Genomic DNA, 56235 nt, shown 5'->3' with positions numbered 1-56235 from the left:
ATCACCCTGCGCGCTGTTCTGGCATGCGCGACCGCGCTGTTGATTGGCCTGGTGGCGGGTCCGCGCGTGATTCGCAAACTGACCGAGATGAAGATCGGCCAGGCCGTGCGCTCCTACGGTCCGGAAACCCATCTGGTCAAGACCGGCACTCCCACCATGGGCGGTGTGCTCATCCTCATTTCCATCGCCATCAGCACGCTGCTGTGGGCGGACTGGACCAACCGCTTCGTGTGGGTGGTGCTGCTGGTGACCTTCGGCTTCGGCTGGATCGGCTGGATGGACGACTATCGCAAGGTGGTCTATCGCGATCCGGAAGGCATGCCCGCGCGGCAGAAGTTCTTCTGGCAGGCCACCATCGGGATGGTGGCCGCGGTGTATCTGGCGTTTGCCGTGTCGGCGCCGGCCAATACCGAACTGTGGCCCTTGTTCAAGGCCTGGGTGGGCAGCGGTTTCACGATGTCCTTGCCGACGCGCGCCGACTTGATCGTGCCTTTCTTCAAGAGCGTGAGCTATCCGCTGGGCGTGCTCGGTTTCGTGGCGCTGACCTGGGCGGTCATCGTCGGCACCAGCAATGCCGTGAACCTGACCGACGGCCTGGACGGCCTGGCCATCATGCCTACCGTCATGGTGGGCAGCGCACTGGGTATCTTCGCCTACGTGGTCGGCCGCGTGGACTATTCCAAGTACCTGCTGTTCCCCTACATCCCGGGAGCGGCGGAATTGATGGTGCTGTGCGCCGCGATTGGCGGCGCCGGGCTGGCATTTTTATGGTTCAACGCGTATCCGGCCCAGGTCTTCATGGGCGACGTCGGCGCGCTTGCCTTGGGAGGCGCGCTGGGCACCATCGCGGTCATCGTGCGCCAGGAAATCGTGCTCTTCATCATGGGCGGCGTGTTCGTGGTCGAGACCCTTTCCGTGATGATGCAAGTGACTTGGTTCAAGTACACGAAGCGACGTTATGGAACAGGTAGACGCATTTTCCGCATGGCCCCGTTGCATCATCACTTTGAAGTGGGCGGCTGGAAAGAAACCCAGGTGGTCGTGCGTTTCTGGATCATCAGCATGATGCTGGTGCTGATTGGCCTCTCTACCCTGAAGTTGCGATGAATACGATGGAAACCTCCCGCGCAGACGCGCCGCTCGTCCTGATCCTCGGATTGGGCGAGACGGGTGTCGCCGCCGCTCGCTGGTGCGCCCGCCTGGGTGCCCGCCTGCGCGTGGCCGACACGCGCGCCGAACCGGGCGGGCTGGCCGCGCTGCGCGAATCACTGGCGCAAAGCGAAGTGGAGTACCGCCTGGGCTGCGACGAGTCCTTCGACACGGCGCTGCTGGACGGCGTGAATCAGGTCGTGCTGAGCCCCGGCTTGGCGCCCTCCCAGGCACCCGCGGCCGAGCTGCTGCGCGAGGCCGAGGCCCGCGGCATCGAGGTCGTCGGCGAGATCGAATTGTTTGCGCGCGCTTTGGCCGATCTGGCCGAGACGCGCGAGTACCGGCCGCGCCTGTTGACCGTGACCGGCACCAACGGCAAGACCACAGTCACCGCGCTGACGCGCCAGCTGGTTGAGGCCAGCGGCCTGTCGGCGGTGGCTGCGGGCAATATCAGCCCCGCGGCGCTGGCCGCGCTGATGGAAGCGCTGGACGCCGAATCGCTGCCGCAGGTCTGGGTGCTGGAGCTGTCCAGCTTCCAGCTGGAAACCACGCGCTCGCTGATGGCCGACGCGGCCGTGGTGCTGAACGTCACCCAGGATCACCTGGACTGGCATGGCGGCATGGAAGCCTACGCGCAGGCCAAGGCCCGCCTGCTGAAGATGGCCCGCGTGGCCATCGTCAACCGCGACGATCCGTACACCGTGGACATGGTCGCCACGCTGAACGCGCTGAACGTGCGCAGCTTCGGCCGTGACGTGCCGGAGCTGGTCGGCGACATGGGCCTGGAGCTGGGCCAGGGCGTGGCCTGGCTGGCGGCCTGCGAACCCAACGATTTCGATGAACCCGCGCCGCCGGTGCGCCGCAAGAAGGACGCGCCCGAACCGACGCGCGCCAAGGGCCGCATGAGCCGCCTGATGCCGGTGGACGCCTTGCGTATCCGCGGCATCCACAATGCCTTGAACGCGCTGGCCGCGTTGCAGTTGGCGCGCTGCCTGGACCTGGGCTGGGGGCCGATGCTGCGCGCCTTGCGCGAGTACACGGGCGAACCGCATCGCGCGGCCTTCGTGCGCACGATCGGCGGCGTCGACTACATCAATGACAGCAAGGGCACCAACGTGGGCGCCACTGTGGCCGCGCTGGAAGGCCTGGGCCAGCAAGTCGTGCTGATCGCCGGCGGCCAGGGCAAGGGCCAGGATTTCTCGCCGCTGATTCCCGTGGTGGCGCAGCATGCGCGTGCCGTGATGCTGATCGGCCAGGACGGCCCCGAGATCGGCCGCGTGCTGGCGTCGACCGGCGTGCAGTGCGTGACGGTTGAAACCCTGCGCGACGCCGTGCGCGGCGCCGCTGAATTGGCCCAGCCGGGCGATGCCGTGCTGCTGTCGCCCGCTTGCGCCAGCCTGGACATGTTCCGCAACTATCCGCATCGCGGACAGGTGTTCGTGGAAGAGGTCGAAGACCTGGCCCGCGACCGTGGAGAGATCGCATGAGCCTGATCGCCGATCTCACCGCCAGCGTCAACGCCGTACGGCCCGGCCGTACCCGCATGCGCAATTTCGATCTGCCGCTGGTCATCGCGGCGTCGACCTTGCTGCTGCTCGGCCTGCTGATGGTGTATTCGGCGTCGATCGCGCTGGCCGACGGCCCGCGCTATGCCTCATATGGTCGCTACTACTTCGTGATCCGCCACGGCCTGTTCATCAGCGCCGGCCTGGTGGGCGCGGCGGTGGTGCTGGCGGTGCCGATCCGCGTGTGGCAACGCCTGGCGGTGCCGCTGTTCGTGGTGGCGATGGTGCTGCTGGTGGCGGTGCTGATCCCCGGCATCGGCCGCGAGGTCAACGGCGCGCATCGCTGGATCCCGCTGGGTCCGCTGAACTTCCAGCCCTCCGAACTGATGAAGCTGGCTGCGCTGCTCTACGCTGCCGATTACACCGTGCGCAAGCAAGAGCACATGCAGGCCTTTGCCCGCGGCTTCCTGCCGATGGCGTTTGCGCTGGCCGGCGTCGGCATGCTGCTGCTGCTGGAGCCTGACCTGGGCGCCTTCATGGTGATCGTGGCGATCGCGATCGGCATCCTGTTCCTGGGCGGGATCAACGGCAAGTACTTCAGCAGCCTGCTGGCCGTGCTGGTCGGCACTTTCCTGATGTTGATCTGGCTGTCGCCGTGGCGTCGGGCGCGCCTGTTCGCGTATCTGGATCCCTGGAACGAAGACAATGCCTACGGTAGCGCCTACCAGTTGTCGCATTCGCTGATCGCTCTGGGTCGTGGCGAATGGCTGGGCGTGGGCCTGGGCGCCAGCGTCGAGAAGCTTCATTACCTGCCGGAAGCGCACACAGACTTCCTGATGGCGGTGGTGGGCGAGGAATTGGGCTTTGCCGGCGTGATGCTGGTCATCACCCTGTTCGCCATCATCGTCTATCGCGGTTTCGACATAGGCCGCCAGGCCATCGCCATGGAACGCACCTTCGCGGGCCTGGTTGCGCATGGCGTGGCGATGTGGTTTGGCGTGCAGGCCTTCATCAACATGGGCGTCTGCCTGGGCCTGCTGCCCACCAAGGGCCTGACCCTGCCCCTGATGAGCTATGGCGGTTCGGGCATCGTGATGAACCTGTGCGCGCTGGCCATGCTGATCCGGGTCGACGTGGAAAACCGCGTCATGATGCGTGGAGGGCGGGTATGACGGCCTCTCGCACCATTCTGATCATGGCTGGCGGTACCGGCGGACACATCATGCCGGGCCTGGCCGTGGCTGATGTGCTGCGCGAGCGCGGCTGGCGTGTGCTGTGGCTGGGCAATCCTGAAAAGATGGAAGGCCGGCTGGTGCCGCCGCGCGGCATCGAGCTGGTTCCGCTGCGTTTCCAGGGCGTGCGCGGCAAGGGTGCTTCGGCGCTGCTGAAGCTGCCGTTCCTGTTGCTGCGCGCATTCGGGCAAGCGTGGTCGCGCCTGTCCGACGTGCGGCCCGACGTGGTGCTGGGCATGGGCGGCTACGTCGCTTTCCCGGGCGGCGTCATTGCGGCGCTGCGCGGCACGCCACTGGTGGTGCATGAACAGAATGCCGTGGCCGGCACCGCCAACAAGTGGCTGGCCAGGATGGCCCGCCGCGTGCTGAGCGGCTTTCCCGGCGTGCTGCCCAAGGGCGAGGCCATGGGCAACCCGGTGCGCGCGGACCTGTGCGCGTTGCCGGACCCGGCCGCGCGCTACGCCGGCCGCAGCGGCCCGCTGCGCGTGCTGGTCGTGGGCGGCAGCCTGGGCGCCCGGGCGCTGAACACGACTTTGCCGCAGGCGCTGGCGCGCCTGCCGCAGGAAAACCGGCCGGTGGTGGTGCATCAGGCCGGCGAGCAACATTTGCCCGCGCTGCAGCAGGCCTACGCCCAGGCGGGCGTGGAAGCCGACTGCCGCGCATTTATCGATGACATGGCGGGCGCCATGGGCGAAGCCGATCTGCTGATCTGCCGCGCGGGCGCCATGACGGTGTCCGAAGTGGCCGCGGCGGGCGTCGCAGCCCTGTTCGTGCCGTTCCCGCATGCCATCGACGACCACCAGACCGCCAACGCGCGCTTTCTGAGCGACGCGCAGGCTGCCTGGCTGCAGCCGCAGACCGGCCTGACGCCCGAATGGCTGGCGCAGTGGCTGGGCCAACGCTCTCGACAAGAACTCCAAGCCGTGGCCGAACGGGCCCGCGCGCATGCGCGCCCCGAAGCCGCGGCCCATATCGCCGACGTCTGTGAACAAGCAGCGGGGCGCGCATCATGAAACACAGAATTCAACACATCCATTTCGTAGGCATCGGCGGCTCGGGCATGAGCGGCATTGCCGAGGTGCTGCTCAACCTGGGCTACACCATCAGCGGTTCCGACCTGAACGAGTCGGCGGTGACGCGCCGCCTGGCCGGCCTGGGCATGAAAATCGCAATCGGCCACGTGGCCAGCAACGTCACGGGCGCCGCCGCCATCGTCACGTCCACCGCGGTGGCAGGCGACAATCCCGAGGTGATCGCCGCCCGCGCCGCCCGCATCCCAGTGGTGCCGCGCGCCATCATGCTGGCCGAGCTGATGCGCCTGAAGCGCGGCATTGCCGTCGCCGGCACGCACGGCAAGACGACCACGACCAGCCTGGTGGCCAGCGTGCTCGCCGCTGGCGACCTGGATCCGACCTTCGTGATCGGCGGCCGCCTGAATTCGGCCGGCGCCAATGCGCGGCTGGGGCAGGGCGACTACATCGTGGTCGAAGCCGACGAATCGGATGCCTCGTTCCTGAACCTGCTGCCGGTGATGGCCATCGTGACCAACATCGATGCCGATCACATGGACACCTACGGGCACGACGTGGCGCGCCTGAAGAGCGCCTTCATCGAGTTCACGCAGCGCCTGCCGTTCTACGGCAGCGCGGTGCTGTGCTCGGACGACGCCAATGTGCGCGAGATCATGCCTTTTGTCTCGCGGCCCATCACGACCTACGGCCTGAACGAAGAGGCGCAGGTGCGCGCCTATGAAGTGCAGCCGGAAGGCACGCGCATGCGCTTCAACGTGCAGCGCACGCATCGCGACACCCTGCTGCCGCCGCTGCAGGTCGAACTGAATCTGCCGGGCCTGCACAACGTGCGCAACGCGCTGGCCGCGATCGCCGTGGCGACCGAGCTGGGCGTGGCCGATGCAGCCATCTGCGAGGCGCTGTCGTCCTTCCATGGCGTGGGCCGCCGCTTCACGCAGACGGGCGAATTCCCTGTGCCGGCCAGTCATGGCGGCGGCACTTTCACGGTGATCGACGATTACGGCCATCACCCGGTGGAAATGGCCGCGACGCTGGCCGCCGCGCGCGGCGCCTGGCCCGACCGCCGCATCGTGCTGGCCTTCCAGCCGCACCGCTACACGCGTACCCGCGACTGCTTCGAGGATTTCGTGCGCGTGCTGGGCACGGCCGACGCGGTGTTGCTGACCGAGGTCTACGCCGCGGGCGAACCGCCACTGGTGGCGGCGGACGGCCGAGCCTTGTCGCGCGCCCTGCGTGTGGCCGGCAAGGTCGAGCCGGTGTTCGTCGAGGACGTGACGGAACTGCCGCAGGCCATCGTGGATTTCGTGCGCGATGGCGACGTGGTGATAGTGATGGGAGCGGGTTCGATCAGCAAGGTCCCCGCTCAAGTTGGAGAACTGGCATGAACACGCAATTCGGCAAGGTCGGTGTGTTGTACGGCGGACGATCCGCCGAGCGCGAAGTGTCCTTGATGTCGGGCACGGGCGTGCACCAGGCGCTGCTCAGCGCCGGCGTCGACGCGCACCTGTTCGACACGGGCGAGCGCAGCCTCTCCGAGCTGGCCGCCCAGGGTTTTGACCGCGTGTTCATTGCCTTGCACGGCCGCTATGGCGAAGACGGCACCATCCAGGGCGCCCTGGAACTGCTGGGCATCCCCTATACCGGCAGCGGTCCGCTGGCCTCCGCGCTTGCCATGGACAAGACCATGACCAAGCGCGTGTGGCTGCAGCACGGCCTGCCCACGCCCGACTTCGAATTGCTGGACGCCGACACCGAGCTGCGTCTGGTGCCGGACCGCCTGAGCCTGCCGCTGATCATCAAACCGCCGCATGAAGGCTCGACGGTCGGCATTACCAAGGTGGTGGGCTATTCCGACATGAAGGAAGCCTATGCCGCGGCCGCGCGTTTCGACGCCGAAGTGCTGGCCGAGCAGTTCATCACCGGTCGCGAGCTGACCGTGGCGGTGCTGGGCGGCGGCAAGACCGCGCGCGCGCTGCCCGTCATCGAGATCGCCGCGCCCGGCGGCAACTACGACTACGAGCACAAGTACTTCTCCGACGACACGCAGTATTTCTGCCCGGCCACGCTGCCGCCCGAAGTGGCCGCGGAAGTCGCCGAGATCGCGGTCAAGGCTTATCAGGCGCTGGGCTGCGAAGGCTGGGGCCGCGCCGATTTCATCCTCGACCGCGACAACCGGCCGTGGCTGCTTGAAATGAATACCTCGCCTGGCATGACCAGCCATTCACTCGTTCCCATGGCCGCCAAGGCGGTGGGAATCAGCTACGCCGATCTGTGCGTGGCGATCTTGTCCGAGGCTGCGTGCAAAGTGCGCAGTCCGGCCCGCAACGCTTGACCCGGATACTCTGTGTGGAACGACGCTCGCACCACCAACCTGATCGCCAACACGCTGGCCGTGCTGGCGGTTTGTGCCATGCTCGTCGCGGGTGTGGTGTGGGTGGCGCAACGCCCGTTCTTCACGCTGCAGGCCATCGAGCTGGAGTCGATGCCGGACACCGAGCTGCACTACGTGTCCACGGGGGCGGTGCGATCGGCGATCGCGGGCCGCTTCAAGGGCAATTTCTTCACGGTGGACCTGGACGAAGCGCGCGAGATCTTCGAATCGGTGCCGTGGGTCCGGCACGCCACCGTGCGGCGGATCTGGCCCAATGTGTTGCGCGTGCGGATCGAGGAACAGCAGCCCCTGGCGTTGTGGAACGAGAACCAGATGATCAACACCTGGGGCGAGGCGTTCACGGCCAACACGGGCGAGGTGGACGACGAGACCGTTCTGCCGCAGTTCTCCGGTCCGGAAGGCACCGAGTCGCTGGTCGTGCAGCGCTACGCCGAATTGGCGCGCTGGTTCGCCCCGCTGGACATGCACGTCACGCAGCTGGACCTGAGTCCGCGCTACGCCTGGCGCGTGGTGTTGTCCAACGGCATGTCGCTGGACCTGGGCCGCGATCCGGGCGCCGATGCGCCGGATCCGCATGGCCTGCCCGGCGCTCTGCCGTTCGCGGCCCGCATTCAACGTTTTGTGCAGGCGTGGCCCGCCGTGGCGGGGCGCCTGGAAGGGCGCACCGTGACGCAGGCCGATTTGCGCTATCCCAATGGTTTCGCCCTGGCGCTGGCCCCGTTGCCGCCGTCGGAAACCAAATCCAAATCCATACCGAAACCTCCCAAGAAACGCTAACGCCATGACCCGTGACATCAAGGACCTTATCGTCGCCCTCGATATCGGCACCAGCAAGGTGGTGGCTGTGGTGGCTGAAATTTTGCCTGAAGGGCGATTCGAAGTGCTGGGCCTCGGCCAGCACGAATCGCGCGGCATGCGCAAGGGCGTGGTCGTCAATATCGAGACCACTGTGAATTCCATTCAGCGCGCGCTTGAAGAAGCCGAGCTGATGGCAGATTGCAAGATTCGCGACGTCTACACCGGCATTGCCGGCAGCCATATCCGCAGCTTCAATTCCAGCGGCATGGTCGCCGTGAAGGACAAGGAAGTCACCGCCACCGACGTTGCCCGCGTCATCGAGACCGCCAAGGCGGTGAACATCCCGACCGACCAGCAGGTGCTGCACGTGCTGACGCAGGAGTTCATCGTCGACGGCCAGGAAGACATCCGCGAGCCCATCGGCATGAGCGGCCTGCGCCTGGAAGTGCGCGTGCACATCGTGACCGGCGCGGTCAGCGCCGCCCAGAACATCGTGAAGTGCGTGCGCCGCTGCGGCCTGGAAGTGCAGGACCTGATCCTGCAGCCCCTGGCCTCGAGCCTGGCCGTGCTGACCGCCGATGAAAAGGAACTCGGCGTCGTGCTGGTCGACATCGGCGGCGGCACCACCGACGTGGCCATCTTCACCGGCGGCGCGATCCGCCACACCGCCGTGCTGCCCATCGCCGGCGACCAGATCACCAACGACATCGCCGCGATGCTGCGCACGCCGACGCCCGATGCCGAGGAAATCAAGCTGCGCTACGGCGTGGCCAAGCAGGTGCTGGCCAGCCCCGACGAATCCGTGGAAGTGCCCGGCCTGGGCGACCGCGGCCCGCGCCAGGTCAAGCGCCAGGCGCTGGGCGCCGTGATCGAGCCGCGCGTCGAAGAACTGTTCACGCTGGTGCAGCAGGTCGTGCGCGACTCCGGCTACGAGGACCTGCTGGCTTCCGGCGTGGTCCTGACCGGCGGTTCGGCGCAACTGCCGGGCATGATCGAACTGGCGGAGGACGTGTTCCTCAAGCCGGTGCGCGTGGCTGTGCCCGAATACGAAGGCAGCCTGGCCGACGTGATGCGCAATCCGCGCTTCTCGACGGTGATGGGCTTGTTGCAGGAAGCAAGAATGCAGCGCGTGCGCGGCCGCAAGGTCGCCGCCCAGACAGGCAACTTCAAGAGCCTGCTGGCGCGCATGAAGGAATGGTTCATGAACTGAGTTGTAAAGGGCAGGTTGGGGCTTGTCCTTGGTGCGGTTCGTAGCGGTATTGCGGACCGGGCCAGAAGAGGGGAGGCGCTTCAAACCCGTTGCGGGCCCGTCCGGCGACGAGTTTGAGGCGATTCACAAAACATAGGTTGGTTGGGGAATTTTTGTGATTTGCGAAATCGGACTTGTGAGGGAGTCATCATGATGAACTTTGAGATGCTTGAGAACAACACCAAAGGGACCGTTATCAAGGTCGTTGGTGTGGGCGGTGCGGGCGGCAATGCCGTGGCGCACATGATTCGCAGCGGTGTGCACGGCGTGGATTTCATCTGCGCCAACACCGATGCGCAGGCACTGGCGGCGACCAACGCCCCGGTGCAGATCCGTCTGGGCCGCACCGGCCTGGGCGCGGGCGCCAAGCCCGAGCAGGGACGCGCGTCGGCTGAGACCGCGCGCGAGGAGATCCGTGCCGCGCTGAACGGCGCGCACATGGTCTTCATCACCGCCGGCATGGGCGGTGGCACCGGCACCGGCGCAGGTCCGGTCGTGGCCGAAGTCGCCAAGGAACTGGGCATCCTGACCGTGGGCGTGGTCACCAAGCCTTTCACCTTCGAAGGCAACAAGCGCCTGAAGATGGCCGAGGACGGTATCTCGGAACTGGCCAAGCACGTGCATTCGCTCATCGTGGTGCTCAACGAGAACCTCTATGAACTGATGGACGAGGACGCGACGCAGGAAGACTGCTTCCGTTCGGCCGACGACATCCTGCACAACGCTTGCGCGGGCATAGCCGAAATCATCAACGTCGAAGGCAACGTCAACGTCGACTTCGAAGACGTCAAGACGATCATGGGCGAGCAGGGCCAGGCCATGATGGGCACGGCATCGGCTTCGGGCGCAGACCGCGCCCGCGTGGCTGCCGAGCACGCGATTGCTTGCCCGCTGCTGGAAGGCGTGGACCTGAACGGCGCTCGCGGCGTGCTGGTCAACATCACCGCCAGCCGCTCGCTGAAGATGCGCGAAACGCGCGAAATCATGGAAACGATCCGCAGCTACGCTTCGGACGACGCGACCGTGATCTTCGGCACCGCCTATGACGAGTCCATGGGTGAAAACCTGCGCGTGACCGTGGTTGCGACCGGCCTGGGCCGTGCGCAAGCGCGTCCGCAGCTGGTGCAGAACACCGCTGAAGTGCTGCGTACCGGCACCGACAACATGCCCATGGGCGCGATGCCGGCTGGCGGTCAAGGCGATTACCGCAACCTGGACATGCCGTCTGTCATGCGCAATCCGCGCAGCCAGGCGTCGGCCCAGGTGCGTGCTCTGGAAAGCTCGGGCATGGATCATTTCGACATCCCGGCATTCCTGCGCAAGCAGGCGGATTGAACTTGAGAGCCCGTTTCGGGCTCTAAACGCACTCCCTCATCTCCGGCTTGCCTGTCCCCACAGGCAGGCCGGAGGCGGAGCGGTCCGTGTTTCCCTTGCACGGTTTCAATAAGGGACGGAGGTATCGGTCGGTCCGGACGCCAAATGGCGCCAGGGATCGGACAGAGTTACAATACGTCAGTTACGCCGGCAATCTGCTCGTCTTCTTGCCGGCTTCCTGGCTCAAAACACCCAAGTCTCATGTTCCGACAGCGCAGCATTCAAAATCTCGTCCGCACGACAGGCGTCGGCGTCCACTCCGGACGGCGGGTCGAGCTCACCTTGCGCCCGGCACAACCGAATACGGGCATCGTTTTCCACCGCGTCGACCTGCCGCAGGTCGTGGACCTGCCCGCGCAGGCCACGGGCGTGGGCGACACGCGCATGGCATCGGTGCTGCAGCAAGGCAATGTCCGCGTGTCGACGGTGGAACACCTGATGTCGGCGCTGGCCGGCTTGGGCATCGACAACCTGCATATCGACCTCACTGCCGAAGAAGTCCCCATCATGGACGGCAGTGCGGCCACGTTTGTCTACCTGCTGCGCTCGGCAGGCATCGTCGAACAGAACGCGCCCAAGCAATTCATCCGCGTCCTGAAGCCGGTGGAAGTGCGCGAAGGCGAAGGCCGCAACGAGAAGTGGGCCCGGCTGGAACCGCACGAAGGCTATGCGCTGGCGTTTTCGATTGATTTCCGCCACCCCGCCATCGACTCCACGGCCAATTTCGCCGAGATCGATTTCGCTACGCATTCGTACGTGCGTGAAATCGCCCGCGCGCGCACCTTCGGTTTCGTCAACGAAGTCGAGGCCTTGCGCTCCATGGGCCTGGCCCGCGGCGGCAGCCTGGACAACGCCATCGTCATGGACGAGTACCGCGTGCTCAACAGCGACGGTCTGCGCTACGACGACGAATTTGTAAAACACAAGATCCTGGACGCCATCGGCGACCTGTATCTGCTGGGCAAGCCCCTGGTGGCGCGCTATGTCGCGTGCAAGTCGGGCCACGGCCTGAACAACCAGCTGGCCCGCGCGCTGCTGGAGCAGCGCGATGCCTGGGAACTGATCACCTACGAATCGCAGGCGGAGGCGCCGCAGGCGTTCCGCCACGAGTGGAAGCTGGCCTGAGCGGCAAGGCCAGGCCCATCCCCAACCCCCTGACGCGGGCCCCCTGAGGGGCGGTGCTGGCGGACCGGTAAAGCCGGCTCCGCGGCGCCCGCGCTATCATCTTGCGCGACGGGGTTCTTGCTTGATTCCTGATCGTTCGCGGTAATTCCCCGGTGCGGTTCCCGACGGATGGCTGCGGTCGTAATCCCCTAGCGCTTAAGGCGCAAACCGGCGGTAAACCATAGTATCGATCCGTCCGAGAACTTGGTTTCGCTTCGTTTCCGGGTGCGCCGGATCAAGGACAACCCTGCCGGCTTCAGCTACTCTTGTGATGCTTCAAGAGCTTGGCGACCGCGTCGGCCAGAGGACCGGGCCGCAGGTTGCCGTGCAGTGTCTCGAACGCGCCCAGGGCGGTATTGCCCAGCGGTTGCGCCTCTTTGGGAGGGCGCGGCTGACGGGCGCCGGGCTTGGGCAAACCCGCTTGTACCTTGACGGCGATTTCGTTAAGGTTCCAGCCTTGGTCTGCCAGGGACCGCGCGATGCGCGGTGCCAATTGACGCATCTTGGCCGCATGCGCGGCACTCGGCACCACCAGGTGGAGGCACTGGTTTTCCAGCTTGCCCACCTGGCATACGGCGCCCAGCGGGGCGGGCAGAACCGCCGCCACCGCGTACTGAATTTGCAGGTGCTTGCGGGCGGTCGCCAGAACTCCGGCGCCCCGCATGTCATGACCCAGCCATCCCAGGGCGGTATCTTCTTTCCGCCGGCTGGAACTGGAACGTTGACGGTATGAAGTGGGTCTATTCATCCCGGCTCTAAGAATTAGGAAGCAAACCTTGAAAATCGTGATTATGCACGCCCGCGACGGGCAGGACGGGCATTTCACCCTGGGCGGCGCGCGCCTCGCGCTGTTTCTGGGGGGCGCCTTGATCACGGCCGCCATCTTTGGCGCCGCATTACAACGATACCTTACTCCGATCCTGCCGGCCGTACATGCCGTGGGCTGGCCCCTGGCGGGCCAACCCGGGCGCGATGCCGATTTCCTGCGCGGCAACATGAATCTGCTGGCCGCCAAGGTCGGTGCGTTGCAGGCCAAGCTGGTAAGCATCGACGGCTTGGGCCAGCGCGTGGCCAAGGTGGCCGGCGTGGCCTATACCGACCCCGAATTGGCCAAGCAGCTGGCCGTGGCGCAACCCGAGGCGCTGACCCAGCCCGAAGCCACCCAGGTCATGGACGATCTGTTCACCGACCACCCGCCGCCCAGCGCGGCCTCGGCCGAGGCGCTGGGCCGCCAGCTCGACGAGATCCAGGCCAGGCTGGCCCAGCAGTCCGACAATCTGAAACTGCTGGACGCGGCGCTGACCAAGCGGTCGGCGGACCAGGCGCGCATGCCGACCGCGATGCCGATCACCGATTATCCCTACCTCAGTTCGTCGTATGGCTGGCGCCGCAACCCCGTGACCGGCCGCAGCGCCATGCACGAAGGCCTGGATTTCGCCGCGCCTCCGGGTACGCCCATCCTGGCGGCCTCGGGTGGCGTGGTGCTGGAGTCCAAGTTCCAGCCGGGCTACGGCAACATGGTCGAGATCGATCACGGCGACGGCCTGATCACCCGCTACGCCCACGCTTCCTCCCTGATGGTGAAGCAGGGGCAGCTCGTCGAACGCGGCCAGCAAGTGGCCCGCGTGGGCAGCTCCGGCCGTTCCACGGGGCCGCATTTGCACTTCGAAGTCCGTCTGGCGGGACAGCCGCTGGACCCGCGCCTGTTCCTGGGGCCGCACCAGACCGCACCGCCTTCCACGGTGGCCCACGCCGCCCAGTGAACCTGGGCGGCCCGCGCCGGTCAAACCGGCCGGCAGCGCTACCCTGGCCATAGGTTCAGGCTATTGCGCTCCATGTGCGTTAAACTGGTTCGTTTTCCAGCGGACCCCCGCTCAACCAATAACATCAAGTCACGGGTGACGCTGCTCCGGCCTTTCGTGGGCGCGGCGTGGCTCGTGCGGCCGACATACGCATGGTTTCTCTGCTCAAAAAACTCATAGGCAGCCGCAACGACCGGCTGCTTAAGCAGTATCGCAAGCTGGTAACCCAGATCAATGGGCTCGAACCCAAGATCTCCGCGCTTTCCGACGCGGAGCTGGCGGCCAAAACCGAGGAATTCCGGTCCCGTCACGCCCAGGGTACGTCCCTGGACGATCTGCTGCCCGAAGCCTTCGCGGTTGTTCGCGAAGCCGGCAAGCGGGTGTTCGGCATGCGCCACTTCGACGTGCAGATGCTGGGCGGCATCGCCCTGCACAGCGGCAAGATCGCCGAAATGCGCACGGGCGAAGGCAAGACCCTGATGGCAACGCTGCCGGTCTACCTGAACGCGATCGCCGGCAAGGGCGTGCACGTGGTCACGGTGAACGACTACCTGGCGCGCCGCGACGCCGAATGGATGGGGCGCCTGTACCACTTCCTGGGCCTGAGCACGGGCGTGGTGGTGCCGCAGCAGCCCAACGAGGAAAAGAAGGCGGCCTACCAGGCCGACATCACCTACGGCACCAATAACGAATTCGGCTTCGACTACCTGCGCGACAACATGGAATACCGTGTTGAAGACCGTCGCCAGCGCGGCCTGTTCTACGCCATCGTCGACGAAGTGGACTCGATCCTGATCGACGAAGCCCGTACCCCGCTGATCATCTCCGGCCAGGCCGAAGACCATACCGAACTCTACGTCCGCATGAACGCGGTGCCGCCGCTGCTCAAGCGCATGGCGCATGAGCCGAAGCCGCAGGAGCCGGAACCCGAAGGCGACTACTGGGTCGACGAAAAGAGCCAGCAGGTCTACCTGTCCGAAGCCGGGCACGAAAACGCCGAAGGCATCCTGTCGCGCCTGGGCATCCTGCCGGAAGGCGAATCGCTGTACGACCCGCGCCATATCGCGCTGATGCACCACCTGATGGTGGCGCTGCGCGCCAACACGCTGTTCTTCCGCGACCAGCAGTACGTGGTGCAGGACGGCGAAGTGGTCATCGTCGACGAATTCACCGGCCGCCTGATGGTGGGCCGCCGCTGGTCCGACGGCCTGCACCAGGCGGTCGAGGCCAAGGAAGGCGTGAAGATCCAGCACGAGAACCAGACGCTGGCGTCGATCACGTTCCAGAATTACTTCCGCATGTACGAAAAGCTGTCCGGCATGACCGGCACGGCCGACACGGAAGCCTACGAATTCCAGGAAATCTACGGGCTCGAAACGGTCATCATCCCGACCAACAAGCCCATGGTCCGCAAGGACCAGAACGACCAGGTCTTCAAGACCGACGGCGAAAAGTACAACGCCATCCTCGAAGACATCCGCGACTGCCACGAACGCGGCCAGCCGGTGCTGGTGGGTACCACCAGCATCGAGAACTCCGAGCTGCTGTCGGGCCTGCTGAAGAAAGCCAAGCTGCCGCACGAAGTGCTGAACGCCAAGCAGCACGCCCGTGAAGCCGAGATCGTCGCCGAGGCCGGCAAGCCTGGCCACATCACCATCGCCACCAACATGGCGGGCCGCGGCACCGACATCGTGCTGGGCGGCAGCGTCGACAAGCAGGTCGATCTGATCCGCGCCGACGAATCGCTGTCCGATGCCGAGAAGAGCGCCCGCATCGAAAAGGTGCGCGCCGAATGGAAGCCGCTGAACGAGCAGGTCAAGGCCGCTGGCGGCCTGCGCATCATCGGCACCGAACGCCACGAATCGCGCCGTATCGACAACCAGTTGCGCGGCCGTGCGGGCCGCCAGGGCGATCCGGGCTCGTCGCGCTTCTACCTGTCGCTGGAAGACTCGCTGATGCGCATCTTCGCGGGCGACCGCGTGCGCGCCATCATGGAACGCCTGAAGCTGCCCGAGGGCGAACCCATCGAGGCCGGCATGGTGACGCGTTCGATCGAGACCGCGCAACGCAAGGTGGAAGGCCGCAACTTCGACATCCGCAAGCAATTGCTGGAATACGACGACGTCGCCAACGACCAGCGCAAGGTGCTGTATTCGCAGCGCAATGACGTGCTGGAAGCCGCCAGCGTGGGCGCCACCGTGCAGAACCTGCGCGACGCCGCCGTGACCGAGATGTTCAACACCTACGTGCCGCCGGAATCGGTGGAAGAACAGTGGGATGTGCCGGCGCTGCAGAAGGCGCTGGAGGCTGACTGGCATGTGCAGCTGCCGCTGACGGAAATGCTGGAAAAGGAAACCAACCTGACCGACGACGACCTGCGCGAACGCGTGGTGAGCGCCGCGCGCGAGGCCTATCAGGCCAAGGTCGACCAGGTGGGCACGGAATCGTGGTCGCAGTTCGAGCGTTCGATCATGCTGCAGGCGATCGACACGCACTGGCGCGAACACCTGTCGGCGCTGGACTACCTGCGCCAGGGCATCCATCTGCGCGGTTATGCGCAGAAGAACCCCAAGCAGGAATACAAGCGCGAAGCCTTCGAGCTGTTCTCGGGCATGCTGGATCGCATCCGCGACGACGTGGTCCGGGTGCTGATGACGGTGCGCGTGCAGTCGCAGGAGCAGGTCGAACAGGCCGAAGCCGAAGCGGCGCAGCCGCACGTGCAGAACGTGCAATACCACCATTCCGACTACGACGAAGCGCTGGCCCAGTCTGAACCGGAAAGCGGTGCGCAGCCCGTGCGCAATGCCTTGCCCAAGGTCGGCCGCAACGACCCGTGCCCTTGCGGCAGCGGCAAGAAGTACAAGCAGTGCCACGGCAAGCTCGTCTGATCCAGGAGTCATGATGCTGCATTCCGTCGGCCGCACTGAATTCGACCATGCCGTGGTCATGGTGCGCGACCGGCTGGATGCGCTGGCCCCGCATTTCGAGCGCCAGGGTTTTCATCTGAGCGACAAGGCGGTGCACAACCTGGGGTCGTGCAACCGCTTGATCGTGCTGGAAGGCACGTACGTCGAATTGCTGGGCTGGCCGCCCGGCGCGCCGCCCGCGCGCAAGGAAATCGCTGATTCCCCGTTCGGGCTGGAGGCGCTGGTGTTCCGCACCCATGACGCCGAAGCCACCCGTGAGCGCCTGCTGGCGGCAGGCTTTGCCGTCAATCCCGTCCAGGAACTGAGCCGTCCTGCCATGCTGGACGGCCAGGAAGTCCAGGCCCGTTTCCACACCGTGCGTTTCGCCGAGCAGCCCTTGCCCGGCATCCGCATGTATTTCTGTCGCCATCTGACGCCCGAATGCGTGTGGTCGCCCGAACTCATGGCGCACCCCAACGGCGCGCGCAGCTTGCTGCGCATCGATGCCCGCGCGCCCGATGCGCGCGCGGTCGCCGAGCGCCTGGCGCTGGTGGCCGGGGTGCAGGCCGAAGCCGCCAGCGGTGGCTGGGATGTGCCGCTGGCCAACCTGCGCATCCATGTGAGCCACGATGCCGCAGCGGCGGGGCCTACGCTGTCGACGCTGACTCTGGAAAACAAGGACGGCGCGCATTACACGCTGGATACCGGCCTGTAAGCGCCAGGCGGCAGATGCCGCTGACAAGGACAAAATCGCCCGCAACGTCCGCGTTGCGGGCTTTTTTTTGTCCCGAAAGGCATGGTGAACGCGGCTGGCAAGAGCCCGCTTCCGGGGAAACCCGGGGTTGTTGGGTAAAGTGTATGCACTTTAGTATGCAGTTCATTCCCGACGATCCAACCGACCAGGTGATCCGGCATGACGCAACCCTCAGTCGCAATCCGGCCTGCAGCGCGCACCAAGGAAGCGCAGGCCGAGCTGTATGGCGCGGTCAAGGCGATGGCCGTGCGCTTCGAATTCAAGCCAGGTGAGCGCATCAACGAGGTCGAGCTGGCCCGCAGGCTGAACGTCAGCCGCACGCCGCTGCGCGAGGTGCTGAACCAGCTGATGGTTGAAGGTTTCCTGACTCGCTCGGTCAACCGGGGCTTCATCGCCCGCCTGCTCGACGCCAAGCAGATCCACAGCCTTTACGAATACCGCGCAGTGTTGGAGGCGGGCATCGTGCGCGCGGCCTGCGAGCGCGCCACCGACCAGGAACTGGCAAGCCTGCGGGAATTCGTCGAGCGTTCGCGCGACGTGCCCGAGGACAGCGACGCCACCCGCCTGCTGGAACTCGATGAGGCCTTTCACCTGACGCTGGCGCGCTATTCGCGCAACGAGGAGTTCGTGCGCGCGCTGGAAAGCGTCAACGCCCGCATCCATTTCGTGCGCTGGATCGACATGCTGCAAGGGCGCCGCAGTCATACCCAGGGCGAGCATCTGCGCATCGTCGAGGCGCTGGAGCGGCGTGACATCGACGCTTTGCCGGCACTGATGAGCGTGCATATCGGCCGCCGCCTGGACCAGATCACCGACGTCATACGTACGGGTTTTTCCACGATTTACATGCGGGACCAGGCCGAACCCGCCACGGCAGCGCCGGCCAACACCATACAAGCAGGGGAAAAGCTATGAATCACGGGATAAAGCGCGGACTGGCTGCGCTATGCATGCTGTCCGCCACGGCGGGAGCCTTCGTTGCCGCGCCGGCCGCCGCCGAAGAACGGCCGCTGGTGCTGGTCGTGCCGTATCCGCCCGGAGGCAGCACCGACATCCTGGCGCGCATCCTGCAGCCGCGCCTGTCTCAGCAATTGGGCGGCCGCGCGGTCGTGGTCGAGAACCGGCCGGGGGCGGCCAGCCAGATCGCCACGGCTTTTGTGGCGCGCGCCGAACCCGACGGCAACACGCTGCTGGTCAGCTTCGACAACCACGGAATCAACCCCGCCGTGAAACCCAAGCTGCCCTACGACACGTTCAAGGACTTCGTCGCCATTTCGCAGACGGTGCGTTTCCCGCTGGTGCTGGGCGCCAATCCCAGCGTGCCGGGGGACAACCTGAAGGAGTTCCTGGCCGCGGCCGCCAAGCAGCCGCCCAACAAGTTCAACTACGCGTCCACGGGCGTGGGTTCGCTGAACCATCTGGCGCCCGAAGAGCTCAAGCGCCTGTCGAAGGTGGAGTTGCTGCACGTGCCGTACGGCGGCGGCGGACCGGCCATCCAGGCGGTGGTGGGAGGCCAGGCCAGCATGACCTGGCTGAGCTTCGCGGCGCTGCGCGGCCAGATCCAGGCCGGCAAGATCAAGCCGCTGGCGGTGGCGGGCGACAAGCGCCTGCCGGATCTGCCCAACGTGCCGACCGTGGCGGAATCCGGCTTCCCCGGCTTTGTCGCCTATTCCTGGAGCGGCATGTTCGCGCCCAAGGGCACGCCGGAAGCGACCGTCAAAAAGCTGACGGCCGACTTCAAGGCCGTACTGGCCGACCCGGAAATCCGCAAGAAAGTGACCGACGCGGGCTTTGAGATCGTGGCCTCCGACGGCCCGGCGCTGGATGCCTACGTGAAGTCGGAATACGACCGGTGGAGCGCCTTCATCAAGAGCAGCAACATCAATCTGGACAACTGAACGGCTCGCGGCCTGGCGCTGAGGCGCCCGGCCGCGACGCGTGCAACACAAGTGGAGATGACATGGAAAACATGACCGGCGCCGAAGCCATGGTGCGCATGCTGCAGCACAACGGCGTCAAGCACATATTCGGCCTGTGCGGCGACACCAGCCTGCCGTTCTACGACGCGCTGTACCGTCTGGACCACGGCATGCAGCACATCCTGACGCGCGACGAGCGCAGCGCCGGCTACATGGCGGATGCCTATGCCCGCGTGACCGGCAAGGTCGGCGTGTGCGAAGGCCCCAGCGGCGGCGGCGCGACCTATCTGCTGCCCGGGCTGGTGGAGGCCAACGAATCGTCCATTCCGGTCCTTGGCATCACCTCGGACGTGGCGGTGGGCTCGCGCGGCAAGTACCCGCTGACCGAGCTGGACCAGGAAGCCTTGTACCGTCCACTGACCAAGTGGAACCGTACCATCGATCGCGCGGACCAGATTCCCGGCATGGTGCGCGCGGCCTTCCGCGCCATGACCACCGGCAAGCCTGGCGCGGCCCATCTGTGCTTTCCGTACGACGTGATGAAGCAGCAGGTGGACGCGTCCGATGTCTGGGCCCAGCCCGAGCACGGGCGTTTCCCGTCCATGCGCTACGCGCCGGATCCCCTGGACGTCGCGCGCGCCGCGCAGCGGCTGGTCAGCGCGCGGGCGCCGGTGATCATCTGCGGCGGCGGCGTGGTCATCGCCGGCGCCAGCGGCGCCTTGCAGGAGCTGGCTGAATCGCTCAAGGCCGCGGTCTGCGTGACCGTGAGCGGGCAGGGTAGCCTGGCCGACACCCATCCCCTGAATGCGGGCGTGGTCGGCTCCAACGGCGGCGTGATGGCGACGCGCGACGTGGTGGCCGCGGCCGACGTGGTGCTGTTCGTCGGCTGCCGCGCGGGCTCCACCTCGACCGAGCACTGGCGCTTCCCCAACCGCGACGTGCCCATCCTGCACATCGACATCGATCCCATGGTGATCGGCGCCAATTACCTGACCGAGGTCGGCATGGTGGGCGACGCCAAGCTGGCGCTGGAAGCCCTGGGCGTGGAGGTGGCGGCGCGCCTGGCGCACCGTCCGTCCGACGCCGCCGACGGCGCGGTGCTGGCCGGCCGCGCCAAGGAGGCGCGCCGCGCGCAGCTGGAGCCGCTGGCCCACAGCCTGGACGCGCCCATCCGCCCCGAGCGCGTGGTGCAGTCCTTGAACCGCCTGCTGCCCGACGACGCGGTGGTCTGCGCCGACCCCGGCACGCCTTGCCCGTATTTTTCCGCCTATTACGACGTGTCGCGCCCCGGCCGGCACTTCATCACCAACCGCGCCCACGGTGCGCTGGGCTTCTCCATGTCGGCCGCCCTGGGCGCCTGGGTGGGCCGGCCGCAGTCCAAGTGCGTGTCGGTGATGGGCGACGGCAGCTTCGGCTTCACGGTGGGCGAACTGGAAACCATCGTGCGGCACAAGGCGCCGCTGCTGATGGTGGTGTTCTCGAACTCCGTCTATGGCTGGATCAAGGCCAGCCAGAAGGCGGGCTACGACAAGCGCTACTACAGCGTGGACTTCAACCGCACCGACCATGCCCGCATCGCCGAGGCTTATGGCGTGAAGGCCTGGCGAGTCGAGGATCCGTCCAAGCTGGATGCCGCCATCAAGGCTGCGATGGAGCATGACGGCCCGGCGCTGATCGACGTGGTGGCGCAGCCCTTGCAGGACGCGGCCGCGCCGGTCAGCCAGTGGATGGGTTGACGCTGTCGACCAGGTGGTTGACGCCGGTGCAGAGGTCGTCCCGGGCCACGCCGTAGATGTGCAGTGATACGGCGATGTCCGGGCCGGCATTGCCCAGGCGGTGGATCTGGCGCAGGCCTTGCGTCGCGGTGAGGATGTCGCCAGGGCGGCGGATCACCGTGCCGCAGGCCTGGGCGATGGCGGATTCCTGATTCCAGCGGTAGTGGGTTTCGGTGAGTTCGCCCTGTAGTACCTGGTAGGTGCACCAGGTCTTGTGGCCATGCACCGGGCTGAACTGTCCCGGACGCCAGATAAGGTAGGCCATCGTAAAGGCGCCATGCGGGTCGGCGTAGGCGATATGGCGGGTGTAGGACTCGGCCCGTCCACCGCGGAGTTCCGCGGGCAGGTTCTGCAGCATGTCGCCGGCGTTGGCGACGCTGGCGGCCAGGTCGCGCAGCAGGGCGCGCGCGGCGTTCAATTGGGCGGACTGCACCGATGCGCAGAGCGATTGCAGGTCGCCGCCGGCGAGTTGGATGGAAGACATGGCAGGCCTCCGGGCAGAGCTTCAATGGTAGGAGCTTGCGCTGGAATGCCTTTGCCAAATTCGGCGCGCCAGGGCCGCAGATTGGAAAAAAATTCCATTCCGCCCGGCAGCTGCGCGCTCCTATACTGGTCCGCGTTGGCGCAAAGCTGCGCCGGGCAGCGCAATGACAGGGGAGTCAGGCATGGATCTGGGGATCAGCGGCAAGACGGCACTGGTATTCGGCGGCAGCCGCGGCATGGGCCGGGCCTGCGCCCTGCAACTGGCGCGCGAGGGCGTGGCGGTGACGATCGCCGCACGTAACCCGGCCACGCTGGAGCAGGCCGCGGCCGAGATATCGCATGAGACCGGGACAGGAGTCGGCTGGGTGTCGGCCGACCTGACGCAGGCGCAAGGGCGGGATGCGGCCATGGCCGCCTGTCCCCATCCGGACATCCTGGTCAACAATGCGGACGGCCCGCTGCCGGGCGATTTCCGCAACTGGAGCCACGACGACTGGATCGCCGCGCTGGACAGCATGATGCTGGGGCCCATCGACATGATCCGGCGGGTCGTGGACGGGATGATCGAACGGCGCTTCGGGCGCATCGTGAACATCGTCTCGCGCAGCGTGAAGGCGCCGCACGCCGAGCTGGGCCTGTCCAACGGCGCGCGTTCGGGCCTGATCGGCTTCGTCAGCGGTCTGGCGCGGCAGACCGTGCGCCACAACGTCACCATCAACAACCTGCTGCCTGGCGCCTTCGCCACGGATGCGCAGGTCAGGCACATACAAGGCATGCTGGAGCAATCCGGCGGGAAGAGCTTCGAACAGCTCTGGGACGAGCGCGGACGCGCCAACCCGGCTGGCCGCTATGGCCAGCCCGAGGAGCTGGGCGCCCTGTGCGCCTATGTCTGTTCCGCGCAGGCCGGCTACATGACCGCCCAGAACATCCTGATCGACGGCGGCGGCTACCCCGGGACCTACTGAAGTCCGGCGCCCCGGGGGGCGCAGGCTGGACGCGGGCAGGCGGAACAGGCAACATTGGGGCCGATCCAGCCAAGGAAACCCATGGACCAGACGGACATCAAGATACTGGCCTTGCTGCAGAAGGACGCCACCTGTTCGGTCGCCGAGATTGCCGAGCAGGTGCATCTGTCCGTCACCCCTTGCTGGCGCCGCATCCAGAAGCTGAAGGATGACGGCGTCATCGCCCGCAACGCCATCTTGCTGGATCCCTGCGCGCTGGGCCTGAACCTGACGGTCTTCGTCTCCATCAAGACCAGCCAGCACAACGAGAAATGGACGCAGAGCCTGATCAATGCCGTGATGGCCTTGCCCAACGTGGTGGAGTTCCACCGCATGGCGGGCGACGTCGATTACCTGCTCAAAGTCGTGGTCGAGGACATGGCGGCCTATGACCGCTTCTACCGGCGTCTGATCGCCGCCGTGGACCTGCTGGACGTCAGCGCCAGCTTCTCGATGGAAGTCATCAAAAGCACCACGGAATTGCCGCTGGACGCGGTGTAGGCGGCCGCGCGCAATTTTTTTTCCATGGCAGGGGGCGGCGGGGATGCAAATTCCATTCGGCCTGCCGGCCGGCCCCCATCACGCAATTCTTTTGCGCGGGCTACGGCGTAGGATATTCCCCACTCCCATCATGGGACAAATCGGGATATCAGAGGACCCTATGTCGTTGGCAGTACCCGCCGGCTGCGCCGGTACGGAAAATTCGCGGCGCGCGCTTTCGGTGGATGACCTGCTGGGCGGCTGGAACGGCGTCGACGACCTGTGGGTGTTCGCCTACGGCTCCCTGATATGGCATCCCGGTTTCACCTGGCGCGAACGGCGGCTGGCGACTGTGCGCGGCTACCACCGGTCCCTGTGCCTGTGGTCGCACGACCATCGCGGCTCGCCCGACAATCCTGGCCTGGTGTTTGGCCTGGACCGCGGCGGCTGCTGCCGCGGCGTCGCCTTCCAGATTGCCGCCTGCGACGTGCCTGCGGTGTTCCAGGCGCTGTGGCGCCGGGAAATGGTCACTGGCGCCTACACGCCGCGCTGGCTCACCTGCCACACCGAAGCCGCGCCGGTGCGCGGGCTGGTGTTCCTGCTGAACCGGGCCTGCCAGGAATACGCGGCCGGCCTGAGCGACGACCGTCTGCTGGCGTCGGTGCGCAATGCCGTGGGGCATTCGGGGCCGTGCCTGGACTATGTCGTGGAAACCGAGAGAGCCCTGCGCGCGCATGGCATCGACGATTGGCGCCTGGGCGATCTGGTGCGCAGGCTGGGGCAGGTCTTCTGAGGCCTGGGGTGCGTCAGAAGTGCCAGCGGCCGAACATGAACAGCACGTTGCCCGCGCCAGCTGACCCCGGGATGTAGGTCGCGTAGAGCATCGTGTCCTTATAGCTGGCGCTCACCAGCGGCAGGATGCCGGGAAACGGCACATAGCTCATGATGTCGTGGCGCGCCGTCAGGAAGACGGTGTAGCCCGCGCCCAGACGGACGTTTTCGCTGACGCGTCCGATCTTCAGGAAGCCGTAGCCCGCGATGGGCTCGATCTTGCTGTGCGAATCCAGGAAGGCCATGGCGTACAGGCCTTGCCAGTCGCCATCTTCGTCGTAGATGCTGCGGCCGTAGCCGCCGCCCCAGGCCAGTTCGTTGAAGCTGTCGATCTTCTCTTTGCTGTAGGTGGCCCGGTTGTGCCAGGAATAACCGGTGAAGTACAGGTCATTGCCGCCTTCGGTCCAGATCTGGTCCAGGCGGTTGCAGGCGGACTTGGCCCATGAGGGCATGCTGTCACAGGCTTGGGCGGTGGCGGCGAAGGTGGCGAGCAGCAGGCAAAGGATTGCCGCCCGGAATCTTGCGGTCATTGTGGGCGCTGAAAAGGGGGAGATGACAATCCCATTACTGTAATGGAACAGTCGTCTTTCACCCTGTCAGCTAGCTGTCAAGCGGGCGTCGCCAGAGGGAAGCGGATTTTTCCTGCTGTTGTATGCGAACTACAGCAGGAAAATCGTGGCCAGGCCCAGAAAGATGAAGAAGCCCAGCGAATCGGTGGCGAAGGTCAGGAGCACGGAAGAACCCATCGCAGGATCCTTGCCGAAGCGGGCGCGCACCATCGGCACCAGCACGCCGACCGACGCGCCGACCAGCATGTTGCAGACCATGGCGGCCATCATCACCAGCGCGATCGACACCGAGTGCGAGATGACCCAGGCGAACAGGGCCGCCACCAGGCTGCCGCACAGGCCCACCATCAGGGTGACGAAGAGTTCGCGCTTGACCAGCTGCCACAGGTTGCGGCCCGTGATGCGCCCCATGGCCAGGGCCCGGATGATCAGGGTCATGGTCTGGTTGCCAGAGTTGCCGCCGATGCCGGCCACGATGGACATCAGGAACGCCAGAATGACGATCTGGCTGACCGTGCCTTCGAACTGGGAGGCCACGAAGGATGCCGTGGCGGCGGTACAGAGGTTGAACAGCAGCCAGGGGGCGCGGTTGCGCAGGGCGGTGGACACCGGCGCGAAGATGTCCTCTTCCTGCAGACCGGCGCGCGACAGCGCCTGCTCCTGCGAGTCTTCGCGCATCACGTCCACCACGTCGGCGATGGTCACGCGGCCGATCAGGCGGCCCTGGTCGTCCATGACGGGCGCGGAGACCAGGTCGTAGCGTTCGAAGGCGCCGGCGGCGTCAGCATCGGAGTCCAGGGGGTTGAGCGTCAGGAAGTCCGAGTTCATGACGGCGCGTACTTCGGTTTCGGGCTCGCTGACCAGCAGCTTGGACAGCGGCAGGATGCCCTGCAGCTTGTCCTGGCGGTCCACCACGAAGATCTGGTCGGTGTGGTCGGGCAGTTCGTGCAGCCGGCGCAGGTAGCGCAGCACCACTTCCAGGGTGACGTCCTCGCGCACCCGGACCATCTCGAAGTCCATGATCGCGCCCACGCTGTCTTCCGGATAGCCCATGGCTTCCAGCAGCTGTGCGCGTTCCTCTTCGGTCAGGCCCTTCTGGACTTCGGCCACCACGTCGGGCGGCAGGTCGGGCGCCAGGTCGGCCAGCTCGTCGGCGTCCATGTTGCCGGTGGCGGCAACCAAGTCCTGGCGGTCCATCGCCTCGATCAGCGATTCCCGCACCCAGTCTTCGACTTCCAGCAGCACGTCCGCGTCGTGCTCGGGGCTGACCAGCTTCCAGATGGCTTGCCGTTCGTCCTTGGGTAGCGACTCCAGGATGAAAGCGATGTCGGCCGGATGCAATCCGTCCAGCAGGGTCTTGAGTTCGGCCTCGTGCTGGCGGTGCACCAGGTCCTCGACCAGCGAGGCCTTGGAGTCGCCTTCCTCCTGGCGATGCACCAGATCGGCAACCAGTTGCTGGCGGCGCAGGCGTTCCTGCACTTCCGCCAGGGCGTGTTGGGCGTCTTCCGGGTCGAGGCGGCGGGGCGTCGCGGGCGGTTTCTGCGCGGCGGCGGACTGCGTCATGCGTTACGGCTCAAAGAGTGGGGAGGGGACGGCGGCGGCGGGCTTCGTCGGTGGCGACGTAGGTCAGCGTGGCCTCGGTGACCTTGACGATCTCGGCGTCCAGCCGTTGGCGCTCCGCGTAGACCTCGACGGACACCGTGACCGACGTCGTGCCGGTCTTGATGATGGCTGCGTAGAAACTGAGCAGGTCGCCCACGAACACCGGTTCTTTGAACTGGAACGCATTGACCGCCACGGTGGCCACGCGTCCGGCGGCGCGGCGCGCGGCGGGGATGGATCCGGCGATGTCGACCTGGGACATGATCCAGCCGCCAAAGACGTCCCCGTGGATATTCGCGTCCGCCGGCATCGGCATGACGCGCAATACCGCGTCGCGATCGGCGGGCAAAGTCGTAAACGGGGTTTTGGTGCTGGAGGTCATGCGGCCGACTCCACTGCTAGGGAACCAGCCGATTATGCAGGAAAAACGAGACAGCGGCGTGCATGCGCAAAGCCCGCCGCTGCCTTGGGCGCGGCGGGCCGGGGATCAGGCTGCCAGCTTGACGATGCCGTAGCCGCCGACCAGCAGCCAGAGGTACAGGATCAGGCCCAGCGCCATCACCCGGGGACCGGCCTTGCGGATCTGGGCGAAGCGGGTTTCGATGCCCAGGGCGGTCATGGCCATGGTCAGGGCGAAGACGTCCAGGCGGCGGATGGCGGCGACGGCATCGGCGGGGATGATGTTCAGCGAATTGATGATGGCCAGCACCAGGAATCCCACCGCGAACCACGGAATGGGCAGCTTGGCGCCTTTGCCCTGGCCGCCGGCATGCGAGGCCGCGCTGCGCAGATACATGCCCAGGATCAGCAGGACCGGCACCAGCAGGGCCACGCGGGTCATCTTCACGATGGTGGCGACTTCGGTGGTGGCGGGATCGACATTGCTGGCTGCGCCGACGACCTGGGCCACTTCATGGATGGTGCCGCCGATATAGATGCCCAGGGCTTGGGTGTCGAGGTTCAGCCAGCCCGCGTGATAGAGCACCGGGTACAGGAACATGGACAAGGTGCCGAACAGCACTACGGTCGCCACGGCCACCGCGCTCTTGTGCGGCGCGGCCCGCAGCGTGGGCTCGAAGGCCAGCACGGCGGCGGCGCCGCAGATGGCACTGCCAGCGGCGGTGAGCATGGCGGTGTCGCGGTCCAGGCCCAGCAGGCGCTGGCCCACCACGGTGCCCAGCAGCAGGGTGCCCACCACGACCGCCACCGAAACCGCCAGCCCGGGCAGGCCCACGGCGGCGATCTGCTGGATGCTGATGTTCAGGCCGTAGAAGGCCACGGCGATGCGCAGCAGGCGCCGCGCGGTGAAGTTCACGCCCGCGCCCCAGTCGGCGGGCATGGTGCCGCGCAGGAAGTTGCCGTAGAGCATGCCGCAGACGATGCCCACGACCAGCGGCGAGAAACCCAACTGGCGGATCGCGGGCAGGTCCGCCAGCTGCATCACCGCGGCGGCCATCAGGCCGACGAACAGTACGCCGTTGAGTTTGTCCCGCCACGGCGTAGCGGCGGGAGTGGCGGCGGGCGAAGCCGGGGTGGCGGGCAGGGGGACGGCGGTGCTGGAAGAGGTACTCATGGCTGGCCTTTTGGCGGAGGCATATCTAAATAACTTCACGAAATATTAATTTCCCGCCTACTATTTGAAAAATCTTTATTTCAGATATGTAATATCAGGAATTCTGATAATTTAGCGACCATGACTCCTGACCAGCTGCTTACCTTCGCCGCCGTGGCCGACGCCGGCAATATCAGCCGCGCAGCGCAGTTGCTGAACCTGTCCCAGCCTGCCGTTTCCGGCCAGCTACGGATGCTGCAGGAATGGTTCGGCGAACCCCTGTACCGCCGCAGCGGCCACGGCATCGCGCTGACCGAAGCCGGCGAGCGCCTGGCCGAGCAGGCGCGCCAGCTGCGCCAGGTGTACCGGCAGGCCCAGGCGGTGCGCGAATCCTGGCGCGGGCTGGAAACCGGCGATCTGCGCCTGGGCGCCAGCACCACCCCCGCCAGCTATCTGCTGCCCAGCCTGGTGGCGGATTTCCGCCTGGCCTTCCCGGCGGTCAGCCTGCATCTGTCGGACGGCAACACGCGCGAAATCGTCGAGCGCCTGCCGGCCCTGGACCTGGCGTTCATCGAGGGCGACGTGCCCGCAGGGCTGCCCGCCGACACGGCCGTGCATGCCTGGCGGCAGGACGAAGTGGTGGCGGTGGTGCGTGCGGACCACGCGCTGGCCGGCAAGGGGGCGGTCACGCTGCGCGATCTGGCGGCTTCAGCGCTGGTCATGCGCGAGCCCGGTTCGGGCGTGCGCCGGCTGGTGGAGCGTGCGTTTGCGGATGCGGGCCTGGCGCCGTCCGTGGGGCTGGAGCTGGCCGGCGTGGAGGGCGTGAAGCAGGCAGTGCGTGCCGGGCTGGGCGTGGGCTTCGTGTCCGTCATGTCGATGCGCCATGAGGATGGCGCGCTGGCGGCCTTGCGCCTGTTGCCCAAGCCGCTGACGCGGACCCTGAGCATCCTGGTGCCGCACGCGGACGCGGCCGCCCGCGCCGCCGAACGCTTCCTGGCGATGTGCCTGGCGGTCGGGGCGGCGGACGGCGTTTGAGGGTCAGTCCTTGGCCAGGCGCTTGAGCGCCAGCTGGACCCAGTATGTGCCGCCCAGCGGCAGCAGTTCGTCGTTGAAGTCGTAGCTGCCGTTGTGCAGCATGCAGGGGCCCAGGCCGTGGCCGCTGTCGCGATGTTCGCCGGTGCCGTTGCCGATCCACACATAACAGCCCGGCAGTTCCTGCAGCATGAAGGCGAAGTCTTCCGCGCCCATGGTGGGCTGCACGTGATCGTTGACGTTGGCCTCGCCCACGATGTCGCGCAGCACGTCGGCGCAGAACGCGGCTTCCTCGGCGTGGTTGATGGTCGGCGGATAGTTGCGCTGGAACGTGAACTGCACTTCGCAGTCCATCGCTGCGCAGGTGTGGCGCGCGATCTCTTCCATACGGCGTTCGATCAGGTCCAGCACATCCAGCGTGAAGGTGCGCACCGTGCCGCGCAATTCGGCGTGGTTGGGCACGACGTTGTCGGCGCTGCCGGCGTGGATCTGCGTGATGCTGAGCACCGCCGCGTCCAGCGGATTGCGGTTGCGCGTGATGATGGTCTGCAGCGATTGCGCCAGTTGCACGGCCGCCATGACGGGATCGATGCCCAGGTTGGGCATGCCGGCGTGGGTGCCCTTGCCCTTCACGATGATGGAGAACTCGTTGCTGGAAGCCATGATGGGGCCGGCGGTCAGGCCGAACTGGCCGGCTTTCATGCCGGGCCAGTTGTGCATGCCGAATACCGCTTCCATGGGGAAGCGCTTGAACAGGCCGTCGTCGATCATGCGCTTGGCGCCGCCGCCGCCTTCTTCCGCGGGCTGGAAGATCACGTAGACCGTGCCGGCGAAATCGCGGTGCTGCGACAGATATTGCGCAGCGGCCAGCAGCATGGCCGTGTGGCCGTCGTGGCCGCAGGCGTGCATCTTGCCGGCGTTAGTGCTGGCATGCTCGAAGGTATTGGCTTCTTGCATGGGCAGCGCGTCCATGTCGGCGCGCAGGCCCACGGCGCGGTCGCCCGGCAGATTGCCGCGGATGATGCCGACCACGCCGGTGCCGCCCAGGCCGCGGTCGATTTCGATGCCCCATTCTTCAAGCTTCGCCGCCACCACATCGGCGGTGCGGAACTCCTCGAACGCCAGTTCGGGATGCGCGTGGATGTCGCGTCGGATCTTGGAAATGTCGTGATGCCACGCGACGATGGGTTCGAGCAGTTTCATGGGGCTCTCGGGCGAAAAAAGGGAACGCAACAAGGGTATCATCAATCAAAAACCAATTTAATGGAGACAAATACCATGACGCGTCCGTGGCTTGCCCATTATCCGCAGGGGGTTCCGGCGGAGATATCGACAGACGGTTATGCCTCCCTGACTGACTTGCTGGACCGGGCCTGCAAGCAGTACGCCTCGCGCATCGCGTGCACCGCGATGGGCAGCAACATTACTTATGCGCAACTCGATGCGCACGCGCAGGCGTTCGCCAGCTGGCTGCAAAGCGTCGGCCTGTCCAAGGGCGAGCGCGTGGCACTGATGATGCCCAACGTGCCCGCCTATCTGGTCAGCATGCTGGGCACGCTGCGCGCGGGGCTGGTGGTGGTGAACGTGAATCCGCTCTACACCGCCGAAGAGCTGCAGCGCCAATTGCTGGACAGCGGCGCGTCGGCCATCGTCATCCTGGAGAATTTTGCGCACACCTTGCAGCGCGTCACGGATCGCGGGCAGCTCAAGCATATCGTCGTGACCGGTCCGGGCGATCTGCTCGGCGGCCTGAAGGCGCCGCTGGTCAACCTGGCCGCGCGCTATGTCAAGAAGATCGTGCCCGCGTGGCAGATGGATGGCGCCCGCATGCTGCCGGATGTGCTGCGCGACGGCGCGCGCCAGCGCTTTGCGCCGCCCGCGCTGTCGATGGACGACGTGGCGGTGCTGCAATACACCGGCGGCACCACCGGCGTGCCCAAGGGCGCGATGCTGTCCCATCGCAACCTGGTGGCCAACGTGCTGCAAACGGAAGCGGTGGCGCAGCCGGTGGTGCACGACCTCGCGGACCAGCAGCTCACCATCATCAGCGCGCTGCCGCTCTACCACGTGTTCGCGATGACCGTTTGCGGGCTGTACGGCCTGCATGCGGGCATGCGCAATGTGCTCATCATCAATCCGCGCGACCAGCCTTCGCTCATCAACGCATGGCGCAAGGTGCCGATCAATGTGTTCCCCGGCGTCAATACGCTGTTTAACGCGCTGGCCCACAACGAAGACTTCGCGCGCCTGGATTTCTCCGGCTTGCGGCTGACCTTGGGCGGGGGCATGGCGGTCCAGCAGCAGGTTGCCGAACGCTGGCTGAAGATCACCGGCAGGCCGCTGATCGAAGGCTATGGCCTGTCGGAGACCTCGCCGGTGGCGACCGTGAATCCCACCAACGCCACCGCGTATTCGGGTTCCATCGGCCTGCCGCTGCCATCCACCGACGTGGCCATCCTCGATGACGAAGGCCGCGAAGTGCCGCTGGGCGAACGCGGCGAGGTGGGCATCCGCGGACCGCAGGTCATGCTGGGATACTGGCAGAAGCCCGAGGAAACCCGCCACTCCATGACCGCCGACGGCTATTTCCGCACGGGCGATATCGGCATCATGGACGAGCAGGGCTATACACGCATCGTCGACCGCAAGAAGGACATGATTGCGGTGTCGGGCTTCAAGGTCTATCCGAACGAAGTCGAGGCGGCCGTGGCCCAGCATCCCGGCGTGCTGGAGTGCGCGGCGATCGGGGTGCCGGACGAGCATTCGGGCGAAGCCGTCAAGGTGTTCGTGGTGCGGCGGGATCCGACGCTGACCGAGGCGCAGATCCAGGATTGGTGCCGGGAAAAGCTCACGGGCTACAAGCGTCCGCGCTATGTGGAGTTCCGCGATGAGCTGCCCAAGAGCAACGTGGGCAAGATATTGCGCCGGGAACTGCGTCCCGACGCAGTGGCGGGCGTACCCGCAGGCAAGGCGGCGTAGGGCCGTCAGTCCTTCTTGTCGAGGTGCGGCGCGATCATCTCGTGCAGGGCGCGTTCGATGGCTTTGTTGCCGGCCACGACGCGCCCGCCGATGGGCCAGGGATCCTGGCGGTGCATGTCGGAACATGCGCCGCCCGCTTCGCGCAGGATCAGCGTGCCGGCGGCCACGTCCCAGGGCGCCAGGCCCATTTCCCAATAGCCGTCGTAGCGGCCACAAGCGGTCCACGCCAGGTCCAGTGCCGCCGCACCCATACGGCGCACGCCGCGCGCGCGGTTGATGGCGTCATGCAGCATGGGCATGTACTGCGCAGCGAATGAAAAGTCGCGGAACGGGAAGCCAGTGGCCAGCACCGCATCTTCGATGGTCGCCGTGCGCGAGCACTTGATGCGCCGTCCGTTGAGCCAGGCGCCCAGGCCGTGGACCGCGGTAAAGAGTTCCTCGCGGCTGGGGTCGTAGACCACGCCGACCACGGGCGTGTCCTCGGCCAGCGTGTCGGACGCCGATATGGCGGTGCCTGCGTGTGCGATCAGCGCGATCGACACGGCGTAATGCGGGATGTCGTGCAGGAAGTTGGTGGTGCCGTCCAGCGGGTCGATATACCAGGTGGCGCTGCCTTGGGGCTTGCCGCCCGTTTCTTCGGCGACGATGCCGAACTTGGGCGTGCGCGTTTGCAGCTCCTGGATAATGGCGGCCTCCGCCTCGCGGTCCGCCTGGGATACGAGATCGTTGCGCGCCTTGCGGTCGATCACGAGATCGGCGCGGTGATGCGCGTAGGATTGCAGTATGGCCGCGCCGGCATGGGCTGCCGTGACTGCCGCGTCGATCGCGGCGCACAGGTCGATGGGCGAGGTCTGCGAGCGGGGCTGATCATAGGTATCCATGAAACCAGTGTAAGCCCATGTATGCGTCAAATCCGTGGCGAAGCCCCGAAACCGCCATGCCGCGTGGCTTCCGCCCAACGCGGCCGCATCCGATAATCCGCGCTGATTTTCATTCTCTATTTCGTCTGCCGCCGCCGTTTCCATGTCCTTCTCCTATGCCCCCCTGATCCCCGCCAAGGCTGAATTCGACGCCGATGGCCGGCTCTACAGCCCCGCTTATGGCGATGTCTACCATTCGCCGTCGGGCGCGCTGGGACAGGCGGAACACGTGTTCCTGCGGGGCAATGGCCTGCCTGAGCGTTGGCGCGGACGCCGCGCATTCACCGTCTGCGAAACGGGTTTCGGACTGGGACTGAACTTCCTGGCTCTCTGGAAGGCATGGCGCGACGATCCGCAGCGCAGCGCCGCGCTGCACGTGGTGTCGCTGGAAGGGCATCCCTTTGAACGCGAGGACTTGGCGGCTCTCTTGACGCGTTATGCGCCCGAGCCCTTGGCCGGTCTGGGGCGACAACTGGCGGCAGCTTGGCCGGTCTTGTTGCCCGGACTGCATCGCCTGGAATTCGAGGGCGGCGCCGTGACGCTGACGCTGGGCTTTGGCGATGCGCAGGTCCTGGCGTCCCGTCTGCGCGTCGGCGTGGACGCGTTCTTCCTGGACGGCTTCGCGCCTGAACGCAATCCGCGGATGTGGGAATTGCCCTTGCTGCGCGACCTTGCCAAGCTTGCGGCGCCCGGCGCCACGCTGGCCACCTGGGCCTGCACCGGCGAATTGCGGCAGGCCTTGCGGACGGCGGGTTTCGAGGCGCGGCGCGCGCCCGGCTACGGCGGCAAATGGCATATGACCGTGGCCACTGCGATTGCCCCTGGAGGCGCGGCCGCGGACGTCCCGCACGCGGAGTCCCGCTACGCCGTGGTGGTGGGAGCGGGGCTGGCGGGAGCCGGCATCGCCCAGGCGCTGGCCGCGCGCGGATGGCGTGTGACCGTGATCGACGCGGGCCGGGCGCAGGGCGCGGCGGCGCACGCAGGGCATGTCGCGGCGGCCTTGACGCCGGTGGTGGCGCGAGACGACAACGCGCGGGCGCGCCTGTCGCGCGCCGGCAGCCTGCGCGCGCTGGCGCGCTGGCAGGGTTTGCCGGCAGGCGCGGCGCCCCTGGTCTGCGGCACGGTCCAGCTTGAGCGCGACGAAGGCCGGTCCGCGGCCTTGGCCGGCACCCTGGAGACCCTGGCCTTTCCCGAACACTGGGTGCGCCAGGTCAGCCGCGACGAAGCCAGCGCCTTGGCCGGCCTGCCGCTGGCGCGCGGCGGCGTGTATTTCGGACAGGGCATGCTGCTGCGGCCAGACTTGCTGATAGAGGCCCTGCTGGCGACCGAGGGCGTCACGGTGCAGCCCGGCGCGGCGGCCAGGGTCGAACGCGCCGGCGCCGGCTGGCGCGTGCGCGATGCGGAGGGCGCTGAACTGGCGCGAGCCGATACCGTCGTTCTGGCCAACGCGTTCGGCGCGCGCGCCGTGCTGGCAGACAGCGGCTTGCTGGATCCCTTGCCGCGCGTGGGCCAGATGCACGCGCTTGCGGGAGAAGTGACGCTGCTGCCTGCGCAGACGCTGCGTGGCGGTCCTCGCTGCATCGTGGGCGGCGAGGGCTATCTGCTGCCCGACGTGGGCTCTGGCTGCGTGGCGGGCAGCACCTATGTGCATGACGCGGCCGAAGCGCGGATCGGCGCCGAGGGCCAGCGTGTCACCCTGGACAAGGCTGCGGGCCTGCTGGGCGGAGGCTTCCCCGAATTCGAATCCCTGGAGCCCGGCAGCCTGCCGGGCTGGGCCGGATGGCGGGCCGTGCTGCCCGGGCGCTTGCCCGCCGTTGGAGAACTACCCCACGCGCCGGGCCTGTGGTTGGCCATCGGCTATGCATCGCGGGGGCTGTCTTGGTCGGCGCTCATGGGAGACCTGATCGCCGCGCGTCTGGCTGGGGAGCCGTCGCCTTTGGAAACCGATCTGGCCCAACTTATTTCGCCACGATGAAAAAAAGCCGAAAGGGGCGCCGGGAGCTTGTCCCGGGTGGCGTAGAATGGCAGGAATTGCCGGGATTTGGCGCCAAATTGGCCTGAGTTGGCCGCGAACCTGGCATTTTGGCGGCTCGACGGCCGCTCCTCTTGGGGGGCGCTGGCCGAAGGCTTTAGACCCCTTTTATGGATGAGATCGCAGTCCAAATGAGGGACCGAGTTTATTTCAAAGCCCAAATCCGTCAAAATAGCGTCTTTTGATGGTTTTTGGCTTAAGCCGGGGGATGCTCTGTGCCGCCCAAGTTCGACTTTGCCCATACTACCCAGCTCGAAAACGTCGAGCTGCTGACGTCCCGCCCCAGTCGCATCGATTTCGACGCGGGCGATGGGTTGCATCTGGTAGTCGAGGCGCATGCGCCTGGCGTCTTTCGCCTGCGCTGCGGCGAGGCTAATCACCTTACCGATGACAAGCCCGGCGCGCGTGCTCGCGCCGTGGCGGAAATGCTGCTCGCGCGCCAGGAGGCCGTGGGCGAAGCCGTTATCGCTCCGCGCGACGACGGGGAGGGCTGGCGGATCACCCAGGGTGACGTCTCCCTGGAAATCCTGTCCAACCCCGTGCGCGTCGCGATCTACCGCAACGACGAACGGGTGTTCGAGTCCGAGGTATCCGCGCATACGCCCGCATTCGGGCACAACGCGCTGGACCAGGCCGACGACGCCGTCTGGACGGCGGGTTTCACGCTGCAGTCCGACGAGCGCATCTATGGCCTGGGCGAAACCCCGGGCGATCTGAACCGCCGCGAAGAATCCGTGGTGTCCGACGACCCCGAGCACCGCGCCCTGCCTTTGGCATGGAGCCCGCGCGGCTGGGGGGTCTACGTCAACACCATGCGCCGCGTCGAACATTCGGTGGGCGTGGCGCCTGCGGATTCCGCCTATGTGCTGACCGTGGACGACGTCGTGCTGGACATGTTCCTGTTCGCTGGCGAACCGGGCGAGATCCTCAATCAGTACACCGCCTTGACCGGCCGCGCGGGCCAGCCTTCGCTGTGGGCGATGGGCGCGTGGCTGCAGCAGGCCCCGGGCGAAATGCCCACGGACACCGTGGCCTTGGTCGCTCGCATGCGCGAAAACCAGATTCCGGTGGATGCCGTGACGCTGGCGCAGCCTGCGGCCTGGGGCTTCCAGTCGGACAAGACGGTTTTCGAATGGGACGCCCAGCGTTTCCCGGACGCCAAGCAGATGCTGGCGCTGTTCCACAAGCACCATGTGCATGTCGCCGCTTCCGGCTTCCCGGGCGTGCTGAAGACCAGCCCGCTGTTCGAGGAACTTGAAGACCGCGGCTGGCTGTTGGCCAAGGACGACGGTTCGGCCCAGGTGTTCGACGGCACCGCCGCCACCTCGGGACAGCCCTACGGCCTGCTGGACCTGACCTACCGCGACATCTACAACCTGTGGGTGGAGCGCCATCGCCAATTGGTCGAAGACGGCCTGGACGCGCCCGCGTGCGACGCCCAGATCGCCATCCCCGACGGCGTCACGGCCCGCAACGGCGAAACCGGTCCTGCGCTGCGCAGCATGTATCCGCTGCTGGTGCGCCGCGCGCTGTTCGATGCGGTCGCCGGCCTGAAGGTGCCGCCGGAAGGCGTGGTGCCCAGCTCCGATCTGTTCCCCGCCGCCCAGCGTCTGCCGTGGCAAGTGGGGCCGCAGGTTGAAAACACCTGGGAAGGGCTGCGTCACACCCTGCGCACCGCGTTGTCGATCGGCGCCAGCGGCTTGCCCGTCCAGGTGCATGGCATCGGCTCGGCCGCGCGCGACCGCGCCGGCATGACGCCCGAGCTGTACCTGCGCTGGCTGACCGCCGGCGTGTTCTCGTCGAACTTCGCTTTCCAGGGCGTGGAAGGCCTGATGCCATGGGACTTCGGCGAAGAAACCCTGGCGCATGCCAAGACCTGGATGCAGTGGCGTTACCGCCTGGTGCCTTACGTGCTTGGCGCCATCGAGGACTCGGCGCGCACCGGCTTGCCGGTGCAGCGTTCCATGGCGATGTCGTTCCCGAACGATCCGCACGCGCATGACTGGGACCTGCAATACCTGCTGGGTCCGGCCCTGCTGGTGGCGCCGGTGACCGAACCCGGCAAGCAGGTGCGCGTGTACCTGCCCAAGGGCGAGGCCTGGTGGGACCTGAACACCGGGCACCGCTACGAAGGCGGCACCACCTGGACCATCGATTGCGAACTGGGCCAGTTCCCGGTTTTCGGCCGCGAAGGGCACATGCTCTGTCTTGGACCGGCGGCGCAGCATACGGGCGAGTTCAACTCGGCCCGCATCCTGGACGAGGTCTGGATGTTCGGCATGCCGGTGCATAACCCGGTCGTCATGCGCAACAAGATACGCGTGATGCAGATGCAAGGCTCCAGCTACATCAAGGGGCTGGAAGGCCTGCGCATCTCTCCGTCCGAGGGCCTGGAAGTCAAGCGCCGCGGCGCGGAAGTCCGCATCTCGCGCGCACGCTGAAAAAGCCGGCTGCGGCCGGTCCGGCACAAAATGGGCAGTCAGGAAGGCTTTCCTTCCTGACTGCCCTTTCCGCGTTATGGCGTGTGCTCCTTAGGGACGCAACCGGGCGCGGGTACGGGCTCTTATATTACTTGTAGTTATAAAAAATGAAAGAAACAGTCGTTCTCTGTAGAAGAGAAAAGATACAAAATCGCTTGCCATGATTCAGATCGAGAACCTATCCAAGACCTACGCCACGCCGCACGGACAATTCCAGGCGCTGCGCGGCATCAACCTGCATATCAAGCAGGGCGAGGTCTTCGGCATCATCGGCCCCAGCGGGGCCGGCAAAAGCACGCTGGTCCAGTGCATCAACTTGCTGGAGCGGCCCAATGAAGGATCGATCGCCATCGGCGGCCAGTCCCTGACCGGCTTGAACGAGGCGCAGTTGCGCGAGCAACGCCGCCGCATCGGCATGGTGTTCCAGGGGTTCAACCTGCTGTCGCGCCGCACGGTGTACGGCAATGTTGCGCTGCCGCTGGAAATTGCCGGCGTGGCCAAGGCCGAGATTCCGGCCCGCGTCGAGCGCCTGCTGGCGCTGGTGGGCCTGGAGCATCTGCGCGACCGCTATCCCAGCCAGATCAGCGGCGGCCAGAAGCAGCGCGTCGGCATTGCCCGCGCCCTGGCCAACAATCCGGACGTGCTGCTCAGCGACGAAGCCACGTCCGCGCTGGATCCGGAAACCACCCACAACATCCTGGCCTTGCTGCGCGACATCAACCGCAAGACCGGCGTGACCGTGGTCATGATCACGCACCAGATGGAAGTCGTGCGCGAGGTCTGCGATCGCGTCGCCGTGCTGTCGCAGGGCGAAGTCGTCGAAATGGGCAGCACGCGCGAAGTGTTCGCGCAGCCGCGCCACGAAGTGACCCGCGCCATGGTGTCGGCCGCCACCGCGTCCGACCTGACCGACGCCACGCTGGCCGCGGTCAAGGAGCGCATCCAGGCGCTTGCCGCCGCCAAGCCGGGCCAGGCCGTGCGTCTGCTGCGCCTGTCGCTGACCGGCACCGACGCGTCGGGCTCCTTCCTGTCCGACCTGTACAAGCAGTATTCGCTGGACGTGGGCCTGATCCAGGCGCGCGTGGAAGACATCCAGGGCGTGGCCGTGGGCACGATGTTCGTGCTGGCCCAAGGCGCGCCCGCATCGGTCAAGGACGCGATTGCCGCGCTGGCCGCCCGTGACATTACCGTTGAAGAAATAGCTCATGAGTCCGCAACTGATCGACCTGCTTATTACGTCGCTGCTTGACACCCTGCTGATGGTGGGCGTGGCCAGCGCCATCGCGGTGGTGATCGGCATTCCGCTGGGCGTGATCCTGACGGTGACGGCCCGCGGCAACATGCTCGAGAACCAGTCCGTCAACCATGTGCTGGGCGCGGTGATCAACGCCACGCGTTCGGTGCCGTTCGTCATCCTGATGGTAGCGATCATCCCGTTCACGCGCCTGGTGGCCCAGACCTCCATCGGCACCACCGCCGCCATCGTGCCCTTGTCGGTCGCCGCGATTCCGTTCATGGCCCGCATCGCCGAAAACGCCATGCGCGAAGTCGACCCGGGGCTGATTACCGCGGCGCGCGCCATGGGCGCGTCGCCCATGCAGATCATCATGAAGGTGCTGCTGCCCGAATCCTTGCCCGGCCTCATCGCAGCCACGGTCGTCACTGTCGTCAGCCTGATCGGTTATTCGGCCATGGCCGGCGCCATCGGCGGAGGCGGCCTGGGCGACCTGGCCATCCGCTACGGCTACCAGCGCTTCCAGTCCGACGTGATGGCCGCAGTCGTCATCGTGCTGATCGTCCTGGTCCAGGTGATCCAGAGCCTGGGCGACCGTTACGTGCGCCGCATCTCGCATCGCTGATCCTGCCGGCGCCGCATCCATTTCTCCTCACTTCCGACATTCGGGATACTGCAACATGAGCATCAAGGTTTTGAAGTCGCTGGCCGCGTTCGCACTCGGCGCCGCCGTTTTCGCCCAGCCCGCGCTGGCCCAGGACAAGCCGCTGAAGATCGGCGTGACCGCCGGCCCGCACGCCCAGATCTTTGATGTGGTGAAGCAGGAAGCCGCCAAGCAGGGCCTGAACATCCAGGTCATCGAATTCACCGACTACGTGCAGCCCAACGTCGCGCTGTCCTCGGGCGACCTCGACGCCAACAGCTACCAGCACCAGCCCTATCTGGACAACGCCAACGCCGACCGCGGCTACAAGCTGGTCAGCATCGCCAAGACGGTGATTTTCCCCATCGGCATCTACAGCAAGAAGATCAAGTCGCTGTCCGAGCTGAAGGAAGGCGCCCGCATTGCGCTGCCGAACGATCCGACCAATGGCGGCCGCGCCCTGCTGTTGCTGCAGGCCAACGGCTTGATCAAGCTGCGTCCCGATGTCGGCCTGAAGGCGACCCCGATCGACGTGGTCGAGAACCCCAAGAAACTGCGCTTCATCGAACTCGACGCTGCTCAGTTGCCGCGCTCGCTGGATGACACCGATGCGTCGGCCGTGAATACCAACTTTGCGCTGGAAGCCGGCCTGAATCCCGCCAAGGACGCCATCGCCCAGGAATCGCCCGACTCGCCGTACGCCAACGTGTTGGTCGTACGTGAAAAGGACAAGGACCGTCCCGAGTTCGCCAAGCTGATCGCCATCTATCACAGCCCGGCCGTGAAGCAGTTCATCGAGACCAAGTACAAGGGCGCGGTGGTGGCCGCCTGGTAAGCCCAGCACCGCCAGCTCCAGGAACGGCCGTCGCGAGCGGCCGTTTTTGTTGCTCGGTGGAAGTTATGGGTTGGGGCCTTGCACCGAATTTTGACAAACGGCGCCAAATCGGCCATAATTTCTGGCTTCGGTCGGGTTGTTAGCTCAGTCGGTAGAGCAGCGGACTTTTAATCCGTTGGTCGCGAGTTCGAGTCTCGCACAACCCACCACCCCAATTCTCGTACAAAGCAATGGCTGTCCAAGCATTGCTGTACTCAAGAAAAACGCCGCTATTTCTAGCGGCGTTTTTTTTGCTTCTTGATCATTGTGGTTCATGACCTGGCTATGGACTCGGCTTGTGGCCGGGTTGAAGCCGCTGCTGGACCGGCGCGCGTTGCAGCCGGTCCATTCGTGTTGCTCTCTTACGTAGAGGCCGCAAACGCGATGAGGGTCGGCTCCGCCATCGGCACATGCCGCGGCGGCTGGGACGATGCCGTCTTGAACACTTCGACCGCATGCAGCAGGTCGCGCGCCTGTTCCGCCATGGAATGCGCCGCGGCAGCTGATTCCTCGACCAATGCCGCGTTCTGCTGTGTCACGGAGTCCAGTTGCGCGATGGCGACGTTGACCTGTTCAATACCGATGGCTTGTTCGCGCGACGCGGTGGCGATCTCTCCTGTTATTGTCTTCATGCGCATCACCGAGGTCACGACGTTCTCCATGTCCTGGCCAGCCCGCGCGGCGAGATCCCGTCCGGCCTGGACCACGGAAGTGGAGGTCTCGATCAGGTCTTTGATTTCCCTTGCGGATGTGGCGCTGCGTTGAGCCAGCGCCCGGACCTCGCCGGCGACCACGGCGAAGCCGCGGCCTTGATCCCCGGCCCTGGCGGCTTCCACCGCAGCGTTCAACGCAAGTATGTTCGTCTGAAATGCAATGCTCTCGATCAGCGACACGATCTGAGCGACCTTTTCGGAGTTGGCGGAAATCTCTGTCATGGCTGCGAGCATCTCGGACACCACGCTGCCAGCTTTCTCGGCTGCCTTGGCTCCTTCAATGGCTACCTCGTCTCCGCTTGCCGCGTTGTCTTGATTCAGTCGCACGGTGGACGTCAGCTGTTCGATGCTGGCGGCTGTCTCTTCCAGAGAGGCGGCCTGCTCCTCGGTACGGTGCGACAGGTCTGCATTGCCTTGGGCAATCTGACCAGCAGCCGTCGAAATCGACGAAGCCGACGATTTGATTGCATCGACGATTCTGGATAGACGTGATCGCATGGATTCCAGACCATGCATCAAGCTGTGGTCATAGCGGGAATCGAGCTGCAGTCGGCTGGTCAGATCGCCATCCGCGATGCTTACCGCCAGGACTTGTGCATCGCCGGGATCGCCACCCAGCTGGCGCAGGATGCTGCGCGCCGTGAGACAGCCAGCAAGCACCCCAAGCAGCAGCGCGATCATGACGGTCGTTCCTACAGCCCATTGCAACTGGTTCGCGAACGTTCGGGTATCCGCCGCGCGTGCGTCGTTGATCTGCGTTTCGAGCGCCGCGAGTGTGGAAAGCGTTTCCTGGAGCACGCGTTGCTTGGGCCGCAGTTCCTCTTCCAGCAGATGTTGCGCGTTCTGGCGGTCGCCGTTCAATCCTTCTTCCATGACACGCACGAACTGCGAACGCATGTCTTGTTGTGCAACGCCGGCGGCGGCGAACAGACGCCTTTCGTCGTTGGTGGTGCCAGAGCGGCTGGAGAACATGCCACCCAGCTTGTCTCGAGATTCGTTGTAGAGTTTCTCCGCTTCATTTGCTCGCAGTAATTCGGCCTTCAGCACCGACGGATCCGTGAGGAGCAGAATGTTGCGGATCGCGATGGCCTGTTCCTGGACTTGGTAGCGCATGTCGATCGCCAGGCGCCGCTGTTCGTTGTTGATCGAGGTGATCTGATAGACATCCTGCTCCAACGCCCGGATGCCAAACGCGCCGAGAACGCCGGACACCAGCAGCGCCACCATGATCATCGCAAAACCCATGGCAAGGCGAGTACGCATCTTCAGCTTTGATGGCTTCATTTCAGTTTCGCTTTCAAAAATGGAATCTCTGTATTCGGTTCACGCTGTCCGGACTATACGGACGCGCTGCGCGCGACAAAAGACAGAAATTTTGTTCCGCCAAGCACTTTTTCCTATTTTGTAGGCGACCGTAGATCACGCCGCGCAAGCCCGCGCGGCGCAGGTGAAAGCCATCCATCGATTTATCGCGCCGGGTTGTCGGACTGCGTGATGACGCAGTTGCGGCCAGAGGCCTTGGCGCGATAGAGCAGTGCGTCCGCTTGCTTCAGCAACGCGTCGATATCGCTGATTTCATCTGCCCGCGCGCAGACCACGCCAAAGCTGCTGGTGATCGACGTTATGGTCCTGCCGTCGGCAGGGACCGTCAGGCGTTCGATGCGGCGGCGCATGCTCTGCGCCATTGCGCTTGCTTGCGCCATGCTGGGAACCGTGCATAGCACCGCGAATTCTTCGCCGCCGATGCGCGCAACGATGTCGGTGCGCCGCCATGTCTGATGGCATGCCTGGGCCACCGCCACCAGCACGTTGTCGCCGCCGGCGTGGCCGTAGGAATCGTTGATCCGCTTGAAATGATCGATGTCGAAGACGATCAAAGTCAGCATCTGTTCCGGCTCATGCAGGCTTGCGCACAAGGCTACGGCGCGGACGTGAAATGCGCGACGGTTGAGCAGCCCCGTGAGGAAGTCTGTCTCCGCCAAGGTCGCCAGATCGGCGATGAGCCGCTCGCGTTCATGCTCTGTCCGGGACTTGGCGATGGCGTCCTCCTTCAATCTCTGAATGGCGTCGAACAGGCCGCGGACTTCCTTCCGATAGCCGGCGCCGGAGATTGGCGCGGGGGCGTTGTCATTGATGGAGTTGATGATTTCGGTCGCCACGACGAATGGTCGTATCAGACGCCAGCGGAACTTGGTGAATCCCCAGGTGGCGGCCAGCAACAGCACGATGGCGACCGCTGTGGTCGTGACCAGTTCCGTCACCGCGTTGACGCGTTGCCGTTCCAGGAGCTTTTCCAATACGCTCAGCACTTCATCGCGGAAGTCGACGATGGATTGCATCAGCGGAACATAACGCTCCTGCGTGCCCGCCTGCGGACTGGGCGAGTCAGCGCTTGAAGGCGGCGTGTGGCGCAAGGTTTCGATGTACTCCAGGCCTGCGCCAAAATACTCAAACTGAACTCGGGGATAAGCGCGCGTCTCGAGGTCCGCATGGGTGGAAAGCTGTACTTCAAGCAACGCACGCAATTGCGAAACGCGTCCAAGCTGCTGTTCGATGCGTTGCGTTTCCAAGTCACTGAGAGGGCGACGCTGAACCTGTGCGGGCATGAAGGAGGATCCCAGCAGGCCGGCTTGTTCGCGCAGGCCTGCAGCAAGCATGGCAATGGTCATGAGGCCGGGGCTTTCGACTTCATGTCGGATCACGACGGCCGAGTTGTCGAGCGCGGTTTCCTCGAGAGCGGGAATGAGCCCGGCCATGATGACCACCACGTCATTCAGCTCTTGCGCGCTGATCAGCGCACGCGGCCTGGCGATGAGCCGATCTGCGGCGGCGCGGTGTTGGACCAGGGTCCGCGCGATGTGCTGGATGGTGGCTCGGACATCCCTGCAACTGTCGCAGCTGCGGGTTCGGTGCAGTTCCAGCAGCTCGGCAATTCTGTTGTCGCTGGCGTTGCGCGCGAGTTGTAGTTCTTGCTGTCTGGCCTCGGATACCGGCTGGCCTTCAATCAGCGCCGCATTCATCGAACCGCGTTCCATCAGGACGGTAGCCATCGCCTCCAGCGTGCCCTGGACGACGCCCAGGCTCGACATGGCATCGCGCGCCGCCGCGTGGGCCCGCCAGCTATGCGTAAGTTGAATGCCTATCAGCGCGCTGACCGGGATGAGCACGCCGATGACATAGGCCACCGTGTAGCGGTTCAGGGATTTCAAAAGAACGGTGCGGACGAAGAGATTTCAACAGGCGGGAGGGATAGCGGCAGACTTGCCGCGTCGCGCGCGATTCACTCCTTGGCTCCGAGCGTGTCCTGCAGTATCACTTTGTTGAGCGCCAGGATGGCGATAAGGCGTTCAAGCCGGTTGCACTCGCTTTCCAGCTTGTTCAGCAACTTCAGTTCAGAGGACGCAAGCCCGTCGTAATGCGTCTTCCACTCGTGGAAAATCGCTACGCTCACGCCCATGCGCTTGCAGATGTCAGACATCGGCGTGCCAAGCGTCGCCTGTCTCAACGCATGCCTGATCTGTTCTTCCGTAAAGCCCAACCGATCCATGTTATGCACCCCCCGTATCCTGAGACGAAGTCAATTCCTTTCAAACCATGAGCGCGTACACCCCGAGCAATCGCTTTGACTCATTGCGTCAAGCTACCTGCAAGCCGCGTAGCGCCTGTAGCACTGCAACCCGGGTTTGTCCCAGCACCATGCCGTGCCAATTCGCCTCGTTGCAATAGAACGCGTCCAGCGTGGTCTGCAGGATGGTCCGCCGCAATTCGTCCGGCGCTTCGGGGTGCGCGTGCAGCCAGTTCCTGCCGCACAACGCATGCACCATGGCGTCGAAACGGACAGCCCCGAAAACAATGGCCATCGACGTCGGCAGCGACAAAGGACAGGCCTGATAAATCAGATCGGCAAGCTGGCCGGAGATATCTACCGACACCGAGTTGCCTTGATAGGGAACGGTGATGTCGCTTCCCCACCACTGGCGTGCGCGCGCCACTTCGGCGTCGTCGTGGCGGCCGGCGTAGAGTTTTTCGCCGTGGCCGCGCGGTCCCCAGCCGGTGTGCACGTCGATCCAGCCGATATGGGTACGCGTACGCGCATGCTCGTGCAGGATACGGCGCAGGTTTTGCAGCGATGCCGCCGGACGGTCACCGCCATAGAACAGGCCGTTGGCGTGCGAATACTGGCCCCGCGAGACCGCTTGCGCGAATGTGGACTGGCCGTGTTCGGCGATGTACTGGGCGATCAGTTGCTGGTTGGATTCCGTGGGGGGCCATTCCTCGGGCAGCAGCAGGTCGTGCAGCCTTGCGTATTCGGGATTTGCCGGTAGCGGTCGTCCGTCGAAGGGCAGTCCGTTGCGGTTCAGGTCGATGTTGTACTCGTCCGTCCGGGCGATCCAGGAATAGCCGTAAGGATTGACCGCATGCACCAGCAGCAAGGCCACGCCGGCCTCTCGTGCGCGGGCCAGCATGACGGTATCGTCGAGCAGCGCGAGCTGGCACCCGGAGCCGCAGAATCCTTCCACTCCCAGCACGGCGGATGTCATGATGAGAATCCGATCGGCGTCGGGGTCGCCGATGTAGGCGACATCGGTGCTCAATGCCTCGCCTTCGCTGCCGGTCTGGTCGATGCCATAGGAGTGGAACGAATCGGCGAGCGGCCTGGCCGCCTGCGCAAAACGCTCGCGCGCCTGGGCGTAGCTGCGGGAAAAGTAGCTCGCGCTGGTTAGCATCAGGCCTCCTGTAAGCCGGACAGGGCTTGCAGAACGGCCACGCGGCTTTGGCCCAGGATCATGCCGTGCCAATCGGCGGCGTTGCAGTAGAACGCATCCAGCGTGGCGCTCAGGATGGCGTCGCGCTTGGCGTCGTCGGCCTCTGGATGGGCAAGCAGCCAGTTGCGGCCGCGCAGCGCTTCGATCATGGCGTCAAGGGGAACGGTGCCGAATTCCAGCGCCATCGGCGTGTGCAAGGCGTCCGGACAAGTCTGGTAGATCAGGCCCGCCAACTGGCCGGTAATGTCCACCGATGCGGAACTGCCTTCGTAGGGAACCGCGATATCGCTGCCCCACCATTGGCGGGCCCTGGCGACCGCGGCAGCGTCGCGGCGGCCCGCGTAGATTTTTTCGCCGTGACCGTGAGGCCCCAATCCTGTATGTACGTCGATCCAGCCGATATGCTTGCTGCGACTGCCGTGCTGTTGCAGGATATGGCGCAGATTCAGTAGCGACGCAGTGGTGTGGTTGCCGCCGTAGAACAGGCCGTCGGCGTGCGTGTACTGCCCGCGGGTCACGACCTGCGCAAAAGCCGCCCGACCATGTTCGGCGACGTAGGCGTCGATGCGCGCGATATTTGCAGCCGTGGGCGGCCATTCCGTGGGCAGCAGCAGATCATGTATCTGCGCATATCCGGAATTCTGCGGCAGGGGGCGTCCGTCGAAGATCTGGTCATTGCGGTTCAGGTCGACATTGTCTTCGTTCGTACGCGCCAGCCAGGAAAACCCGTAAGGGTTGATTGCGTGCACGAGCAGCAACGCCACACCGGCCCTGCGGGCGCGTTCCAGCATGGCGGCGTCGTCCAGCAGGGCCAGTTGGCAGCCCGAGCCGCAAAAGCCTTCCACGCCATGCGTGGCGGAGGTCATGATCAACAGCCGTTCCGCGTCCGGCGGGCCGATCAACGCGACATCGGTTGCCAACGCTTCGCCTGCGCGGCCCGCGGGTTCGATGACGTAGGAGTGAAAGTGCGTGGCCAGTGGTTTGGCCGCGAGCACGAAACGGTGGCGAGCCTCTTCGTAGCTGCGCGAGAAGTAGCTGGAACCGAGCTGCATCAGGCCTCCTGAGCGTCGATGTCGTCGTGGGTGCGGTCGTCGATCCAGAACAGCACCACTGTTGAAAGAGCTATCGCCACCATCAGGAACCACGCCGGCGCCATGGAGTTGCCGGTCACGTGCAGCAGCCAGGTCACGAAGAACTGCGCGAAGCCGCCGAACACGGAGATGCCCAGTCCGTACACGACCGACATGCCCGTCGTGCGTACGGCCTTGGGGAAGAGTTCGGGAAGCATCGTGAATGCCGGCGCCGACTGCAGCGCCACCAGTACCGCAAACAGGGCGACGAGCAACATCAGCCGTTCGGTGCTGGGTGCGGTCATCAGCCACTGGAAGCAGGGCAGCAGGACGATCAGGGTCGCCAGGCGCGACCAGAAGATCACGCGCTTGCGGCCATAGCGGTCCGCAAGCATGCCGACAAATGGCGCAATCAGGAAGCCGACAGCGCCGAACACGACGCTTGCCGACAGCGTGGACGTCGCCGGCAAGCCCAATTCCCGGTTGGCATAGGCTGGCATGTAGAAGCTGAGGATCTGCGTGCTGACCATGCCGCCGATGAGCAACAGGATGCCCTTGAGTATGGTGACCTTGTAGTCGGCGAAGACGCGGCGCAAAGGTTGGTGAGTGGTGGCGCGGTGCGCGGTCGCGCGTTGCGGTTTGCCGGTGTTTTGAGGCGAGCTGGTCAGCGTTTCTTCGAGGTTCCGGCGGATGTAGGCGCCCACGGGCACGGTCAGGATGCCGATCACGAATGGCACGCGCCAGCCCCAGGCCTGCATCTGTTCCGTTGTCAGCCCCATGGTCAGCAGCGTCACGACCAGTGCGCCAAGCATTACGCCCAGCGACTGGCTGCCGAACTGCCAACTGGAATAGAAGGCGCGCTTGCCTCGTGGCGCATGTTCAACCAGCAGGGTGGTGGAGGCGCCGACCTCGCCGCCCGCGGCGAAGCCCTGGATCAGTCGGGCCAGCACCATCATGACCGGGCCGACCATGCCCATTTGCGCATACGTGGGGGCCACGGCGATCAAGGCACAGCCCAGGCCCATCATCCACAGCGTCAGCGTCATGGCCGCACGGCGGCCGTGGCGGTCGGCATAGGAGCCGATGAGCATGCCGCCCACGGGGCGCATCAGGAATCCGACGCCAAAGGTGGCGGTGGTCAAGAGCAATTGGCCGTAGCCCGAGGCGGCCGGGAAGAACAGCGGGCCGAGCACCAGCATCAGAAAGGTGAAAACGGTGAAATCGAAGAATTCAAGTGCGTTGCCGATGGTGGTGCCAGCGATGACGCGCCGGCGCATGGACGGCGTGTGGAGCGCGTTGGACGCGGTCGCTGCGATTGCGATAGACATGGTTTCCCCTGGTGTCTGGTGAGAGGTGCGCCGATCCGTGGTCCCGGGCCTTGGGCTCGCCTCTCGAAGGGCACTATACGGATGCCCTTGGATAAGAAAAAGAAAGAAAATTCGATTTGGTGAACACTTTTTTATATAGAGCAGCCTCCCTTTCCCCCAGTGTTTTGATCCGGTCGCCAACATGGAATGGCGATTCAGATTCGGGGCGTCACGCCACAGGCGCGTCAGTGTCGTCATGGGGCGGCCACGCCGATCGGCAGGCATGGTTTTCCCTGGTGTCTCTCGGGGGGGCGCGGTCTGTGCATCCGGGTCTCGGCCCCCCTTCTTTGAGAGGCACTATAAGGACGCCTTGAAATAAGAAAAAGACAGGATTTGCGTTCTAATGAATACTTTTCCTTATAGGGCGGGTGACCTGGAAAGTCCTGCGCATATACCCCGGGGGCGAATCGTGCCTTGCATGAATGGTGGCCGCGCCGGTGGCGGCGTTCCTGCCGCAGGCTGCCGGTGAATTCCGCGCGAGCACATCTGTGCGCCGCTGCTATATGGTTGCCATAGAATGAAAAACCGAAGTTGCGCGCAGTGATCTGTCCTTTTGTATTCCGCAAAAGTCCGCCGGAGCCGAACGCATGAACCTACGCCAATTGCGCGCCTTCGCGTTGATCGCCGAGCACGGCAGCATCCGCGCCGCGGCGCGAGCGCTCTCCGTGACGCAGCCCGCCGCGACCCGCAGCTTGCGCGAACTCGAACAGACCGTGGGGGTCGATCTCGTGCGCCGCAGCGTCAAGGGTGTGGAGCTGACTACCTACGGCGAGGCGCTGTACAAACGGGCCATCGTCATCCTGCAGGAGACCCGCCGCGCGCGTGAGGAAATCGGTCAGATGCGCGATGGTGAAGGCGGTACGTTGAACCTGGCCGTGAGTTCGGCGGCGCTGGTCGTCGTGCCGGACGCGCTGGTTGCATTCCGCGCGCGCATGCCGCGCGTGGCGGTTTCGTTCAATGAAGTGGCGCCGCCTTACAGCCATGAGCAGCTGGAGTCCGGACGCTACGATTTTCTGGTGCAAACCGAGTACGACGGCGAGATCATCGACGGTTTCGCGCATCGTCCGCTGTTCACGCTGCCGCTCGCGGTCGGCGCGCGTCTGGGGCATCCGCTGCGCAAGGCGCGCAGCCTGGCTGAGTTGCATGACGCGCCCTGGCTCGTGCCGGGTAACCCGGAAGCCCCCACAAACCTGCTGAGGCTGGCTTTCGCCGCGCACGGCCTGTCTTTGCCGCGCGACACCATTTCCTGCCATTCGGTGGCAGTGGCGTTGGCCATCATGGCAAAAAGCGATGCGCTGGGCATTTTCGTACGCCCTTTGTTCGAGCATGACCTCCTGCCGGCGAACATGCGCATGATGCCGTTGGCGCATGAGTTGCCTTCTGCCCGCATTTCGATCCTGGCAAAAAAGGAGTCGCCGCCCACGCCGGCCGCCGAGTGCTTCATCGATTGCCTGATCGCCACACGGGACTCCATGTTCGCTGCCTCCAAGGAAGGGCGGTCCAGCGCGCAAAAATCCGGTCTCATGGACTCCGCGGGACTGGCCCTGCCGTGATGCCGGCTGTCGCCCGGAATTTGGGTCAGCGCGCCGGCCTGCCGCGCTTGGGAAGGCTCGCGCCCAGCAGCGCCATGAGCTCCCGATGGTTGCGCACGCCCAGATGCTGGAAGGCCCGGTAGCGATAGGTCAGGGCAGTGGTCTCGGACACGCCCATTTCCAGGGCTGCTTCCTTGGTGGTCAGTCCGTCGAGCACATGCGTGATCAGTTGCCGTTCGCGGCCCGATAGCTTGGTCAAGAGTTGTACCTGCAGCGGCTGGTCCGCGGGCGCGCGCCGGGTCACCTGGACATGGCGCATGACTGCCGCCGCGATCAGCGACGCGTGTTGCGACATGCGCTCGAAGTCCTTGGGACCGTAGTCCGGATACGAAAAGTTCCGGTGCAGACTGACCGCCACCCGGTAGCCGTCAGGGAACACGGCCAGCAGCGACATGCGTTCGCGTATGCCGGGCTCGTCATAGCAGACGCGGCGGTAGTGGGCATCGGCGACCTCTTCGGCGAATTGATGCCCGATCCAGAGTTGGCGCGCTTTGGCGGGTTTGCGCCGGGACAGCCAGATCATGTTGGAGTCCTGCTTGTCGAAGCCCAGGCGCATGTATTCGATGGCGGTCAGCGTTGCGACTTCACCGATGGCGCTGGCGCTCGAAACGGCTTCCACACGCCCGCTGCTGCGCAGCGCAAACACCGTGCAATGACTGGCGGGCAAGGTGGTGCCCAGCGCGTCCAGCACCCCGGCGGCGAAGTTTTCGGCGCCGATTGCATTCATCAGTGCAATGCTCAGCGCCTGGCCGGGAGGAAGGGGCCGCGGCGGCAGCGGCAGCAATTTCATAGCGGGTTAGTCTGTCCTGATTAATTAGGACATATTAACCAGTCCGGCCCCGCAGAATATGACGCAAGCCAACACGGCCTTTTTTTTATGACACGTTCAGGACTTGCGCATGCCCTTGGAAAGAATCGGACCCTTCGAGTACCGGCGCTACCCGCCGTCGCTGCCCCGGCTCAACGCGGAAGGCGGTGAGGCCCGGCATCATCGCGTGCTGATTGCGGGCGGCGGTCCGGTGGGGCTGGCGGCCGCGCTGGGTCTGGCCCGACTGGGCCTGGACAGCGTGGTGATCGAGGCCGACGACTCGGTCTGCGAGGGTAGCCGCGCGGCCTGTATTTCGCGGCGCAGCCTGGAAATTCTGGACCGCCTGGGCGTGGCGCCGGCCTTCATGGAAAAAGGCCTGGCGTGGACCCGGGGCCGCAGCTTTTACGGCACCGAGGAGGTGCTGGCGTTCGACATGCCGTCGACGCCGGGCGACAAGTACCCGCCGATGATCAATCTGCAGCAGTACTACATCGAACAGTTCCTGCTGGACGCCATTGACGACATCAATGGCCGCTTCCCGGGGCGGGTCGATATCCGTTGGGCCAGCAAGGTGGTCGAATGCCGTCCCGACGCCGGGGGCGTGAGCGTGCGGGTCGAAAATCCGCTTGGCAGCTACGAGACGCGCGCCGACTGGCTGCTGGCCTGCGATGGTGGCCAGAGCTTCATACGCTCCAGCCTGGGTCTGGAACTGAAGGGTACGGGCTATCAAGGCCGCTACGCGATCGTCGATATCGAGCTCGCCAGCGACCATCCTGCGGAGCGCCGCGCCTGGTTCGACCCGCCCTGGGCGCGCGGGACCACCATCCTGATGCATCGCCAGCCGGACAACATCTGGCGGGTGGACTATCAACTGGCGGCCGGCGCGGATGCCGCGCAAGCCTTGCAGCCGGATCAGGTGCAGGCATTCGTGCAGACGCATCTGGACGCCATCGGCGAAGGACATCTGCCCTGGACGCCGGTGTGGACTTCGGTGTACCGCGCGGGCGCGATGACGCTGGATGCCTATCGGCATGGCCGCATCCTGTTCGCTGGCAACGCCGCGCATGCCATGCCGATTTTCGGCGTGCGCGGCTTGAATTCAGGTTTCGACGATGCCGACAACCTGGTCTGGAAGCTGGCGGCCGTGCTGCAAGGCAAGGGCGCGGATGCTCTGCTGGACAGCTATTGCGGCGAACGGCGGCAGGCGTTCCACATCAATGCCGAGAACGCCATGCGCAGTACCGAGTTCATGTCGCCGCCGCATCGCGGCTTCGATCTGATGCGCGAGGCCTGCCTGTCGCTGGCGGGCCGGCATCCGGGCATCGCGCGTCTGGTCAATCCGCGGCAGACGCGAGCCATCGCCTATGCGGGATCGCCCTTGTCGACGGATGACGAGGGCGGGGGCGATTGGGCGCCAGGCGCGCCGCTGGCGGACGGCGGGACGGCGGGCGGCGGGCACCTGACCGATCTGCTGACGCCTGGCAGTTTCACTTTGTTGGCGTTCGGCGGCTGGCCGGAACAGGAGGCGCTGGAAGCGCTGACGGCTTCGCCTGCGTGGCGGTTTCTGCCTTGCCGTTGTGCCGCGCCTGCGGCGCACGCGGAGTCGCCGCAGGCCGGCATGGCCTATCTGTTGCGGCCCGACGGCCATGTCTGCGGCCGGTGGCGTTCGCCATCGCTGGACACCGTGCTGTCCGCCATCGAACGCGCCTGCGGGGCGCAAGGAGCCATTCAATGATTGTCGACGCCGCGGTCCAGGACCGTATCTATGCCCGCTGCAGCAACGCCATCGCGACCGCCGGGCGCGGGCGTGAGTCCTTGTTTCTGGCGCGCCTGGCCCTGCTGTTGTTCGAGCAGGTCCAGGACGAGCAGCGTTGCCTGGACGCCATCGAGCACGCCTTGCTTGACCTGCCCAATCCTTCGCTTTCAGCCGACTGACCGGCGACGACCATTCCAAAGGAGACAGACTTGAACCGACGCCATTTCCTCGCGGCGCTGGGGGCCACGGCCCTGGCCGCCGCCACGCCGCTGGCCCGCGCCCAGGGCAAGTATCCCGACCAACTGATCAAGTGGGTGGTGCCGTATCCCGCGGGCGGAGGCACCGACAACCTCGCGCGCACGCTGGCCGAGTCCATGCGCGCCGCGCTGGGCCAGCAGATCATCATCGACAACCGGCCGGGGGCCGCGACCAATATCGGCGCGGAGCAGGTCGCCAACGCCAAGCCCGACGGCTACACCGTCATGTCGGCGGACAACGGCGTGCTGGCCTTTAACGAGCACCTGTTCCGCAAGCTGGCCTTCAGTCCGGAAAAGGACTTCAGCTATATCGGCGCGATCGGCAAGTTTCCGCTGGTGCTGGTGGTGAATCCGGCGTTTCCGGCTGCGGACTTCAAGGCGTTCATGGCGCGCGTGCAGGCTGAGCCGGGCAAGGTGGACTACGCTTCGGTCGGCAACGGCTCGCCGCATCATCTGGCCATGGAGCTGTTCCAGAGCCGGACCGGCGCCCGTCTGACCCACGTGCCTTACCGCGGCGCTGCGCCCGCCATGCAGGACGTGATGGGCGGGCAGGTGCCGGTAATGTTCCTGGACCTGGCTTCGGGCGCGTCCATCATCAAGGCCGGCAAGGTGCGGCCGCTGGCCATCGGCTCGCAGGCCCGTTCTCCGCTGCTGCCGGATGTGCCGACGCTGGCCGAACTGGGCGTGCCGGACGCCGAGGTGTTCGCGTTCCAGGGCATGCTCGGCCCCAAGGGCATGCCGGCGCCAGCGGTCGCGCGCCTGAACCAGGAGCTGAATGCGGCGCTGGCCAATCCCGCCGTGGTGAAACGCTTTGCCGAGTTCGGCTTCGAGCCGCTGCCCGGAACGCCTGATGAATTCAGGACTCTGGCGCGCGCCGAATCGGCGCGCTGGGGCGAAGTCATCCGCGCCAACAAGATCTCGCTCGATTGAGGAATCGCATGGACCATACCGCCGCTCGTCCCGTGCAGGGACTGCATCACTTCGCCTGGCGCTGCCGGGATGCCGAGGAGACCCGACGCTTCTACGAAGACCTGTTGGGCTTGCCGCTGGTGCATGTCATCAAGAAGGACTCCGTGCCCAGCACCGGTGAATTCTGCCCCTATGTGCATATTTTTTTCCGCATGCGGGACGGCTCCTGCATCGCGTTTTTCGACCTGGGTGACCAGACCGCGGCGCTGCCATCGCCGAACACGCCCGGGTGGGTCAATCACATAGCCCTGCGGGTGCCGCAGCGCGACGATCTGCTTGCCATGAAGGCGCGGCTGGAGGCCCATGGCGTGGAAGTGGTCGGCGTTACGGACCACGACAGCTACATCGAATCGATCTATTTCTTCGATCCCAACGGCCTGCGGCTGGAGCTGACGGTCGAAGTGGCCGCGCCCGAAGTCGTCGAGGGTTACGTGCGGGAGGCCCGCGCGGCGCTGGACCGCTGGACCGAGGACAAGCGGGGCGCCGCGGCGGCGCCGGGGAGACTGGCATGACCAAGCCTGCCTTGCCATTGCGCGTGGCGACGCGCAGGAACGGCACGCGTGACGGCGAGCTGATGCTGGTGAGCCCGTCGGGCCTGCGATGGATATCCGCGGGGAGCTGCGCCGCTACGCTGCAAACCCTGCTGGATGATTGGGATGCGCTGGCGCCGCAGCTCGCCCGCCGCGCGCAGGAGCTCGACGCCGCCGAGTGGGCGGGCGCGGGCGCGTTCGACGCCAGCCAGTGCATGGCCCCGTTGCCACGGGCCTATCAGTGGGCGGATGCCTCCGTCTACCGCAATCATGCGCGCTTGATCTACCAGTGGCGCCGGGAGCCCATCCCGCCGCGCTACGAAGAGGAGCCGCTGGTGTACCAGGGCGGGTCGGACGTGATGATCGGGCCGCAGGACGCCATCGTGGCGATCGACGAGGCCCATCAGGTCGACCTGGAAGCCGAGGTCGCCGTGATCACCAAGGATGTGCCCATGGGCACCGATGCCGCCCGGGCCGCCGATTTGATCGCGCTGGTGGTCCTGCTCAACGACGTGTCACTGCGCGGGCTGATTCCGGGTGAGCTCTCCAAGGGCTTTGGGTTCTACCAGAGCAAGCCGGCGACCAGCTTTGCGCCCATCGCGGTGACGCCGGACGCGCTGGGCGCCGCCTGGAAGGATTGCATGCTGGACCTGCCCGTGCGCATCGAGATCAACGGCGAGCGCTTTGGCGAGCCTCACGCCAATAGCGAGATCGTCTTCAACTTCGCACAGATCATCGCGCACCTTGCCAGGACGCGCAGCCTGGCGGCAGGCAGCATCATCGGCGCGGGGACCATCAGCAATGCGGATCCGGGCGCGGGCAGCGCCTGCATTACCGAAGCGCGGGTTCGCGCGCAGCTTGACGGAGTGCCGGAAGCGCGGCTGCCGCCCTACCTGCGGCATGGCGATCGCGTGCGCATCCTGGCGCGCGGACCGGATGGCGATGCGCCGTTCGGCGCCATCGACCAACGTGTGCAAATCGCAGGAGGAGGGCGCTGACGGCGGAGATTTCAGGACAGGGTGCGCGCCGGCATGGCCGACAGATCGTGCAGGTTCAGGCCGCAGCTGCGGGCGCGCTCCGCCATCAATTCGCTATGGGCCAGGGCGCGCCGGCTTTCGTCCAGCAGCACGTCGAGCTGTTCCTGCAGGCTGGCCGCCATGGTCCAGGCGCGTTCGGAGAACCGGGCCGAGAAGCTGTCGGCACAGGTCTTGCAGATGGCTGCACCGTTCTGTTCGAGCAGCGGGGCGCCTTGCGCAAGCGTCGATTGGCAAAAAATGCAGGCGAGTGCGCGATTCATGCTGGGCGGCCGGTCCTGGGGTTGAAGGGGCGCGCAACCCGGCGGGTACCAGCGCCCTGACATCAATGGACAACGGCGCTGGCGGCCAACACTTAAATCGACGGGCCCTTCTAGTCGACGATAAAGCCCCCCGGGCCCGACTGGCCCAGCAGTTCGCGGGCGCATTGCGCCGCCTGGCCGACGGTGGCCACGGCCAGGAATGGCACGCCGAAGGCGCGGGTCATCTTTTCGCCGCGCTTGCGGATCTTGTCCAACGCTTCGGCATTGCCCTCCACGGCGATGAATGCCCGGCAGCGGGCCTTCAGGCGCGGCATGTTGGCGGTCTGCCATTCGATCATGGCCTTGCGGTCGGCCTGGCCGGCTTCCTGCCGCATGTCGGGCACGACCATGACGAAGCTCTGGGGGTTGTTTACCAGCATTTCCATTTCGCGTATCCAGCTGGCGGAATAGCCGTCGGGCGCGCCGCCATGCCTGGACGTGACGATGGGAAACTGGGACAGGTCGTGGAAGAAAAACTGTTCGTGGTTCATTCGAATTCTCCGTGAGGAAGGGCGGCGGCGTTCTTGCCGCAGCCGCAGTGGCCGTAAAGCACCAGGCTGTAGGAGTCCAGCAGGAAGCCGCTGCGCTTGGCGATCTTCCTGACCAGCTGGCCCATGGCCGGGTCGCTGGACTCAAGGATCCGTCCGCAATCGGTGCAGACCAGATGGTCGTGGTGTCCTTTGTCGTTGAGCTCGTACACGGTGGTGTGGGCGTCGAGCTGAGTTCGTTTGAGCAGGCCGGCGCCTTCAAGTTGCGTGATGACGCGATAAACGGTGGCCAGTCCGATGTTGCTGCTGTCTGAGAGCAGGTTGCGGTAGATGTCGGCCGGGCTCATGTGCAGGCCGGCGTGCTGATAGAAGAGGTCCAGGATCTTCATGCGCGGGAAGGTGGCCTTGATGCCGGCATGGCGCAGTCTTGAGTGGTCCATGGGAGGTTTTCCTTGCGTGGCTGATATCCAGGTGAGAATGATGTACATTTCCAACTGGATCCGCTCACCGGAAACCGTCAACCTGTAGCTCAAACCTGCCAACCATGCTTCACGTGGCCGTTGCGCCTCCCCTGCCGGACGTATTGCTGACGCCGTTCAGCGTCCAGGGACGGCGTGAATCCAAAGGCATTGCCGTACCCTCTCATGTCCATGACGAGGGCATGCTGGTGCTCGTGCACGAGGGGCTGGTGCTGGTGCAGGCGGGCGCCCAGGTTTGGACGGTGATGCCGGGCAGTTTGGGCTGGATTCCGCCCGGCGTGCAGCACGGCGCGCGCTGGTTCGGCGAGGCGCGCGGGTCCTTCCTGTATGTGCGCCGCG

Annotated in this window: 51 protein-coding genes and 1 tRNA gene (2 of these 52 only partly in view); 34 read left to right on the top strand and 18 right to left on the bottom strand. The window is 65.5% G+C overall.

The features are described 5' to 3' along the window. The 10 genes from mraY to lpxC form a co-directional block, all read left to right on the top strand. Positions 1-1107: the 3' portion of a phospho-N-acetylmuramoyl-pentapeptide-transferase gene (mraY, locus tag AC1RHV_RS25045; RefSeq protein WP_042796413.1), read on the top strand. The gene continues 63 nt to the left of window position 1, outside the view; the window shows 1107 of its 1170 coding nt (coding positions 64-1170); the start codon falls outside the window, past its left edge; its stop codon occupies positions 1105-1107. Then, complete coding sequence (gene murD, locus AC1RHV_RS25040; protein ID WP_054457604.1) at positions 1104-2636, top strand: UDP-N-acetylmuramoyl-L-alanine--D-glutamate ligase; 1533 nt, start codon at positions 1104-1106, stop codon at positions 2634-2636. The genes mraY and murD overlap by 4 nt, the downstream gene beginning before the upstream one ends. Continuing rightward, positions 2633-3826 carry a putative lipid II flippase FtsW gene (gene ftsW / locus AC1RHV_RS25035; RefSeq protein WP_042796415.1) on the top strand — a complete coding sequence of 398 codons (1194 nt, stop codon included), beginning with the start codon at positions 2633-2635 and terminating at the stop codon, positions 3824-3826. Before murD ends, ftsW begins: the two co-directional genes overlap by 4 nt. Beyond that, the gene (murG, locus tag AC1RHV_RS25030; RefSeq protein ID WP_492302207.1) at positions 3823-4899 is read left to right on the top strand and encodes an undecaprenyldiphospho-muramoylpentapeptide beta-N-acetylglucosaminyltransferase; all 1077 of its coding nucleotides are present in this window, start codon (positions 3823-3825) and stop codon (positions 4897-4899) included. Before ftsW ends, murG begins: the two co-directional genes overlap by 4 nt. Further along, positions 4896-6302: a UDP-N-acetylmuramate--L-alanine ligase gene (gene murC, locus AC1RHV_RS25025; RefSeq protein WP_054457601.1), complete on the top strand. Its 1407-nt coding sequence runs from the start codon at positions 4896-4898 to the stop codon at positions 6300-6302. The genes murG and murC overlap by 4 nt, the downstream gene beginning before the upstream one ends. Beyond that, a complete protein-coding gene (locus AC1RHV_RS25020) occupies positions 6299-7249 on the top strand; it encodes a D-alanine--D-alanine ligase (protein ID WP_054457600.1) in 951 nt (316 codons plus the stop codon). The genes murC and AC1RHV_RS25020 overlap by 4 nt, the downstream gene beginning before the upstream one ends. 12 nt (positions 7250-7261) lie before the next feature. Continuing rightward, positions 7262-8086 carry a cell division protein FtsQ/DivIB gene (locus AC1RHV_RS25015; protein ID WP_054457599.1) on the top strand — a complete coding sequence of 275 codons (825 nt, stop codon included), beginning with the start codon at positions 7262-7264 and terminating at the stop codon, positions 8084-8086. Between the two features lie 4 nt (positions 8087-8090). Next, positions 8091-9317, top strand: coding sequence for a cell division protein FtsA (gene ftsA / locus AC1RHV_RS25010; protein ID WP_006217473.1), 1227 nt, complete (start codon positions 8091-8093; stop codon positions 9315-9317). A gap of 189 nt (positions 9318-9506) precedes the next feature. Further along, a complete protein-coding gene (gene ftsZ, locus AC1RHV_RS25005) occupies positions 9507-10691 on the top strand; it encodes a cell division protein FtsZ (RefSeq protein WP_054457598.1) in 1185 nt (394 codons plus the stop codon). A gap of 240 nt (positions 10692-10931) precedes the next feature. Continuing rightward, positions 10932-11855 (top strand): UDP-3-O-acyl-N-acetylglucosamine deacetylase, encoded by a 924-nt coding sequence (gene lpxC / locus AC1RHV_RS25000; protein ID WP_008160097.1) that lies wholly within the window; start codon positions 10932-10934, stop codon positions 11853-11855. Between the two features lie 295 nt (positions 11856-12150). Here lpxC and AC1RHV_RS24995 read toward each other — a convergent pair whose 3' ends face one another. Next, on the bottom strand, positions 12151-12558 hold the full coding sequence (locus AC1RHV_RS24995; RefSeq protein ID WP_082401228.1) for a DciA family protein: 408 nt from the start codon (positions 12556-12558) through the stop codon (positions 12151-12153). A gap of 127 nt (positions 12559-12685) precedes the next feature. Here AC1RHV_RS24995 and AC1RHV_RS24990 point away from each other — a divergent pair, with 127 nt between their 5' ends. The 6 genes from AC1RHV_RS24990 (at position 12686) to AC1RHV_RS24965 (ending at position 21011) form a co-directional block, all read left to right on the top strand. Further along, complete coding sequence (locus tag AC1RHV_RS24990) at positions 12686-13657, top strand: M23 family metallopeptidase (RefSeq protein ID WP_054457596.1); 972 nt, start codon at positions 12686-12688, stop codon at positions 13655-13657. A gap of 191 nt (positions 13658-13848) precedes the next feature. Then, on the top strand, positions 13849-16584 hold the full coding sequence (gene secA, locus AC1RHV_RS24985) for a preprotein translocase subunit SecA (RefSeq protein WP_175182178.1): 2736 nt from the start codon (positions 13849-13851) through the stop codon (positions 16582-16584). A 13-nt stretch (positions 16585-16597) separates the two neighbouring features. Beyond that, positions 16598-17317, top strand: a complete 720-nt coding sequence (locus AC1RHV_RS24980) for a VOC family protein (RefSeq protein WP_492302212.1) — start codon at positions 16598-16600, stop codon at positions 17315-17317. A gap of 198 nt (positions 17318-17515) precedes the next feature. Next, positions 17516-18271: a GntR family transcriptional regulator gene (locus AC1RHV_RS24975; protein WP_492302206.1), complete on the top strand. Its 756-nt coding sequence runs from the start codon at positions 17516-17518 to the stop codon at positions 18269-18271. Next, entirely contained in the window at positions 18268-19254 is a 987-nt protein-coding gene (locus AC1RHV_RS24970; protein WP_175163960.1) for a tripartite tricarboxylate transporter substrate binding protein, read from the top strand. Before AC1RHV_RS24975 ends, AC1RHV_RS24970 begins: the two co-directional genes overlap by 4 nt. Before the next feature lie 62 nt (positions 19255-19316). Further along, the gene (locus AC1RHV_RS24965; protein WP_082401227.1) at positions 19317-21011 is read left to right on the top strand and encodes a thiamine pyrophosphate-binding protein; all 1695 of its coding nucleotides are present in this window, start codon (positions 19317-19319) and stop codon (positions 21009-21011) included. Here AC1RHV_RS24965 and AC1RHV_RS24960 read toward each other — a convergent pair. Next, positions 20992-21534 (bottom strand): cysteine dioxygenase family protein, encoded by a 543-nt coding sequence (locus tag AC1RHV_RS24960; RefSeq protein WP_054457591.1) that lies wholly within the window; start codon positions 21532-21534, stop codon positions 20992-20994. The genes AC1RHV_RS24965 and AC1RHV_RS24960 overlap by 20 nt on opposite strands. Before the next feature lie 181 nt (positions 21535-21715). On the opposite strand from AC1RHV_RS24960, the gene AC1RHV_RS24955 reads away from it, so the two are divergent. From AC1RHV_RS24955 to AC1RHV_RS24945, 3 genes are all read left to right on the top strand, one after another. Next, positions 21716-22498: an SDR family oxidoreductase gene (locus tag AC1RHV_RS24955; RefSeq protein WP_492302205.1), complete on the top strand. Its 783-nt coding sequence runs from the start codon at positions 21716-21718 to the stop codon at positions 22496-22498. Positions 22499-22579: 81 nt separating this feature from the next. Beyond that, positions 22580-23038, top strand: coding sequence for an Lrp/AsnC family transcriptional regulator (locus AC1RHV_RS24950; RefSeq protein ID WP_042796425.1), 459 nt, complete (start codon positions 22580-22582; stop codon positions 23036-23038). Between the two features lie 160 nt (positions 23039-23198). Continuing rightward, the gene (locus tag AC1RHV_RS24945) at positions 23199-23810 is read left to right on the top strand and encodes a gamma-glutamylcyclotransferase (protein ID WP_054457588.1); all 612 of its coding nucleotides are present in this window, start codon (positions 23199-23201) and stop codon (positions 23808-23810) included. Positions 23811-23823: 13 nt separating this feature from the next. On the opposite strand, the gene pagP is transcribed toward AC1RHV_RS24945, so the two are convergent. The 4 genes from pagP to AC1RHV_RS24925 form a co-directional block, all read right to left on the bottom strand. Then, a complete protein-coding gene (gene pagP / locus AC1RHV_RS24940; RefSeq protein ID WP_054457587.1) occupies positions 23824-24378 on the bottom strand; it encodes a lipid IV(A) palmitoyltransferase PagP in 555 nt (184 codons plus the stop codon). Between the two features lie 129 nt (positions 24379-24507). After that, a complete protein-coding gene (mgtE, locus tag AC1RHV_RS24935) occupies positions 24508-25980 on the bottom strand; it encodes a magnesium transporter (RefSeq protein WP_054457586.1) in 1473 nt (490 codons plus the stop codon). A 10-nt stretch (positions 25981-25990) separates the two neighbouring features. After that, positions 25991-26401, bottom strand: a complete 411-nt coding sequence (locus AC1RHV_RS24930; protein ID WP_054457585.1) for an acyl-CoA thioesterase — start codon at positions 26399-26401, stop codon at positions 25991-25993. Positions 26402-26506: 105 nt separating this feature from the next. Continuing rightward, entirely contained in the window at positions 26507-27592 is a 1086-nt protein-coding gene (locus AC1RHV_RS24925; protein ID WP_054457584.1) for a YeiH family protein, read from the bottom strand. 120 nt (positions 27593-27712) lie between these two features. On the opposite strand from AC1RHV_RS24925, the gene AC1RHV_RS24920 reads away from it, so the two are divergent. Further along, complete coding sequence (locus AC1RHV_RS24920) at positions 27713-28606, top strand: LysR family transcriptional regulator (RefSeq protein ID WP_054457583.1); 894 nt, start codon at positions 27713-27715, stop codon at positions 28604-28606. Between the two features lie 3 nt (positions 28607-28609). Here AC1RHV_RS24920 and AC1RHV_RS24915 read toward each other — a convergent pair whose 3' ends face one another. Further along, on the bottom strand, positions 28610-29806 hold the full coding sequence (locus tag AC1RHV_RS24915; RefSeq protein WP_054457582.1) for a M20 aminoacylase family protein: 1197 nt from the start codon (positions 29804-29806) through the stop codon (positions 28610-28612). Between the two features lie 75 nt (positions 29807-29881). Between AC1RHV_RS24915 and AC1RHV_RS24910 the strand changes: the two genes are divergently transcribed. Beyond that, complete coding sequence (locus AC1RHV_RS24910) at positions 29882-31582, top strand: AMP-binding protein (RefSeq protein WP_492302204.1); 1701 nt, start codon at positions 29882-29884, stop codon at positions 31580-31582. Between the two features lie 5 nt (positions 31583-31587). On the opposite strand, the gene AC1RHV_RS24905 is transcribed toward AC1RHV_RS24910, so the two are convergent. Continuing rightward, positions 31588-32463: an inositol monophosphatase family protein gene (locus tag AC1RHV_RS24905; protein WP_054457624.1), complete on the bottom strand. Its 876-nt coding sequence runs from the start codon at positions 32461-32463 to the stop codon at positions 31588-31590. A gap of 142 nt (positions 32464-32605) precedes the next feature. Between AC1RHV_RS24905 and mnmC the strand changes: the two genes are divergently transcribed. The 6 genes from mnmC to AC1RHV_RS24875 all read left to right on the top strand — a co-directional run bounded on the left by mnmC (position 32606) and on the right by AC1RHV_RS24875 (position 39935). After that, entirely contained in the window at positions 32606-34477 is a 1872-nt protein-coding gene (gene mnmC / locus AC1RHV_RS24900) for a bifunctional tRNA (5-methylaminomethyl-2-thiouridine)(34)-methyltransferase MnmC2/FAD-dependent 5-carboxymethylaminomethyl-2-thiouridine(34) oxidoreductase MnmC1 (protein ID WP_492302203.1), read from the top strand. Between the two features lie 272 nt (positions 34478-34749). Further along, positions 34750-36975, top strand: coding sequence for a glycoside hydrolase family 31 protein (locus AC1RHV_RS24895; RefSeq protein WP_054457579.1), 2226 nt, complete (start codon positions 34750-34752; stop codon positions 36973-36975). A gap of 199 nt (positions 36976-37174) precedes the next feature. Continuing rightward, positions 37175-38263: a methionine ABC transporter ATP-binding protein gene (locus tag AC1RHV_RS24890; protein ID WP_054457578.1), complete on the top strand. Its 1089-nt coding sequence runs from the start codon at positions 37175-37177 to the stop codon at positions 38261-38263. After that, the gene (locus AC1RHV_RS24885) at positions 38220-38873 is read left to right on the top strand and encodes a methionine ABC transporter permease (RefSeq protein ID WP_042796433.1); all 654 of its coding nucleotides are present in this window, start codon (positions 38220-38222) and stop codon (positions 38871-38873) included. Before AC1RHV_RS24890 ends, AC1RHV_RS24885 begins: the two co-directional genes overlap by 44 nt. Before the next feature lie 55 nt (positions 38874-38928). Then, positions 38929-39726, top strand: a complete 798-nt coding sequence (locus tag AC1RHV_RS24880; RefSeq protein ID WP_054457577.1) for a MetQ/NlpA family ABC transporter substrate-binding protein — start codon at positions 38929-38931, stop codon at positions 39724-39726. Positions 39727-39859: 133 nt separating this feature from the next. Next, a tRNA-Lys gene (locus tag AC1RHV_RS24875) sits at positions 39860-39935 on the top strand. A 192-nt stretch (positions 39936-40127) separates the two neighbouring features. On the opposite strand, the gene AC1RHV_RS24870 is transcribed toward AC1RHV_RS24875, so the two are convergent. From AC1RHV_RS24870 to AC1RHV_RS24845, 6 genes are all read right to left on the bottom strand, one after another. Then, positions 40128-41762, bottom strand: a complete 1635-nt coding sequence (locus AC1RHV_RS24870) for a methyl-accepting chemotaxis protein (RefSeq protein ID WP_492302202.1) — start codon at positions 41760-41762, stop codon at positions 40128-40130. Positions 41763-41944: 182 nt separating this feature from the next. Continuing rightward, positions 41945-43687 carry a GGDEF domain-containing protein gene (locus AC1RHV_RS24865; RefSeq protein WP_175163500.1) on the bottom strand — a complete coding sequence of 581 codons (1743 nt, stop codon included), beginning with the start codon at positions 43685-43687 and terminating at the stop codon, positions 41945-41947. A gap of 71 nt (positions 43688-43758) precedes the next feature. Next, entirely contained in the window at positions 43759-44025 is a 267-nt protein-coding gene (locus AC1RHV_RS24860; protein ID WP_175163501.1) for a transposase, read from the bottom strand. Positions 44026-44113: 88 nt separating this feature from the next. Beyond that, on the bottom strand, positions 44114-45205 hold the full coding sequence (locus AC1RHV_RS24855) for a M14 family metallopeptidase (protein ID WP_119451418.1): 1092 nt from the start codon (positions 45203-45205) through the stop codon (positions 44114-44116). Then, positions 45205-46296 carry a M14 family metallopeptidase gene (locus AC1RHV_RS24850; protein ID WP_492302201.1) on the bottom strand — a complete coding sequence of 364 codons (1092 nt, stop codon included), beginning with the start codon at positions 46294-46296 and terminating at the stop codon, positions 45205-45207. The genes AC1RHV_RS24855 and AC1RHV_RS24850 overlap by 1 nt, the downstream gene beginning before the upstream one ends. After that, positions 46296-47642, bottom strand: a complete 1347-nt coding sequence (locus AC1RHV_RS24845) for an MFS transporter (protein WP_125472049.1) — start codon at positions 47640-47642, stop codon at positions 46296-46298. The genes AC1RHV_RS24850 and AC1RHV_RS24845 overlap by 1 nt, the downstream gene beginning before the upstream one ends. Positions 47643-48268: 626 nt before the next feature. Here AC1RHV_RS24845 and AC1RHV_RS24840 point away from each other — a divergent pair. Next, complete coding sequence (locus AC1RHV_RS24840; protein WP_054457570.1) at positions 48269-49234, top strand: LysR substrate-binding domain-containing protein; 966 nt, start codon at positions 48269-48271, stop codon at positions 49232-49234. 25 nt (positions 49235-49259) lie between these two features. Here the strand turns inward: AC1RHV_RS24840 and AC1RHV_RS24835 are convergent, their stop codons facing one another. Then, the gene (locus tag AC1RHV_RS24835) at positions 49260-50000 is read right to left on the bottom strand and encodes a helix-turn-helix transcriptional regulator (protein WP_225589009.1); all 741 of its coding nucleotides are present in this window, start codon (positions 49998-50000) and stop codon (positions 49260-49262) included. Positions 50001-50172: 172 nt separating this feature from the next. On the opposite strand from AC1RHV_RS24835, the gene AC1RHV_RS24830 reads away from it, so the two are divergent. Genes AC1RHV_RS24830 through AC1RHV_RS24810 form a run of 5 tightly spaced genes read left to right on the top strand, consistent with a single transcriptional unit; the run spans position 50173 to position 54591 of the window. Beyond that, positions 50173-51816: an FAD-dependent monooxygenase gene (locus AC1RHV_RS24830; RefSeq protein WP_492302200.1), complete on the top strand. Its 1644-nt coding sequence runs from the start codon at positions 50173-50175 to the stop codon at positions 51814-51816. Beyond that, on the top strand, positions 51813-52016 hold the full coding sequence (locus AC1RHV_RS24825) for a hypothetical protein (protein WP_054457567.1): 204 nt from the start codon (positions 51813-51815) through the stop codon (positions 52014-52016). The genes AC1RHV_RS24830 and AC1RHV_RS24825 overlap by 4 nt, the downstream gene beginning before the upstream one ends. Before the next feature lie 30 nt (positions 52017-52046). After that, positions 52047-53024, top strand: a complete 978-nt coding sequence (locus AC1RHV_RS24820; RefSeq protein ID WP_492302199.1) for a Bug family tripartite tricarboxylate transporter substrate binding protein — start codon at positions 52047-52049, stop codon at positions 53022-53024. An 8-nt stretch (positions 53025-53032) separates the two neighbouring features. Beyond that, a complete protein-coding gene (locus AC1RHV_RS24815; protein WP_054457565.1) occupies positions 53033-53575 on the top strand; it encodes a VOC family protein in 543 nt (180 codons plus the stop codon). After that, a complete protein-coding gene (locus AC1RHV_RS24810) occupies positions 53572-54591 on the top strand; it encodes a fumarylacetoacetate hydrolase family protein (RefSeq protein WP_492302198.1) in 1020 nt (339 codons plus the stop codon). Before AC1RHV_RS24815 ends, AC1RHV_RS24810 begins: the two co-directional genes overlap by 4 nt. Positions 54592-54602: 11 nt before the next feature. On the opposite strand, the gene AC1RHV_RS24805 is transcribed toward AC1RHV_RS24810, so the two are convergent. The 3 genes from AC1RHV_RS24805 to AC1RHV_RS24795 form a co-directional block, all read right to left on the bottom strand. Further along, positions 54603-54890, bottom strand: coding sequence for an MSHA biogenesis protein MshH (locus AC1RHV_RS24805; protein WP_119451420.1), 288 nt, complete (start codon positions 54888-54890; stop codon positions 54603-54605). A gap of 110 nt (positions 54891-55000) precedes the next feature. Continuing rightward, a complete protein-coding gene (locus AC1RHV_RS24800; RefSeq protein WP_054457562.1) occupies positions 55001-55420 on the bottom strand; it encodes a hypothetical protein in 420 nt (139 codons plus the stop codon). Next, on the bottom strand, positions 55417-55857 hold the full coding sequence (locus tag AC1RHV_RS24795) for a Fur family transcriptional regulator (RefSeq protein ID WP_054457561.1): 441 nt from the start codon (positions 55855-55857) through the stop codon (positions 55417-55419). The genes AC1RHV_RS24800 and AC1RHV_RS24795 overlap by 4 nt, the downstream gene beginning before the upstream one ends. Positions 55858-55961: 104 nt before the next feature. On the opposite strand from AC1RHV_RS24795, the gene AC1RHV_RS24790 reads away from it, so the two are divergent. After that, positions 55962-56235, top strand: the start of a protein-coding gene (locus AC1RHV_RS24790) for a helix-turn-helix transcriptional regulator (RefSeq protein ID WP_119451421.1). Its footprint extends 509 nt past the window's final position; only the first 274 of its 783 coding nucleotides appear in the window; the start codon lies at positions 55962-55964; its stop codon lies off the right edge, out of view.

Source organism: Achromobacter sp. GW823-FHT04E03, from assembly GCF_058796095.1.
The sequence above is the reverse complement of the archived record's forward strand: the minus strand, read 5'-3'. Positions and strand labels throughout refer to the sequence as shown.

Bases quoted from the DNA above. Each gene is read 5' to 3' on its own strand.
- AC1RHV_RS24965 (WP_082401227.1), top strand. From the start codon at position 19,317: ATGGAAAACATGACCGGCGCCGAAGCCATGGTGCGCATGCTGCAGCAC.
- AC1RHV_RS24830 (WP_492302200.1), top strand. From the start codon at position 50,173: ATGCCCTTGGAAAGAATCGGACCCTTCGAGTACCGGCGCTACCCGCCG.
- murD (WP_054457604.1), top strand. From the start codon at position 1,104: ATGAATACGATGGAAACCTCCCGCGCAGACGCGCCGCTCGTCCTGATC.
- AC1RHV_RS24795 (WP_054457561.1), bottom strand. From the start codon at position 55,857: ATGGACCACTCAAGACTGCGCCATGCCGGCATCAAGGCCACCTTCCCG.
- ftsA (WP_006217473.1), top strand. From the start codon at position 8,091: ATGACCCGTGACATCAAGGACCTTATCGTCGCCCTCGATATCGGCACC.
- AC1RHV_RS24925 (WP_054457584.1), bottom strand. From the start codon at position 27,592: ATGAGTACCTCTTCCAGCACCGCCGTCCCCCTGCCCGCCACCCCGGCT.
- AC1RHV_RS24885 (WP_042796433.1), top strand. From the start codon at position 38,220: ATGAGTCCGCAACTGATCGACCTGCTTATTACGTCGCTGCTTGACACC.
- AC1RHV_RS25020 (WP_054457600.1), top strand. From the start codon at position 6,299: ATGAACACGCAATTCGGCAAGGTCGGTGTGTTGTACGGCGGACGATCC.
- lpxC (WP_008160097.1), top strand. From the start codon at position 10,932: ATGTTCCGACAGCGCAGCATTCAAAATCTCGTCCGCACGACAGGCGTC.
- AC1RHV_RS24835 (WP_225589009.1), bottom strand. From the start codon at position 50,000: ATGAATGCAATCGGCGCCGAAAACTTCGCCGCCGGGGTGCTGGACGCG.
- AC1RHV_RS24870 (WP_492302202.1), bottom strand. From the start codon at position 41,762: ATGAAGCCATCAAAGCTGAAGATGCGTACTCGCCTTGCCATGGGTTTT.
- AC1RHV_RS24860 (WP_175163501.1), bottom strand. From the start codon at position 44,025: ATGGATCGGTTGGGCTTTACGGAAGAACAGATCAGGCATGCGTTGAGA.
- AC1RHV_RS24955 (WP_492302205.1), top strand. From the start codon at position 21,716: ATGGATCTGGGGATCAGCGGCAAGACGGCACTGGTATTCGGCGGCAGC.
- AC1RHV_RS24840 (WP_054457570.1), top strand. From the start codon at position 48,269: ATGAACCTACGCCAATTGCGCGCCTTCGCGTTGATCGCCGAGCACGGC.
- mnmC (WP_492302203.1), top strand. From the start codon at position 32,606: ATGTCCTTCTCCTATGCCCCCCTGATCCCCGCCAAGGCTGAATTCGAC.
- AC1RHV_RS24910 (WP_492302204.1), top strand. From the start codon at position 29,882: ATGACGCGTCCGTGGCTTGCCCATTATCCGCAGGGGGTTCCGGCGGAG.
- AC1RHV_RS24800 (WP_054457562.1), bottom strand. From the start codon at position 55,420: ATGAACCACGAACAGTTTTTCTTCCACGACCTGTCCCAGTTTCCCATC.
- AC1RHV_RS24815 (WP_054457565.1), top strand. From the start codon at position 53,033: ATGGACCATACCGCCGCTCGTCCCGTGCAGGGACTGCATCACTTCGCC.
- AC1RHV_RS24960 (WP_054457591.1), bottom strand. From the start codon at position 21,534: ATGTCTTCCATCCAACTCGCCGGCGGCGACCTGCAATCGCTCTGCGCA.
- AC1RHV_RS24915 (WP_054457582.1), bottom strand. From the start codon at position 29,806: ATGAAACTGCTCGAACCCATCGTCGCGTGGCATCACGACATTTCCAAG.
- AC1RHV_RS24880 (WP_054457577.1), top strand. From the start codon at position 38,929: ATGAGCATCAAGGTTTTGAAGTCGCTGGCCGCGTTCGCACTCGGCGCC.
- AC1RHV_RS24855 (WP_119451418.1), bottom strand. From the start codon at position 45,205: ATGCTAACCAGCGCGAGCTACTTTTCCCGCAGCTACGCCCAGGCGCGC.
- ftsZ (WP_054457598.1), top strand. From the start codon at position 9,507: ATGATGAACTTTGAGATGCTTGAGAACAACACCAAAGGGACCGTTATC.
- pagP (WP_054457587.1), bottom strand. From the start codon at position 24,378: ATGACCGCAAGATTCCGGGCGGCAATCCTTTGCCTGCTGCTCGCCACC.
- AC1RHV_RS24845 (WP_125472049.1), bottom strand. From the start codon at position 47,642: ATGTCTATCGCAATCGCAGCGACCGCGTCCAACGCGCTCCACACGCCG.
- murG (WP_492302207.1), top strand. From the start codon at position 3,823: ATGACGGCCTCTCGCACCATTCTGATCATGGCTGGCGGTACCGGCGGA.
- AC1RHV_RS24970 (WP_175163960.1), top strand. From the start codon at position 18,268: ATGAATCACGGGATAAAGCGCGGACTGGCTGCGCTATGCATGCTGTCC.
- AC1RHV_RS24945 (WP_054457588.1), top strand. From the start codon at position 23,199: ATGTCGTTGGCAGTACCCGCCGGCTGCGCCGGTACGGAAAATTCGCGG.
- AC1RHV_RS24995 (WP_082401228.1), bottom strand. From the start codon at position 12,558: ATGCGGGGCGCCGGAGTTCTGGCGACCGCCCGCAAGCACCTGCAAATT.
- ftsW (WP_042796415.1), top strand. From the start codon at position 2,633: ATGAGCCTGATCGCCGATCTCACCGCCAGCGTCAACGCCGTACGGCCC.
- AC1RHV_RS24980 (WP_492302212.1), top strand. From the start codon at position 16,598: ATGCTGCATTCCGTCGGCCGCACTGAATTCGACCATGCCGTGGTCATG.
- secA (WP_175182178.1), top strand. From the start codon at position 13,849: ATGGTTTCTCTGCTCAAAAAACTCATAGGCAGCCGCAACGACCGGCTG.
- AC1RHV_RS24950 (WP_042796425.1), top strand. From the start codon at position 22,580: ATGGACCAGACGGACATCAAGATACTGGCCTTGCTGCAGAAGGACGCC.
- AC1RHV_RS24825 (WP_054457567.1), top strand. From the start codon at position 51,813: ATGATTGTCGACGCCGCGGTCCAGGACCGTATCTATGCCCGCTGCAGC.
- AC1RHV_RS24920 (WP_054457583.1), top strand. From the start codon at position 27,713: ATGACTCCTGACCAGCTGCTTACCTTCGCCGCCGTGGCCGACGCCGGC.
- murC (WP_054457601.1), top strand. From the start codon at position 4,896: ATGAAACACAGAATTCAACACATCCATTTCGTAGGCATCGGCGGCTCG.
- mgtE (WP_054457586.1), bottom strand. From the start codon at position 25,980: ATGACGCAGTCCGCCGCCGCGCAGAAACCGCCCGCGACGCCCCGCCGC.
- AC1RHV_RS24805 (WP_119451420.1), bottom strand. From the start codon at position 54,890: ATGAATCGCGCACTCGCCTGCATTTTTTGCCAATCGACGCTTGCGCAA.
- AC1RHV_RS24810 (WP_492302198.1), top strand. From the start codon at position 53,572: ATGACCAAGCCTGCCTTGCCATTGCGCGTGGCGACGCGCAGGAACGGC.
- AC1RHV_RS24975 (WP_492302206.1), top strand. From the start codon at position 17,516: ATGACGCAACCCTCAGTCGCAATCCGGCCTGCAGCGCGCACCAAGGAA.
- AC1RHV_RS24930 (WP_054457585.1), bottom strand. From the start codon at position 26,401: ATGACCTCCAGCACCAAAACCCCGTTTACGACTTTGCCCGCCGATCGC.
- AC1RHV_RS24890 (WP_054457578.1), top strand. From the start codon at position 37,175: ATGATTCAGATCGAGAACCTATCCAAGACCTACGCCACGCCGCACGGA.
- AC1RHV_RS24850 (WP_492302201.1), bottom strand. From the start codon at position 46,296: ATGCAGCTCGGTTCCAGCTACTTCTCGCGCAGCTACGAAGAGGCTCGC.
- AC1RHV_RS24905 (WP_054457624.1), bottom strand. From the start codon at position 32,463: ATGGATACCTATGATCAGCCCCGCTCGCAGACCTCGCCCATCGACCTG.
- AC1RHV_RS24990 (WP_054457596.1), top strand. From the start codon at position 12,686: ATGCACGCCCGCGACGGGCAGGACGGGCATTTCACCCTGGGCGGCGCG.